Source organism: Pseudomonas sp. JS425 (assembly GCF_018223845.1).
Classification (GTDB): Bacteria; Pseudomonadota; Gammaproteobacteria; order Pseudomonadales; family Pseudomonadaceae; genus Aquipseudomonas; species Aquipseudomonas asiatica.
The window spans coordinates 1,674,827-1,732,497 of record NZ_CP073661.1; the positions used below are offsets into that span (position 1 = coordinate 1,674,827).

Genomic DNA, 57,671 nt, shown 5'->3' on the forward strand with positions numbered 1-57,671 from the left:
CCGGCGGCAGTGCCCTGGACAGCTCTACCCGCAAGTACATCCTTGAACACTGGCAGGCGGTGGCCGACGCCACCGGCCAGCCGTTCCGCTTCGAGGGGGCCATGCCCGACGGCTTCGTCTACGACACCGAGCCGGCCTGCCGTGCCCTGGTCACCGCCCGCGAGCTGGACGCCGAACGCGTCTGGCCGCTGCTGGCGCTGATCCAGCGTTCGTTCTACGAGCAGGGCGTGGACGTCACCATTGCGCCGCATCTGGTCGACCTGGCCGAACAGGCAGGCTTCGACCGCACCGTGTTCGCCGAGGCCTTCGCCTGTGCCGACACCCGCGCCGCCACTGTAGCCGATTTCAGCTGGGCCCAGGACCTGGGCATCGCCGGTTTCCCGACCTTGCTGGCCGAACGCAATGGCCAACTGGCCCTGCTGACCAACGGCTATCAGCCGCTGGAGCGCCTGCAACCCTTGCTCGGCCGCTGGCTGCAGCAGGCCGCCTGTGCTTGATGTGCCTGGGTCACCCGACCCGGTGCCGGGCAAGCCCCACACTGCGGCCGATCGACTGAGCTGGGCGGAAATCCGCCGCCTGGCCCTGCATCACAAGAAAAACCTCTGGTCCGCCAACTTCATCGCCGTATTGGCGGCCTGCTGCAGCGTGCCCATCCCGCTGTTGCTGCCGCTGCTGGTGGACGAAGTGCTGCTGGGCCACGGCGATGCCGCGCTGAAGTGGATGAACCACCTGCTGCCGTCCAGCTGGCAGGTGGCGGCGGGCTACATCGGCCTGATGTTGCTGCTGACCCTGTGCCTGCGCCTGGCCGCGCTGGCGTTCAACGTGATCCAGGCCAAGCTGTTTGCCGGCCTGGCCAAGGACATCGTCTATCGCCTGCGCATTCGCCTGATCGAGCGGCTCAAGCGCATCTCGCTGAAGGAATACGAAAGCCTGGGTAGCGGCACGGTAACCACCCATCTGGTCACTGACCTGGACACCCTCGACAAGTTCGTCGGCGAAACCCTGAGCCGCTTCCTGGTGGCCATGCTGACCCTTACCGGCACGGCGGCCATCCTGATCTGGATGCACTGGCAGCTGGCCATGCTGATCTTGCTGTTCAACCCGCTGGTGATCTATTTCACCGTGCAGCTGGGCAAGCGCGTCAAGCACCTGAAAAAGCTCGAGAACGACAGCACCGCACGCTTTACCCAGGCGCTGGCGGAAACCCTCGACGCCATTCAGGAAATCCGTGCCGGTAACCGCCAAGGCTACTTCCTCGGTCGCCTTGGCCTGCGCGCCCGCGAAGTGCGGGACTACGCCGTGGACTCGCAGTGGAAGAGCGATGCCAGCGGCCGCGCCAGTGGCCTGCTGTTCCAGTTCGGCATCGATATCTTCCGCGCCGCGGCCATGCTCACCGTGCTGTTCTCCGACCTGTCGATCGGCCAGATGCTGGCGGTATTCAGCTACCTGTGGTTCATGATCGGCCCGGTGGAGCAGCTGCTAAACCTGCAATACGCCTACTACGCCGCCGGCGGTGCATTGAGCCGCCTCAACGAACTGCTGGCACGCGCCGACGAGCCGCAGTATCCGGCGGCCAGCGACCCGTTCGCCGGCCGCGAGACGGTAGGTATCGAAGTACGCGACCTGCGCTTTGCCTATGCCGACGAGCCGGTGCTCGAGCACCTCGACCTGTCCATCGCCCCGGGCGAGAAGGTGGCGATAGTCGGTGCCAGCGGTGGCGGCAAGAGCACCCTGGTGCAGCTGTTGCTGGGGCTTTACAGCGCCCAGGCCGGCACCATCCGCTTTGGCGGTGCCAGCCTGCAGGAAATCGGCCTGGAAACCCTGCGTGAAAACGTCGCGGTGGTGTTGCAGCACCCGTCGTTGTTCAACGACACCGTGCGCGCCAACCTGACCATGGGCCGTGACTGCAGCGATGAGGCCTGCTGGCAGGCACTGCGCATCGCCCAGCTGGATGCCACCATCGCCGCCTTGCCGCAGGGCCTGGACAGTGTGGTGGGGCGCTCCGGCGTGCGCTTGTCCGGTGGCCAGCGCCAGCGCCTGGCCATTGCCCGCATGGTGCTGGCCGAACCCAAGGTGGTGATCCTCGACGAAGCCACCTCGGCCCTGGATGCCGCCACCGAATACAACCTGCACCAGGCCCTGGCGCGCTTCCTCAGCGGCCGCACCACACTGATCATCGCCCACCGCCTGTCGGCGGTGAAACAGGCCGACCGGGTGCTGGTGTTCGACGGCGGGCATGTGGCCGAGGATGGCGACCACCAGCAGCTGATTGCCGAGGGTGGGTTATATGCCAAGCTTTACGGGCACCTGCAGCAGAGCTGAATTTGTGGCTGCCTGTGCGGGCCCCTGTGGGAGCGGCCTTGCGTCGCGAAAGGGCCGCAAAGCGGCCCCAGACAATCAAGGCAGATGCAGAAATTGCCGAGGCTGTTTTGCAGCCCTTTCGCGACGCAAGGCCGCTCCCACAGTGCCAGTTCAGGCCATATGCAAATCACCCCCCTTTCCTGCCATAAAAAACCCAACCACCGGGATGGCAAATGGCCTACGCTGTGCTTTGTCTGGGTTGATTTGCGCCTTATCTGCTCTGTGACAGGGACTCCATGAAGGGACATCGCACTCTAGAAGCGCCAAAGTTGCTCGGCATCACCTGGCCCTTCATCGCCGTTGTGGTCTTCCAGGTAGCCTTGGGCAGCCTGAGCCTTTATACGCTCTCGGCCGTGCGTGCCTACGTCGCGGGCGAAAGCCTGTGGTCCAAGGCGCAGAAAGACGCCATCTACTACCTCAACCTGTACGCCGAAACCCGCGACGACAGCACCTATCAGCGCTATCGCCAGGCCATCACCGTGCCCCAGGGCGACCACCAACTGCGCGAAGTGATGGACCAGCCCAGCCCCGACCTGGATGCCGCACGCCAGGCCGTGCTGCAAGGCGGTAACCACCCCGACGATGTCGAGCGGATCATCTGGTTCTACCGTAACTTTCGCAACGTAAGCTACATGCAGACGGCCATCGACTACTGGGACATCGGCGACGACTACCTGGGCAAGCTGGATATGCTGGCCGTGGAAATGCGCAGCAGCTTTGCTGCTGGCCCGGTCGACGCCCGCACGCTCAGCGACTGGAAGGCGCGCATCGTCACCATCAACGAAGGGGTAACCCCGGCCGCCAAGGCGTTCAGCGATGCCTTGGGCGAGGGTTCGCGCATGCTGCTGCGGGTGCTGCTGATCACCAACCTGCTGACCGCGATGTTCCTGATTGCCATTGCCTGGCGCCGCTCCAGCAAGCTGCTGGCCCAGCGCCAGGCCTTTGCCAGCGCCCTGCAAGAAGAAAAGGAGCGGGCGCAGATTACCCTGCAGGCCATTGGCGATGCGGTGATTACCACCGATGTGGAGGGCAGTATCGGCTACATGAACCCGGCCGCCGAACAACTGACCCACTGGCAGGCCGGCCAAGCCCAGGGCCTGCCGTTGTCGGCGCTGTTCAGCCTGGTGGACGAGCAGGCCGAGGAAGACGGCCGCAGCCTGGTCGAGCAGGTGCTCAGTGGCAGCCTCAAGGGCGGCGCCGAGCATGCCCGGCTGATCCAGCGCCTGGACGGCAGCACTGTGTCGGTCAACCTGGTCGGCTCGCCGATCGTCAATGACGGCCAGGTCAGCGGTATCGTGCTGGTGCTGCACGACATGACCCAGGAGCGCCAGTACATCGCCAACCTGTCCTGGCAGGCGACCCATGACGCCCTGACCGGCCTGGCCAACCGCCGCGAGTTCGAATACCGCCTGGAGCAGGCGCTCAATGACCTGGCGCGCCAGGCCGGGCGGCATTCGCTGATGTTCCTGGACCTCGACCAGTTCAAGCTGGTCAACGATACCTGCGGGCATGCCGCCGGCGACGAGCTGCTGCGGCACATCTGCGCCGTGCTGCAGTCCGGCCTGCGCGAGGGCGATACCCTGGCCCGGCTGGGTGGTGACGAATTCGGCGTGCTGCTGGAAAACTGCCCGCCCGACCAGGCCGAGCGCATTGCCGAGCAGCTGCGCCAGCTGGTGCAGAGCCTGCATTTCGTGTGGAAAGGGCGGCCGTTCGTCACCACCGTCAGTGTCGGCCTCGTGCACATGGCCCAGTCCCCCGGCACCCTCGAAACCTCGCTGCGCGCCGCCGACATGGCTTGCTACATGGCCAAGGAAAAGGGCCGCAACCGCGTGCAGGTGTACCATGCCGACGACAGCGAGCTGTCCATGCGCTTTGGTGAAATGGCCTGGATCCAGCGCTTGCACGTGGCCCTGGAAGAAAACCGCTTCTGCCTGTACGCCCAGGAAATCGCCCCGCTGAAAACATTCGAAGGCCCCGGCCATATCGAGATCCTGCTGCGCCTGCACGACGAAAGCGGGCGTACCATCCTGCCCAGCAGCTTCATCCCGGCGGCCGAGCGCTACGGCCTGATGACCGCGCTGGACCGCTGGGTGGTGCGCAATGTGTTCCTGGTCATCCGTCAGTGCCTGGACGAAGGGCGCGAGGGGCCGCTTTCGATCTGCGCGATCAACCTGTCGGGGTCGAGTATCGGTGACGACAAGTTCCTCGAATACTTGCAACGCCTGTTCGTCGAATACGCTATTCCGCCACGGATGATCTGTTTCGAAATCACCGAAACCAGCGCCATAGCCAACCTTGGCAGTGCCATCCGCTTCATCAACGAGTTGAAGGGGTTGGGTTGTCGCTTCTCGCTCGACGATTTCTGCGCCGGCATGTCGTCGTTCGCCTATCTCAAGCATTTGCCCGTGGATTACCTGAAGATCGACGGAAGTTTCGTCAAGGACATGCTCGACGACCCGGTCAACCGGGCCATGGTCGAGGTCATCAACCACATCGGTCACGTAATGGGCAAGCGCACCATTGCCGAATTCGTCGAAACACCCTTGATCGAGCAGGCCTTGCAGGAAATTGGCGTGGATTATGCCCAGGGCTACCTCATCGAACGCCCCCAGGTGTTCACCTGTGACAGTCTGCAGCGCCAACGGATCGCCGCCCGGCCTCTGTTGCAGCGGGCACCTGGCACGTTTCGCTAGCTAGAAATCACAAGGATCAAGGAGCTGAAAGTGATTGACGCATTCGTTCGTATCGGGCCTTTGATGGATCCCGCCAGCTACCCCCAATGGGCCCAGCAACTGATTGAAGACTGCCGCGAGAGCAAGCGCCGGGTAGTCGAGCATGAGTTCTACGCGCGCCTGCGCGATGGCCAGTTGAAGCAATCGACCATTCGCCAGTACCTGATCGGTGGCTGGCCGGTGGTGGAGCAGTTTTCGCTGTACATGGCCCACAACCTGACCAAGACCCGCTATGGCCGGCACCAGGGCGAAGACATGGCGCGGCGCTGGCTGATGCGCAACATCCGTGTCGAGCTCAACCACGCCGACTATTGGGTGAACTGGTGCCAGGCGCATGGCGTGCACCTGCACGAGCTGCAGGCCCAGGAAGTGCCGCCTGAACTGAACGGCCTGAACGACTGGTGTTGGCGCGTGTGCGCCACCGAGAACCTGGCCATTTCCATGGCGGCGACCAACTACGCCATCGAAGGTGCGACCGGTGAATGGTCGGCGGTGGTGTGCTCCACCGACACCTATGCGCTGGGCTTCCCGGAGGACCAGCGCAAGCGGGCGATGAAGTGGCTGAAGATGCATGCCCAGTATGACGACGCGCACCCGTGGGAGGCGCTGGAGATCATCTGCACCCTGGCGGGCGAGAACCCGACCCTGGGGCTGCGCAATGAACTGCGCAAGGCGATTTGCAAGAGCTACGACTGCATGTACCTGTTCCTGGAACGGTGCATGCAGCTGGAAGGGCGCCAGCAGGGGCGCATGCGCCCGGTGTTGGCAGCGGGCTGATCGCTCTTCTGTCCCGGCCTCTTCGCGGGTAAACCCGCTCCCACAAGTATTGCGCTGCCCTCATGGGCGGTGAATAACCCTGTGGGAGCGGGTTCACCCGCGAAAGGGCCAGTACCGGCAAAAGCCTTACTGGGCGTTGAACGCCTGCCCATTCACCCCTTTGCTGTCCTGCCCCATCAGGTACAGGTACACCGGCATGATCTCTTCCGGCAGCGGGTTGTTCTGCGGGTTTTCGCTAGGGTAGGCCTGTGCCCGCATCGCCGTGCGCGTGGCACCCGGGTTGATGCTGTTGGAGCGCACCGGTGCCACGCCTTCCAGTTCATCGGCCAGGGTTTGCATCAGGCCCTCGGTGGCGAACTTGGACACGCCATAGGCGCCCCAGTAGGCCCGGCCCTTGCGCCCGACGCTGCTGCTGGTGAACACCACCGAAGCGTCTTCCGACAGCTTCAGCAGCGGCAGCAGGGTGCTGGTGAGCATGAAGGTGGCATTGACGTTGATGTGCATCACGCGCATGAAGTTGTCACCCGACAGCTGCTCCAGCGGCGTACGCGGGCCGATGATCGAAGCGTTGTTCAGCAGGCCGTCGAGGCGGCCGAACTGGTCTTCGATCATCACCGCCAGTTCGTCGTACTGGTGGGGCAGGGCGGTTTCCAGGTTGAACGGGATCACCACGGGTTGCGGGTGCCCGGCGGCTTCGATCTGGTCGTAGACCTCGTTGAGATTGGCCTCGGTCTTGCCCAGCAGCAGCACAGTAGCGCCCAGCGCAGCGTAGGCCTTGGCGGCAGCGGCGCCGATGCCGCGGCCGGCACCGGTAACCAGGATGACCCGGCCTTGCAGCAGGTCGGGGCGGGCGGTGTAGTCGAACATGGTAGGTCCTTCGAGTTCGTTGGCGCGGCACCGTCCCCTGTGGGAGCGGGTTTACCCGCGAATGCGTACGATCAGGCACCGCTGGCGCCGGGGCTGACGCATTCGCGGGTGAACCCGCTCCCACAGGGGCTGTGCTGCGGTCTAGACGGGGTTCAGCAGCCGCACAGCGCGCTGTCGATCACCTTGCGCAGTTCCAGCGGGTGGTCCACCACCACATCGGCGCCCCAGTTGTTGGGGTTGTCCTCTGGATGAATATAGCCGTAGCGCACTGCCGCCGTGCGAGTACCGGCGTCGCGGCCAGACTCGATGTCGCGCAGGTCGTCGCCGACGAACAATACGCTGGCCGGGTCCAGGCCGAGGGTCTTGCAGGCGAGGATCAGCGGCTCGGGGTCGGGCTTGCTGTTCTTGACGTGGTCCGGGCAGATCAGCAGCGCCGAACGCTCGGCCAGGCCCAGTTGCTGCATGATCGGCTCGGCAAAGCGCACCGGTTTGTTGGTGACCACACCCCACAGCAGGTTGCCTTTCTCGATGTCGGCCAGCAGCTCGGCCATGCCGTCGAACAGCTTGCTGTGCACCGCGCAGTCGCGCTGGTAGCGCTCGAGGAACTCCAGGCGCAGGGCTTCGAAGCCCTCGGCCTCCGGGCTGATGGCGAAGGTCGCGGCGACCATCGCGCGGGCACCGCCGGAGATCACGTCGCGGATCACCTTGTCATCGACGGCCGGCAGGCCGCGCTCGGCGAGCATGGCCTGGCAGATGGCGATGAAGTCCGGCGCCGTGTCGAGCAAGGTGCCGTCCATGTCGAAGAGTACTGCTCGCAAACTCATGTTTATTCCTCGCGCAGGGTCTGGACCATGTAGTTGACGTCGACGTCGCTGCTGAGCTTGTAGTGCTTGGTCAGTGGGTTGTAGGTCAGGCCGATGATGTCTTTCACCTGCAGGCCGGCAACGCGGCTCCAGGCGCCCAGCTCGGACGGGCGGATGAACTTCTTGAAGTCGTGGGTGCCGCGCGGCAGCATCTTCAGGATGTACTCGGCGCCGACGATGGCCAGCAGGTAGGCCTTGGGGTTGCGGTTGATGGTGGAGAAGAACACCTGGCCGCCAGGCTTGACCATGCGGTAGCAGGCGCGGATGACCGAAGACGGGTCGGGCACGTGCTCGAGCATTTCCAGGCAGGTGACCACGTCGAACTGTTCGGGCATTTCCTCGGCCAGGGCTTCGGCGGTGATCTGCCGGTATTCCACCTGCACGCCCGACTCCAGCTGGTGCAGCTGGGCCACGGCCAGTGGCGCCTCGCCCATGTCGATGCCGGTGACCGTGGCGCCGCGCAGGGCCATCGCCTCGCTGAGGATGCCGCCGCCGCAACCCACGTCCAGCACCTTCTTGCCGGCGAGGCTGACGCGCTCGTCGATCCAGTTGACGCGCAGCGGGTTGATTTCGTGCAGCGGCTTGAACTCGCTTTCGCGGTCCCACCAGCGGTGGGCCAGCGCTTCGAACTTGGCGATTTCGGCGCGGTCGACGTTGCTCATTAGAACAGTCCTCTGAAACTTCGCAAAATTGCGCCGGAGTATACCCGAGCGCTCGGCCCCGAGGGTCGCTATAATCGCCGGCTTTTGATATCCGAACGACGGGGAGAGGCGATGCGCGAGCGACTTTTGGCGGCGGAGAAGGTGACCGGGATCCGCTGGCAGGGCGGCGTCCTGCACCTGCTCGACCAGCGCCTGCTGCCGTCGGAAGAGCGCTGGCTGGCCTGCGACAATGTCGCGCAGGTTGCAGCGGCGATCCGCGACATGGCCGTGCGCGGCGCCTCGGCCATCGGCATTGCCGCGGCCTATGGCCTGGTGCTGGCCCTTGAGGAGCGGCTGGCCGAGGGCGGCGACTGGGAAATGGACCTGGAGGAAGACTTCCTTGTCCTGGCTGAAGCGCGCCCTACCGCCGCCAACCTGTTCTGGGCGCTGAACCGCATGCGTGAGCGCCTGCAGCGCCTGCGTCCGGACGAAGACGTGCTGGCGGCGCTGGAGGCCGAAGCGGTGGCCATCCACGAGAGCGATCGCGAGGCCAACCTGACCATGGCCCAGTACGGTATCGAGCTGATTCGTCGCCACCAGGGCAACGCCCAGATCCTGCTCACCTATGGCAACGCCGGCGCCCTGGCCTGTGGTGGTTTCGGTACCGCACTGGGGGTGATCCGTGCCGGTTACCTGGAGGGCATGGTCGAGCGTGTATACGCTGGCGAGACCCGCCCCTGGTTGCATGGCTCGCGCCTGACCGCCTGGGAGCTGGCCAACGAGGGCATCCCGGTGACCCTGAGCGCCGACTCGGCGCTGGCCCACCTGATGAAAAGCAAGGGCATCACCTGGGTGGTGGTGGGCGCGGACTGCATCGCCGCCAACGGCGATGTGGCCAGCAAGATCGGCACCTATCAGCTGGCGGTCAGCGCCATGCATCACGGCGTACGGTTCATGGTGGTGGCGCCGAGCACCAGCATCGACCTGAACCAGGCCACGGGCGAGGACATCCCGCTGGAAGAGCGCGCTGCCGACGAGTTGCTGGACATTGGCGGCACCCGCGTGGCGCCGGATGTCGAGGTGTTCAACCCGGTATTCGACGTGACCCCGGCCGACCTGATCGACGTGATCGTGACCGAGCGCGGCATCGTCGAGCGGCCGGATGCCGCCAAGCTGGCGCAATTGATCTGCCGCAAGCGGCTGCACTGATATTCGTGGCGCCTGTGCCGGCCTCTTCGCGGGTAAACCCGCTCCCACAGGGATAGCACAAGGCCTGAGGATGGTGGTGTACCTGTGGGAGCGGGTTTACCCGCGAAGAGGCCGGCACAGGCTATAAAAAATCCAGATTCAACCTCGTGTGAGGCCACCTGCCACATCTCCCCACCGCCCCTGCCTTTGTGATAACATCCGGCAGTTTCCAAGACCGCCCACCACGGCGGCCTTCATTGCGCAGATCCATGGCACAACTCATTGATTTGTCGTAAGTCGTCGCACCCTTATGCGCTGCGGCGGCGAGCTTCGTTCGGCCCTTGATGGAGCTGCGAAGTTTCACCAGAAAAAGGAATCAGGCTTCTCATGGGCGAACTGGCCAAAGAAATCCTCCCGGTCAATATCGAAGACGAACTGAGACAGTCTTACCTCGACTACGCGATGAGCGTGATTGTCGGGCGAGCGCTGCCCGATGCGCGTGACGGCTTGAAGCCCGTGCATCGTCGCGTTCTCTATGCGATGAGCGAACTGGGCAACGACTGGAACAAGCCGTACAAGAAATCCGCCCGTGTGGTCGGTGACGTGATCGGTAAGTACCACCCGCACGGCGACACCGCGGTCTACGACACCATCGTGCGTATGGCCCAGCCGTTCTCGCTGCGCTACCTGCTGGTCGACGGCCAGGGCAACTTCGGTTCGGTGGACGGCGACAACGCCGCAGCCATGCGATACACCGAAGTGCGCATGGCCAAGCTGGCCCACGAGCTGCTGGCCGACCTGCACAAGGAGACCGTCGACTGGGTGCCCAACTACGACGGCACCGAGCAGATCCCGGCGGTCATGCCGACCCGTATTCCCAACCTGCTGGTCAACGGTTCCAGCGGTATCGCCGTGGGCATGGCGACCAACATCCCGCCGCACAACCTCGGCGAGGTCATCGATGGCTGCCTGGCACTCATCGACAACCCCGAAGTCACCATCGATGAGCTGATGCAGCACATCCCTGGCCCGGACTTCCCGACTGCCGGCCTGATCAACGGCCGCCAGGGCATCATCGAGGCCTATCGCACCGGCCGTGGCCGCATCTACATGCGCGCCCGTTCCGAGATCGAAGACATCGACAAGGTCGGTGGTCGCCAGCAGATCGTGGTTACCGAGCTGCCGTACCAGCTGAACAAGGCTCGTCTGATCGAAAAGATCGCCGAGCTGGTCAAAGAGAAGAAGATCGAAGGCATCACCGAGCTGCGCGACGAGTCCGACAAGGACGGCATGCGCATCGTCATCGAGCTGCGTCGCGGCGAGGTGCCGGAAGTGGTGCTCAACAACCTCTACCAGCAAACCCAGCTGCAGAGCGTATTCGGTATCAACGTGGTGGCCCTGGTCGACGGCCGTCCGCGTCTGCTCAACCTCAAGGACCTGCTCGAAGCGTTCGTGCGTCACCGCCGTGAAGTGGTAACCCGCCGTACCGTGTTCGAGCTGCGCAAGGCCCGCGAACGCGGCCATATCCTCGAAGGCCAGGCGGTCGCGCTGTCCAACATCGACCCGGTCATCGCCCTGATCAAGGCCTCGCCGACCCCGTCCGAGGCCAAGGAAGCCCTGATCTCCACTGCCTGGGAATCCAGTGCCGTGCAGGTCATGGTCGAGCGCGCCGGCGCCGATTCCTGCCGCCCCGAGGACCTGCCGGAGCAGTACGGCCTGCGTGAAGGCAAGTACTACCTGTCGCCGGAACAGGCCCAGGCCATTCTCGACCTGCGCCTGCACCGCCTGACCGGCCTGGAGCACGAGAAGCTGCTGGCCGAGTACCAGGAAATCCTCGAGCAGATCGGCGAACTGATCCGCATCCTCAGCAGCGCCGAGCGCCTGATGGAAGTGATCCGCGAAGAGCTGGAAGCCATCCGCGCCGAATATGGCGATGCCCGCCGTACCGAAATCCTCGATGCGCGCCACGACCTCAACTACGGCGACATGATCCCGGAAGAAGAGCGCGTGGTGACCATCTCCCACGGCGGCTACGCCAAGACCCAGCCGCTGTCCGCCTACCAGGCCCAGCGCCGTGGCGGCAAAGGCAAGTCGGCTACTGGGGTGAAGGACGAGGACTACGTCGAGCACCTGCTGGTTGCCAACAGCCATGCCACCTTGCTGTTGTTCTCCAGCAAGGGCAAGGTGTACTGGCTGAAGACCTACGACATCCCTGAAGCGTCCCGCGCCGCTCGCGGCCGCCCGCTGGTCAACCTGTTGCCGCTGGAGGAAGGTGAGCGCATCACCGCCATGCTGCAGATCGACCTCGAGGCCCTGCAGCAGAACGCTGACGCCGACGAAGAGCTGGAGGACGCGGAAGACACCGTGCTCGAAGGCGAAGTGGTCGAGGCCGAGGAGGTGGACGAGGAAGACGGCGACACCCCTGAATGGGTGGCCGAGCCGACCGGCGCCTACATCTTCATGGCCACCGCTTCGGGTACTGTGAAGAAGACCCCGCTGGTGCAGTTCGCCCGTCCGCGCTCCAACGGCCTGATCGCCCTGAAGCTCAAGGAAGGTGACACCCTGATCGCCGCGGCCATCACCGACGGCGCCAAGGAAGTCATGATGTTCTCCGACGCCGGCAAGGTGATCCGCTTCGCTGAAAGCGTGGTGCGCGAGATGGGCCGTAACGCCCGTGGCGTGCGCGGCATGAAGCTGGGCAAGGGCCAGCAGATCATCTCCATGCTGATCCCGGAATCTGGCGCGCAGATTCTCACTGCCTCCGAGCGTGGCTTCGGCAAGCGCACTCCGCTGTCCAAGTTCCCGCGTCGCGGCCGTGGTGGCCAGGGTGTGATCGCCATGGGCACCAAGGGGCGCAACGGTCTGCTGATCGGTGCCATCCAGGTGCAGGAAGGCGAGGAGATCATGCTGATCTCCGACCAGGGCACGCTGGTGCGTACCCGCGTTGGCGAGGTGTCCAGCCTGGGTCGTAACACTCAGGGTGTGACCTTGATCAAGCTGGCTACCGACGAGACGCTGGTGGGCCTGGAGCGTATCCAGGAGCCTTCCGAGGACGAACTCGATGATGTGATCGAGGCGGACGAAGAGGGCGTCGAGGCTGAAGCGCCAGACAACGAAGAAGCTGCTGGTGCCGAAGAGGCCCCGCAGGAGTAAGCAAGCGTAAAACCCGAACGGGGCGACCAAGGTCGCCCCGTTTGACTGATCAGGCCAGGTCATTGGGGCCGCTGTGCGGCCCATCGCCGGCAAGCCGGGCTCCCACAGGTTCAGCGCGAGCTTCGGGGTTTGCGCAGTCCCTGTGGGAGCTGGCTTGCCGGCGATGGCCTGTAAGGCAGGCCCATGACAGGCGACACAGTTTTAGTTAGTCAGCACCGAATTACGATTTTGTACCATTTGGCAGAGCGAGAGTGGATGTGAGCAAACGAGCCTTTAACTTCTGCGCAGGCCCTGCCGCGCTTCCTGATGCTGTTCTGCAGCGCGCCCAGGCCGAGATGATGGATTGGCGTGGCAAGGGCTTGTCGGTGATGGAAATGAGCCATCGTAGCGACGATTACGTGGCCATCGCCGAAAAGGCCGAGCAGGACTTGCGTGACCTGCTGTCCGTCCCCTCCAACTACAAGGTGCTGTTCCTGCAGGGCGGCGCCAGCCAGCAGTTCGCCGAAATCCCGCTGAACCTGCTGCCGGAAAACGGCACCGCCGACTACATCGAGACCGGCATCTGGTCGAAAAAGGCCATCGAGGAAGGGCGCCGCTTCGGCAACGTCAACGTCGCCGCCAGCGCCAAGCCCTACGACTACCTGGCCATCCCGGGCCAGAACGAGTGGAAGCTGACCAAGAACGCTGCCTACGTGCACTATGCGTCCAACGAGACCATTGGTGGGCTGCAGTTCGACTGGGTGCCGGAAACCGGTGACGTGCCACTGGTGGTCGACATGTCGTCCGACATCCTCTCGCGCCCGATCGACGTGTCGCAGTACGGCCTGATCTACGCCGGCGCGCAGAAGAACATCGGCCCGAGCGGCCTGGTAGTGGTGATCGTGCGCGAAGACCTGCTGGGCCGCGCCCGCAGCAGCTGCCCGACCATGCTCGACTACAAGGTATCGGCCGACAACGGCTCGATGTACAACACCCCGGCCACCTACTCCTGGTACCTCTCGGGCCTGGTGTTCGAGTGGCTGAAAGAGCAGGGTGGCGTCGATGCCATGGAACAGCGCAACCGCGCCAAGAAAGACCGCCTGTACGGCTTCATCGACAGCAGCGAGTTCTACACCAACCCGATCAGCCACAACGCCCGTTCGTGGATGAACGTGCCGTTCCGCCTGGCTGACGAGCGCCTGGACAAGGCCTTCCTCGCCGGCGCCGATGCCCGTGGCCTGCTCAACCTCAAGGGCCACCGTTCGGTAGGCGGCATGCGCGCCTCCATCTACAACGCCCTGGGCCTTGAAGCAGTCGAAGCCCTGGTGGCCTACATGGCCGAATTCGAGAAGGAGCACGGCTGATGTCCGAGCACGAACTGAAGGCGTTGCGCGTTCGCATCGACAGCCTCGACGAGAAGATCCTCGAGCTGATCAGCGAGCGCGCCCGGTGCGCCCAGGAAGTGGCCAAGGTCAAGACCGCCTCGCTGGCGGAAGGCGAAAAACCGGTGTTCTACCGCCCCGAGCGTGAAGCCGCAGTGCTCAAGCGCGTGATGGAGCGCAACAAGGGGCCGCTGGACAACGAAGAGATGGCGCGGCTGTTCCGCGAAATCATGTCGTCGTGCCTGGCCCTGGAAGAGCCGCTGAAAATCGCCTACCTCGGCCCTGAAGGCACCTTCACCCAGGCTGCGGCCATGAAGCACTTCGGCCACGCTGTGATCAGCCGGCCGATGGCGGCCATCGACGAAGTGTTCCGCGAAGTGGCGGCCGGTGCCGTCAACTTCGGCGTGGTGCCGGTGGAAAACTCCACCGAAGGTGCTGTCAGCCACACCCTGGACAGCTTCCTTGAACACGACATGGTGATTTGCGGCGAGGTCGAGCTGCGCATCCACCACCACCTGCTGGTGGGCGAGAACACCAAGACCGACAGCATCACTCGCATCTACTCCCACGCCCAGTCGCTGGCCCAGTGCCGCAAGTGGCTGGACGCGCACTACCCGAACGTGGAGCGCGTGGCCGTGTCTAGCAATGCCGAGGCCGCCAAGCGGGTCAAGGGCGAGTGGAATTCGGCGGCGATCGCCGGCGACATGGCGGCCAACCTGTACGGGTTGACTCGCCTGGCCGAGAAGATCGAAGACCGCCCGGACAACTCCACGCGCTTCCTGATGATCGGTAACCAGGAAGTGCCGCCGACCGGCGACGACAAGACCTCGATCATCGTTTCGATGAGCAACAAGCCGGGTGCCTTGCACGAGCTGTTGGTACCGTTCCACCAGAACGGCATCGACCTGACTCGCATCGAGACTCGCCCGTCGCGTAGCGGCAAGTGGACCTACGTGTTCTTCATCGACTTCGTTGGCCACCACCGCGACCCGCTGATCAAGGCGGTGCTCGAGCAGATCAGCCAGGAGGCTGTGGCGCTGAAGGTGCTGGGTTCGTATCCGAAGGCGGTGCTTTGATTCAAGGCCTTTGGGGCTGCTTTGCAGCCCTTCGCGGGCACGCCCGCTCCCACAGTGACAGCGTGATGTCGAACTCTGTGGGAGCGGGCGTGCCCGCGAAGGGCCGCACAGCGGCCCCAATGGGCCCCGCAGGCTGTCTAGATTTCTGAACAGGGTTCGCACCAGTGGTAAAAGCAGTAACAACCAAACCCGCGCCAATCATCAACCGCCTGGTCGTGGTCGGCCTCGGCCTGATCGGTGGCTCGTTCGCCAAGGGCCTGCGTGAAAGCGGCCTGTGCCGCGAAGTGGTCGGTGTCGACCTGGACGCCCCCTCGCGCAAGCAGGCCGTGGCCCTGGGCGTGGTCGATCGCTGCGAAGAAGACCTTGCCGCCGCCTGTGTCGGTGCCGATGTCATCCAGTTGGCCGTGCCGATCCTGGCCATGGAAAAAGTCCTGGCCCGCCTGGCCAAGCTCGACCTTGGCGCTGCCGTCATCACCGACGTCGGCAGCGCCAAGGGCAACGTCGTGCGTGAGGCGCGGGTGGTCTTTGGGGAGCGCTTGCCGCGCTTCGTCCCCGGCCACCCCATCGCCGGCTCCGAGCAGAGCGGGGTAGAGGCCTCCAATGCTGCCCTGTTCCGCCGACACAAGGTCATCCTCACGCCGCTGGCCGAAACCGACCCGGCCGCCCTGGCCCTGGTCGACCGCCTGTGGCGCGCGCTGGACGCCGATGTGGAGCATATGTCGGTCGAACGCCACGACGAAGTGCTGGCCGCCACCAGTCATCTGCCGCATCTGCTGGCCTTCGGCCTGGTCGATTCACTGGCCAAGCGCAATGAAAACCTCGAGATCTTCCGGTACGCTGCGGGAGGCTTCCGCGATTTCACGAGAATCGCCGGCAGCGACCCGACCATGTGGCACGACATCTTTCTCGCCAACCGCGACGCTGTCATGCGCACGCTTGATACATATCGCAGCGATCTCGACGCCTTGCGCGACGCGATCGCTGAAGGGGACGGGCACCAGCTGCTGGGTGTATTCACCCGCGCACGCGTTGCCCGCGAGCATTTCAGTAAAATCCTGGCCCGCCGGGCCTATGTGGACGCTATGAACGCCAACGATCTGATTTTCCTGGCCCAACCGGGTGGCCGCCTGTCCGGGCGAATCCGCGTACCGGGCGACAAGTCGATTTCCCACCGCTCGATCATGCTCGGCTCGCTGGCCGAAGGCACCACCGAGGTCGAAGGCTTCCTCGAAGGTGAGGACGCGCTGGCGACCCTGCAGGCATTCCGTGACATGGGTGTGGTCATCGAAGGCCCGAACCACGGTCGCGTGACCATTCACGGTGTCGGCCTGCATGGCCTCAAGCCACCACCCGGGCCGCTATATGTGGGCAACTCGGGTACCTCGATGCGCCTGCTGTCGGGCCTGCTGGCCGGCCAGCCGTTCGACGTGACCATGACCGGCGACGCTTCGCTGTCCAAGCGCCCGATGAACCGCGTGGCCAACCCGCTGCGCGAAATGGGTGCCGTGGTCGAGACTGGCCCTGAAGGCCGCCCGCCGCTGACCATCCGCGGTGGCCACAAGCTCAAGGCGCTGACCTACACGCTGCCGATGGCCAGTGCCCAGGTCAAATCCTGCCTGCTGCTGGCCGGCCTGTACGCCGAAGGCAAGACCACCGTCACCGAGCCTGCACCAACCCGTGACCACACCGAGCGCATGCTGCGCGGCTTTGGCTACAGCGTCGAAAGCAACGGCCCGGTGGCCTCACTGCAGTCCGGCGGCAAGCTCACTGCTACCCGTATCGAAGTGCCGGCCGACATCTCCTCGGCGGCGTTCTTCCTGGTGGCAGCGTCCATCGCCGAAGGTTCCGAGCTGGTGCTGGAGCACGTTGGCATCAACCCGACCCGTACCGGCGTGATCGACATCCTGCGCCTGATGGGTGGCGACATCACTCTGGAAAACCAGCGTGAAGTCGGCGGCGAACCGGTAGCCGACCTGCGTGTGCGCGGCGCCAAGCTGAAGGGTATCGACATTCCTGAAGAGCTGGTGCCACTGGCCATCGACGAGTTCCCGGTGCTGTTCGTCGCCGCTGCCTGCGCCGAAGGGCGTACCGTGCTGCGTGGAGCCGAAGAGCTGCGGGTGAAGGAATCCGACCGTATCCAGGTCATGGCCGACGGCCTGATCACCCTTGGCATCAAGTGCGAGCCGACCCCGGACGGCATCATCATTGATGGCGGCCAGTTGGGCGGCGGCGAAGTGCATGGCCACGGTGACCACCGTATCGCCATGGCCTTCAGTGTTGCCTCGCTGCGCGCCAGCGCGCCGATCCGCATCCACGATTGCGCCAACGTCGCAACCTCGTTCCCCAACTTCCTGGCGCTGTGCGCCGAAGTGGGCATCCGCGTGGCGGAAGAGGGCAAGTCGTGAGTGCCCTGACGCCGGTTATCACCATCGATGGGCCAAGCGGTTCGGGCAAGGGTACAGTCGCCGGGCTGCTGGCCCGCGAGCTGGGCTGGAAGTTGCTGGACTCTGGCGCGCTGTACCGTCTGCTGGCGTTCAACGCCAACAATCATGGCGTCGATCTGACCAACGAAGAGCTGCTGACCAAGCTTGCCGCCCATCTGGATGTGCAGTTCATTGCCGCCGAGCCCGGTAAGCTGCAACAGATCATCCTCGAGGGCGAGGACGTCAGCAACGTCATCCGCACCGAGACCGTTGGTGCCGGTGCCTCGATGGTTGCTTCGCTGCCAGCCGTGCGTGATGCGTTGTTGGTGCGTCAGCGCGAATTCCGCGAGGCGCCTGGCCTGATAGCCGACGGCCGCGACATGGGCACCGTGGTGTTCCCGGATGCGCCGTTGAAAGTCTTCCTCACCGCCAGCGCGGAGGAGCGAGCGCGTCGCCGCTACCTGCAGTTGAAGGGCAAGGGTGAAGATGTTAGTCTGTCGAGTCTGCTGGATGAGATTCGTGCGCGTGATGAGCGCGACACCCAACGTGCAGTGGCCCCGCTGAAGCCAGCGGTCGATGCCATTCAGTTGGACTCTACCGAGTTGTCCATCGAGCAGGTGTTGCAACGTATCAGGAGCGAGATCGCACTGCGCGACCTTCTCTGATAGCCAGGAAAGCAGGCAGGGGCACCAGTCAACGTCCTGCCGGCTTTCCTTTACTTAAAACAAACCCACATTGTCTGGAATGTGGCTATGGGCGTCTGTTTCGCCCGAATCTACAGGAATTAAAATGAGCGAAAGCTTTGCAGAACTCTTTGAAGAAAGCCTGAAAACCCTCAATCTTCAGCCGGGTGCCATCATCACCGGTATCGTTGTCGACATCGACGGCGACTGGGTTACCGTACACGCTGGCCTGAAGTCCGAGGGCGTCATCCCGCTCGAGCAGTTCTACAACGAAGCTGGCGAGCTGACCATCAAGGTCGGTGACGAAGTTCACGTTGCGCTGGACGCGGTCGAAGACGGCTTTGGCGAAACCAAGCTGTCCCGTGAAAAAGCCAAGCGCGCCGAGTGCTGGATTGTTCTGGAAGCAGCTTTCGCCGCCGAAGAAGTGGTCAAGGGCGTTATCAACGGTAAGGTTAAGGGCGGCTTCACTGTTGACGTTAACGGCATCCGTGCGTTCCTGCCGGGCTCCCTGGTTGATGTCCGCCCTGTGCGCGACACCACCCACCTGGAAGGCAAAGAGCTGGAATTCAAGGTCATCAAGCTGGACCAGAAGCGCAACAACGTTGTCGTTTCCCGTCGCAGCGTGCTGGAAGCCGAGAACAGCGCCGAGCGCGAAGCCCTGCTGGAAACCCTGCAGGAAGGCCAACAAGTCAAAGGTATCGTCAAGAACCTCACCGACTACGGCGCCTTCGTCGACCTGGGCGGTATCGACGGCCTGCTGCACATCACCGACATGGCCTGGAAGCGCATCAAGCACCCATCGGAAATCGTTAACGTTGGCGACGAAGTCGACGTACGCGTTCTGAAGTTCGACCGTGAGCGCAACCGCGTTTCGCTGGGTCTGAAGCAGATGGGCGAAGATCCGTGGGTAGCTATCACTGCCCGTTACCCAGAAGGTACTCGCGTACAGGCTCGCGTTACCAACCTGACCGACTACGGCTGCTTCGCTGAGCTGGAAGAAGGCGTTGAAGGTCTGGTACACGTTTCCGAAATGGACTGGACCAACAAAAACATCCACCCGTCGAAAGTCGTTCAGGTTGGCGACGAAGTGGAAGTCATGGTTCTGGACATCGACGAAGAGCGTCGTCGTATCTCCCTGGGCATCAAGCAGTGCAAGTCCAACCCATGGGAAGACTTCTCCGGCCAGTTCAACAAGGGTGACAAGATCACCGGTACCATCAAGTCGATCACCGACTTCGGTATCTTCATTGGTCTGGACGGCGGCATCGACGGCCTGGTTCACCTGTCCGACATCTCCTGGAACGAAACCGGCGAAGAAGCCGTGCGTCGTTTCAAGAAGGGCGACGAGCTGGAAACCGTCATCCTGTCGGTCGACCCAGAGCGCGAGCGCATCTCCCTGGGCATCAAGCAGCTGGAAGACGATCCGTTCTCCAACTTCGTTGCTGTCAATGACAAGGGCGCTATCGTCAAGGGCATCGTGAAAGAAGTTGACGCCAAAGGCGCCATCGTCACTCTGGCCGACGACATCGAAGCTACTCTGAAAGCTTCCGAAATCAGCCGTGACCGCGTTGAAGACGCGCGTAACGTCCTGAAGGAAGGCGAAGAGATCGAAGCCAAGATCATCAGCGTTGACCGCAAGTCCCGCGTTATCAGCCTGTCCATCAAGTCGAAGGACGATGCTGAAGAGCGCGAAGCCATCCAGAGCCTGAAAAACGCTCCGGAAGCGGCTGCCGACACCACCATGGCTGCGCTGCTGCGCGAAGCAATGGCCAAGCAGAACTGAGTTCTGTTTGATCGGTAAAAAAAGGCGACCTTCGGGTTAATGCCAGTCAGTTAAGACTGACGCTTTGAGCTTTAGCCCGTAGGCCGCAAAATCCGATGCTTGGAAACGAGCATCGGATTTTTTATGCGCCTGTCACAAGCCCTCTCCCTCACTCACGAAATGGCATCGCGGCCACATGCCCTCGAGGGGCTGGGGGGCGTTGCTCGATCCTGATCTTGTGCAACAAGCTTTTGAGACGGCAGGTGTCGCGACCATTCGCAAGCGACGCCTCCCGCTTGAGAGCCTGGTGTGGTGCATCATCGGCATGGCGCTGTTCCGCCGTATGTCGGCTTGGGATGTCGTAAACCACATGGACATCATGCTGCCGGGCAAGAGGCCTCTGGTGGCCCCCAGTGCTGTTGTACAAGGGCGGCAGCGACTGGGCAGTGAAGCTGTACGTGAAGTTTTCACGCTCACTCAGCAGCGGTGGCACGAAGAAACCAAGCACCCGCACTGGTTGGGCTTGACGCTGCTTGGTGTGGACGGTGTTGTCTGGAGTACGCCTGACACAGCTGAAAACCGTGCGTTTTACGGGGGCGCTACCAATCAGCATGGGGATGGCGGTTTTCCTCAGGTTAGGATGGTCTGCCAGATGGAGCTGACCAGCCACTTACTGATAAACAGCACTTTCGAGAGCTACCACAGTAGTGAAATGAAGCTGGCAGAGCAGCTGATCGCGACCACGCCGAACCACTCGCTGACCCTGTTCGATAAAGGTTTCTATTCGTTGGGCTTGCTGCACCACTGGCAGTCACAAGGTGAGCATCGACACTGGCTGATCCCTGTGAAAAAGGGCACTCAGTACGAGGTGGAACACACGCTAGGACGCAACGATGCCGTGGTCGTCCTGCGCACATCGCCCCAGGCCCGCAAGCAATGGCCAGGCTTGCCGCTGGAAATGCGGGCACGACTGCTGAGCAAAACAATCAAAGGAAAGGTTGTGAGTGTCTTGACCTCAATGACCGATGCGCAGCGCTTCCCTGGCGATGAGATCGTTGATCTTTACAGTCAGCGCTGGGAAATCGAGCTGGGTTATCGGGAGATCAAACAAGGACTTCTGGGGGGCGAATACACCCTGAGAAGCAAGACGCCGGAGATGATTGCGCAAGAGCTGTGGGGCGTGCTGTTGGGCTACAACCTATTGCGTTATCAGATGGTGCAGATGTCGAGACAGTGCCCAGGCGTGTACCCATGCGAGATGAGCTTTACCGCTTGTAGCTGGGCGATTCTGGGCTTGCTGCATGGCACGTCATTAAACCATCCCGGCAACTTGCCAGGTTTTTTGGCAGATCTGCAGGCGTCAGCGGCTCAGTATGTCCTACCCCATCGGCGACCCGATCGATGGTTCCCCAGAGTGGTGAAGCAGCGCCCTGCAAAATATCCGACCCGAAAATGAAAATGCCAGTCAGCTTAACTGACTGGCATTAACCTTCGGGTCGCCTTTTTTTTATGCTGAAAGAAGGCCATGTCGGGGGATTGTGCGATGTTGATGTTTGGCGACGTCATGGAAGGTCGCGGGCGCGATAACAATTTCCTGATCATCAGGCTGCTGGCGGCAACTGCCGTCGTGGTGGGGCATTCCTTTGCGCTCTCCTATCTGGAGTGCCTGGGTTGCACCGACCCTGGGCTGCTGCTGGGCATGCCGGTGCCCGTACATAGCCTGGGCGTGGAAGTATTCTTCATGGTCAGCGGTTTCCTGATCGCGGCCAGTGGAGAAAAAAATAGCACCCGGGATTTCTACCTGGCCCGCGCATTGCGGATCTTGCCTGGCTTGCTTGTGTGCCTGCTGCTTATGGCCTTTGTGCTAGGGCCTGTCATTACCTCGCTGCCGCTTGATGAGTATCTTTCCCAGCGTCAGGTTTACAGGTACGTCTATAGCCCATTGCTGGTTTTCAAGGATGCCCAGTTCCTCTTGCCTGGGGTGAGCTTTACCCCGCGCCCCTATGGGGCTTCGGTCAATGGCAGCCTGTGGACCATCCCATTGGAAATGCGCATGTACGTGGTGCTGTGGCTATTGGTGCTGGTGGCCAAGGTTTGCCGGTGGCCGATGACAGGTTTGACGCTTGCCGCGTTGGTGGTTGCACTGGGGTTGCATACCCTGCATCCAGCCTTTGCGGAGTACCCGTTCAAGTTGGTGGTGTGCTTCCTGGCAGGGGCGGTGTTCTATTCGCACCGGGCGGTGATCCCGTATACCGGCTGGCTGTTGTTTGCCTTTGTTGCGTTGTTCGTGTTGGCCAAGGGTGGGCGTCTTGAGGTTTTTGCGTTTGCCGTTCTGACGATGTACGGCACGTTGTACGTAGCTTATTGCCCGCAGTTGAAGCTTCCTTCGTTTGTGGAGGATTACTCGTACGGTATCTACCTGTATGCATTTCCGATCCAGCAAGTGTTGGCGTGGGCAATGCCATGGGCCGGGCCTTACTGGCTGATGTTGGCGGCTGTGCCGGCGTCCTGGTTGGCGGGGTATGTGTCGTGGGGGCTGGTAGAGAAGCCTGCCTTGGCGATGCGCAAACGCTTTTCCCAAGCGGGCTCCCGGCAGCAATTGGCATAGGCGTCCGGGCTCCAGCAGCTGGCGTGTCCGCCCCCCCTCAGTGGGATAATGGTGTGTCCACCTCTCCGGAAACTGGCGCGATCCCTCTGTGGGAGCGGGTTCACCCGCGAACACCGGCGTAGCCGGTGCCATCCATGGCATCGCCTGCTCCCACAGAAGGTGGTGTAGCCTTCAGTGCATGTGCTACCTCAGCGGTATAACGGTGTGCCCAACTCTCCCGAAACTGGCGCGATCCCCTGTGGGAGCGGGCATGCCCGCGAAGCAGGCGACGCGATGGATGGCACCGGCTACGCCGGTGTTCGCGGGTGAACCCGCTCCCACAGAGGGTGGTGTGGCCTTCAAGGCATGTGCTGCCTCAGTGGTATATCGGTGTGCCCCCCACCTTTCCGGAAACTGGCGCGATCCCCTGTGAGAGCGGGCATGCCCGCGAAGCAGGCGACGTGATGGATCGCACCGGCTATGCCGGTGTTCGCGGGCGCGCCCGCTCCCACAGAGGGTGGTGTGGCCTTCAATGCATGTGCTGCCTCAGTGGTCTATCGGTGTGCCCCCCACCTTTCTGGAAACTGGCGCGATCCCCTGTGGGAGCGGGCATGCCCGCGAAGCAGGCGACGCGATGGATGGCACCGGCTACGCCGGTGTTCGCGGGCGCGCCCGCTCCCACATGGGCTGTGCTGGCTTCAAGGCAGGTGATGTCCATGCGGGGAGCAGTGGTCTGGCCCATGTTCCCAGTACTTGCACGATCCCCTTGTGAAGCAGCCCTGTGTCGCGAAAAGCCTGCTCTCAACAGGCCGGTACCTGGCTTCGAAGCAGGTAGCATCTCTGCAGGGCCAGCGACCCAAGCCCGATTTCCAAAAGCCTGCATTATCCCTGTGGGAGCTGGCTTGCCGGCGATGAGGCCGGGCCTGCCAGGCGCCGCCAGCTAGACCATTCCTGTAAAACTTCAATCTTGAATTTTTTTATTAAGTCAAGAACCACCCTGTTCAAATCCCTCCCAGCGTGCTACAAACTGGTTAAGCAATGATCTAGCTGCTTGATAACGAAGGGAAAAATATGACGAAGTCGGAGCTGATCGAACGTATTGTCACCCATCAGGGGCTGCTCTCGTCCAAGGACGTGGAGCTGGCCATCAAGACCATGCTTGAGCAGATGTCACAATGCCTTGCCACCGGCGATCGCATCGAGATCCGCGGTTTCGGCAGCTTCTCGCTGCACTATCGCGCCCCTCGCGTAGGCCGTAACCCGAAGACCGGCCAGTCGGTCAGCCTCGAAGGCAAGTTCGTGCCGCACTTCAAGCCCGGCAAAGAGTTGCGCGATCGGGTCAATGAAGAAGAGCATGAGGCCCACACCTGATTCCACAAGGAGCAATCTGATGCGTAACCTCAAGCGCGCCCTGGCGGCGGTGTTCGTGCTGCTGTTGGCGGCTGTGGTGCTGTTCTTCGTGCTGGAGAACCAGCAAACCGTCTCGTTGGTCCTGTTCGGTTGGGCTGCCCCGGCCATGCCGGTCGCAGTGCTGGTTCTGGCCGCCCTGGTCATTGGCCTGGCAGTCGGGCCGTTGCTGGGTGCCTACGGCGTGCAGCGCAGCAAGCGCAAGATTCGCGCCTCTGCGCGGCAAGCAGCGTTGAGCGGCAATTAAGACAATTCCTACCCTGTTTAAGGAAGGGGTACCTTCGCGCGCACTCGTCGTCATGGAGTAATAGGCCACTTCATTTTCGACTCAGGCGAGTGTGTAGCATGGAATATCCTTCCCTTTTTCATCACGGCGGCACCCGGGGTGTTACCGGTTCTTGCCATCAACTCCACCTCGATGCAGTGACTAGCCTGCTGGTAGACTGTGGTCTCGAGCAGGGCGCCGACGTCACCCCGGGCGCAGAACTCGCGCCGCTCGCTTTCGATATCCAGGGTATCCAGGCTCTGGTCGTCACCCATGTACATCTCGATCACGTAGGTCGTATCCCCGCACTGCTCGCTGCAGGCTTCCGCGGCCCGATCTTGTGCAGCGAACCATCGGCGAAGCTGCTGCCGCTGGTGCTGGAGGATGCCTACAAGCTGGGTATAAGCGCTGACCCCGTTCAGGTCGATCGCTACCTTGCGTTGTTGCAGCGACTCATCGTTGCGCTGCCTTTCGAGCAATGGCATCCCGTTGTCGAGTGTGGGGGTGTTGCTTGTTCCATTCGGTTGCAGCGTGCCAGCCACCTTCTGGGGTCGGCGTATGTGGAATGTGATGTGCGCTACCCAGGCATTGAGCCCAGTTCGCGCATCGTTTTCTCGGGCGATCTCGGCGCGCCCGGCAATCCGCTGTTGCGTCCAGTTCAGCCGCCTGAGCGGGCCGACGTACTGGTGCTGGAGAGCACTTATGGTGATCGGCTGCACCCTGATCGCAGTGATCGGCAGCAACGTTTGGAAGCGGCCATCGATCGTGCGCTGGCTGATGGCGGCACCATTCTCATACCGGCATTCAGTCTCGGCCGGACGCAGGAATTGCTGTATGAGATCGAAGGCATTCTTCACCGCAGGGCCTTGCTGAACAAAGCCGGCCCGGCCCCCGCTGGCGACCCGCTCGACTGGTCGCAGCTGCCCATCATCCTCGATTCACCCCTGGCCCAGCGCATCACTGGCGTGTACCGGGAGTTGCACGACTACTGGAATGCCGAAGCCAGGGCGCGCCTTGCCGAAGGGCGCGACCCGCTGGGTTTCAGTCAGTTGATCAGCGTGGACAGCCACGCTCGCCACCAGCAGGTGGTCAATTACCTCAAGAGCACCGGGCGGCCGGCGATTGTCATTGCCGGCAATGGCATGTGCTCGGGTGGGCGCATCGTCAATTACCTCAAGGCCATGCTGGGGGATTCGCGGCATGAGGTGATGTTTGTCGGTTATCAGGCAAAGGGCACTCCGGGAGCTGTTATCCAGGCCTGTCAAGGTGCAGAGGGCTTTGTGCAGGTCGATCTGGATGGGCGAATGTATGAAGTCAAGGCGAAAGTGATTACGCAGAGTAGCTATTCGGGCCATGCCGACCAAAGTGGCCTGGTGAAGTTCGTCGAGGGCATGCCCTGTGCTCCGGGGAGGGTTGTCCTGATGCATGGCGAGCGGCACGCAAAAGTGTCCCTGAAGCAGGCGCTGGAGGCGCGTCTGGCGGCCTTGGGGCGACCGGTGGCTGTTTTTATTGCGCGATAGGTTTGGTGCTCACTGAACATTGGCGGGTGATGTTGTCTGATATTCGCTATAATCGGCTGCGGCAAAAACTGAGTGCAACACCTGGCCAATCCGGTACGGTGTGCACATGTCTTACCATGAACTCAGTATTGAAAAACGCATCACGATCCAACTCGCCCAGCTTCAGGGTCTGAGCCAAAGGGAAATCCTGAAAAAGACTTCCTGATTTGGCAAAATCCCCGGACACCAATCGCCGAGCTTTTCGATGATGAAACAAATGACCTTCGCCGATGCCGAGTACGCCGGTAAGCGCAAGCAGACCCGCAAGGAGCTGTTCCTGATAGAGATGGATCGGGTCGTACCCTGGGAGGGTTTGATTGCTCTGATCAAACCTCATTACCCAAAGGGCGAAGGGGGCCGTCCAGCCTATCCGCTGATGGCGATGCTGCGGATTCATCTAATGCAGAACTGGTTCGGTTACAGCGATCCGGCGATGGAAGAGGCGCTGTACGAGACGACGATCCTGCGCCAGTTTTCCGGTCTGAGCCTGGAGCGAATCCCGGATGAAACCACCATCCTCAACTTCCGTCGCCTGCTGGAAAAGCATGAGTTGGCCACCGGTATTCTCGGCGTGATCAATGGCTATTTGGGCGACCGTGGCTTGTCACTGCGACAAGGCACCATCGTCGATGCCACTCTGATTCATGCGCCCAGTTCGACCAAGAACAAGGACGGCAAACGCGACCCGGAAATGCATCAGACCAAGAAGGGCAACCAGTATTACTTCGGTGCCAAAGCTCACATTGGTGTCGACGATGAGTCCGGGCTTGTGCACAGCGTGGTGGTCACTGCGGCCAACGTCGCGGACGTAACCCAAGTCGACAAACTGCTGCACGGTGGTGAGAACGTGGTCTGCGCTGATGCGGGCTATACCGGTGTAGAGAAGCGTGAAGAGCATGAGGGGCGCCAAGTCATCTGGCAGATTGCAGCCCGGCGCAGCACTTACAAAAAGCACGGTAACCGCAGCGCGTTATACAAAGCGATACGTAAGATCGAAAGAGCCAAGGCCCAGGTTCGCTCCAAGGTTGAGCATCCATTTCGGGTGATCAAGCGCCAGTTTGGTTATACGAAAGTGCGCTTCCGAGGCTTGGTGAAAAACACTGCTCAGATGGTGACGCTGTTCGCCCTGTCGAACATTTGGATGGCGCGTCGACATTTGCTCTCCAATGCAGGAGAGGTGCGTCCGTGAAGAGTGAAGTGACTGCTGCGAGGTGCTTGCAGCGGCAAAAAAGGCTGAAATAGACGGCAGGTTTGACCGGGATTTGAGCGGCTACCGTTTTTTGAAAGTGTCGATGGCGAAGTAGCCGGAAAACAGGGGCTACTTCAGACCATCCAAAGAGCGATCGCCCGGATGCTTGGTCGCAGCCCTTCGACCATCAGCCGTGAGCTCCGTCATAACGCCGCCAATGCCTCGCCCTATTCGGATAGCCCGGCTCAGCAGCAGATGTGCCAACGCCGTAAAGTCTGTCGACCCACGCGCAAGCTCGATCCAGGTGGCGAACTGTTCGACCTGGTGGTTTATCTGCTGCGACAGCGCTTTTCTCCTCAACAAATTGCCGGCAAACTCCGACGCATGGAATTCCCAAAGCTTGAAGACGCCTACGTCTGTCGCGAAACGATCTACAACGCCATCTATGCATTGCCGGTGGGTGAGCTTATTTGCTTGCGACAAGGCAAAACCAGCCGTCGCCCACGTTCTGGCGGGGTGGATCGCCGTGGCCAGATTCCTGACCTTGTCAGCATTCACGTTCGTCCGCCTGAGGCAGAAGACCGTCTGACCCCCGGTCATTGGGAAGGCGACCTCATCAAGGGCAAAGGCAATGCTTCGGCGGTTGGCACGTTGGTGGAGCGCAGTACGGGGTACCTGATGCTGATCAAGATGCATGACGCTACCGCGACCTCGGCTGTCGAAGGTTTCAGTGCTGCTTTGAACCGCATGCCTCTGGCGGCGCGCAAAACGATGACCTACGACCAAGGCCGGGAAATGGTGCGTCACGCCGAGATCACCCAGCGCACCGGAGTGGCTGTTTACTTCTGAGACCCGCATAGCCCTTGGCAGCGCGGTGGCAACGAAAATATCAACGGCCTGATTCGCCAGTATCTGCCCAAGGGCACTGAATCGCCCCTGGTTTTCTAGACACTCTCCAAGCTCAGGAAATAGCGTTTCTCATACTCTACTGGAGACAGCTGCATAGCACTGCTGTGTCGGCGTTTAGGGTTATAGAACATCTCGATGTAATCGAAAATATCACTTCGGGCTTCTTCACGGGTTGTGTAGATCTTTCGTCGGATTCGCTCTCGCTTCAAAAGCTGGAAAAAGCTCTCGGCTACGGCATTGTCGTGGCAGTTTCCCCGCCGGCTCATGCTGCTGATTACATTGTTGGCCTTCAAAAAGCTTTTCCAATCCGAGCTACTGAACTGACTGCCTTGATCTGAGTGAATCATAACTTGCTGCTGAGGCTTGCGTCGCCAAACAGCCATCAACATCGCGTCGATAGCCAGGTCGCTGCACATCCTTGGCTTCATTGACCAACCAATTACTTGGCGTGAGAAGAGATCCAGCACTACCGCGAGGTAGAGCCACCCTTCATAGGTGCGGATGTAAGTGATATCTGTCACCCAGACCTTGTTCGGCTCACTTACCTTGAACTGCCGCGCGAGGTGGTTGGGCGAGGCCACTGTTGGTTTTCCACCATAGAACCCTGGACGCCGCCGATAGCCCGTTTGAGAACGCAGCCCCTCCGCCTGCATCAAGCGCCTGACTCGATTTCGGCCGCATTCCTCTCCCAGCTCACGCAGGTCATCGTGAATTTTGCGGTAGCCGTATACACCTCCGCTTTCCAGCCAAGCGTGTTTGATCAAGCCAAGCAGACGTTGATCTTCTTTTGCTCGGGCAGATTGAGGCTCGGCCAGCCAGGCGTAATAGCCGCTGGGGTGCACCTTGAGGGTTTGGCAAAGGCGCCGCACCGGGTAATCAGTCGAGTGCTTCTTGATGAAGGCGTACTTCAGCCGCACTCCTTGGCAAAGTACGCGGCGGCCTTTTTTAAGATGTCTCGCTCTTCCGTCACGCGCTTGAGTTCAGCGCGTAGCTTGCGCAGTTCGGCCTGCTGATCGTCGTCTTGCTGACGCTGCTCTTGGGGCTTGCTGTAGACCTTGATCCAGGCGTAAAGACTGTGCACGGACATGCCCAGGCGCTGGGCGACATCGGCGACAGGTTTGCCTTTCTCGGTCACTTGCTTGACCGCTTCGATCTTGAATTCTTCGGGGTAACGCTGACGACTCATGGCACCTCCTATTTGGGCCTCATTATGAGGCTTGGAGGTGTCTACGAAACCAGGGGCGATTCACACGGACTTGTCTGGTCATAGCCAAGAGCAGTTGGATGCAATCGCGTATGAGCTCAATATTCGGCCGCCAGCGTTTTGATTACCAATGCCCAATCGAAATGATGACGCAGATGATGGCTCGGCATCACGAGCGTCCATCCTTAATTCAATAGCCCTGTGTTGCACTCAGCTTCTGAAACCGCCATCTGTTTCGTGGCCCTGACAGGTGCGGCTTTTGGCCCCTGGATCTCTGGTGGCGGGCGCGTTTCCAGTGCTTGGCGGGCAGCTACTGAGAAAAAACTCTGGTATTCTAACAGCCTAGCTTGGGTCCTGAGCCTATGGAAGGCTAGGGATTAAACACGTTGGGCGCTTACAGTTAGCGCCGTTGCGGCTGTCGCGGCGGCGGTCAGATATAAGACACATGCAGGTTTCCTGAGGTTGATAGCGCTCAGGGCCTTTAAGGACTCGAATATGGAATTGATCCCGGTAATTCTATCCGGTGGCGTCGGCAGCCGTTTGTGGCCAGTATCCCGTGAGGCTCATCCGAAGCCGTTCATGACCCTGCCAGATGGCCAGAACCTCATCCAGAAGACGTTTACCCGTGCGGCGCGTCTGGATGGTGTGGTTGAGGTGCTGACAGTCACTAACCGCGAGCTTCTGTTCAAGACCGAAGATGAATACCGCGGTGTCAATTCCCAGCACCTTACCCAAGGCTTCATCCTCGAGCCGTTTGGTCGCAATACCGCAGCAGCAGTGGCTGCTGCCGCACTGCAGCTGTTTCAGACCCATGGCTCGCAGGCGTACATGCTGGTACTGGCCGCTGATCATTTGATCCAGGACGAGAGAGCCTTTTCCGACGCAGTGGGCAAAGCGATGTACTTGGCCGAGAAGGGTTGGCTGGTGACCTTCGGTATCAAACCGCAGTACCCAGAAACCGGCTTCGGCTACATTGAGGCTGCCGCCGATGGTGTGCTTGATGGTGGGCTCAAGGTCGAGCGCTTTGTCGAAAAACCTGACCAGAAGACCGCCGAAGGGTATGTCGCCGCTGGCAATTACTTCTGGAACGCTGGCATGTTCTGCTTCCAGGTTGGTGCTGTGATCGAGGAGTTCAAGGCCCATGCGCCCGACGTGCTTGATGCTGTCGCGCAAACCCTCGAGACTTCTCGCCGCTCCACCTCCACCGGTTATAGCTGCCTGGCCCTGGATGCCGAAAGCTTTGCCAAGGTGCCGGACATTTCCATTGACTATGCGCTGATGGAACGGTCAAGCAAGGTCGCAACCATTCCCTGCGACATCGGTTGGAGCGATATCGGTTCGTGGAACGCGGTCAGCGAGCTGACCGCGCCGGACGAGCATGGCAACCGCTTCGAAGGCGAAGTCATGGCTTACGGCGCGAGCAACAACTATGTGAGCACCGAGGATCGGCTTGCGGCTCTGGTTGGGGTTCAAGACCTGCTGGTGGTCGATACCCCGGATGCATTGCTGATTGCGCACAAGGATCATGCTCAGGACGTCAAGCACATCGTCAAACGCCTGAAAAGCGACGGCCATGCCGCTCACATGCTGCACCAGACGGTGCACCGTCCGTGGGGTACATACACCACGCTCGAAGATGGTGAGCGTTTCAAGATCAAACGCATCGTCGTCAAGCCCAAGGCCTCGCTGTCGCTGCAGATGCACCACCACCGCAGTGAGCACTGGATCGTGGTGAGCGGCATGGCCGTGGTGGTCAACGATGACCAGGAGCTGATGCTCAATACCAACGAATCCACCTTCATTCGTGCCGGCCACAAGCATCGTCTGCAAAACCCAGGTGTCATAGACCTGGTACTGATCGAAGTGCAGAGCGGCGACTATCTCGGTGAAGACGATATCGTCCGCTTCGAGGACAAGTACGGTCGTTGCGACGGCTGAGTTAGGCTTTTTCCCTCCCCGACCCCCGGGGCCTTTTTGAGGTGCCTGGGGGGCAACATTCATGCGGCAGAACATTCGCCGGCCATCCCCTTTTAATCGGTGCTCGCCCATGCGAGGCCGTATCGAGAGAGATGTATGTACGATCCTATTCAGACCCGCTGCTTCAAAGCCTATGACATCCGCGGCCAAGTGCCGACTGACCTCAATGAGGATATTGCCTACCGTATCGGTCGTGCCCTGGTCGCCCAGCTGGGTGGGCGCAGCTATGTGGTCGGCCGGGACATGCGCCTGGAAAGTCCGAGTCTGTCCCGCGCTGTGATGAAGGGTTTGAGCGAAGGTGGCGCTGATGTGATCGATATCGGCCTGTGCGGCACCGAGGAAGTCTATTTTGCCACCAGCCATTACCAGGCTGATGGCGGCATCATGGTTACCGCAAGCCACAACCCCAAGGGTTACAACGGTATGAAGCTGGTGCGCGAGCAGTCGCGTCCGATCAGTGGAGACACGGGGCTCAACGATATCCGTCAGCGCGTCGAAACAGGAGATCTCGGTATCCGGGCGTCTTGCCCCGGTGTTGTGCGTGAAGCCTTCGGCAAGACGTCCTACATTGACCACCTGCTGACCTACATCGACCTGTCTGCGCTCAAGCCGCTGAAGGTGCTGGCCGACCCTGGCAATGGTGCTGCCGGTCCGGTGCTCGAGTTGCTCAAGGCGCGCCTGTCGCTTGATATCAGCGTCATCAATGGTGAGCCCGATGGCCACTTTCCCAACGGCATCCCCAACCCATTGCTGCCGGAAAACCGCGACCTGACCCGGCAAGCCGTACTCGATACTGGTGCCGACATCGGTATTGCCTTTGATGGCGACTTCGACCGCTGCTTCTTCTTCGACAACGATGGCCGCTTCATCGAGGGTTACTACGTGGTTGGCCTGTTGGCTGAAATGCTGCTGGCCAAGCACCCGGGCAGCAAGATCATCCATGACCCGCGCCTGACCTGGAATACGATCGAACAAGTCCATGCTGCCGGTGGCCAGGCCATCCAGAGCAAGACTGGCCATGCCTTTATCAAGGAGCGCATGCGTGCCGAAGACGCCGTTTACGGCGGCGAAATGAGCGCACACCACTACTTCCGGGACTTCGCCTACTGCGACAGTGGAATGATTCCTTGGTTGTTGGTAGTGGCACTGATTTCCTCGTCCGGTCTCACGCTTTCTGAAATGGTTGACCGACGAATTAGAATGTATCCTTGTAGTGGTGAAGTAAATTACAAGGTTAAAGATGCTGAGGCGCTCATCGAGTCGGTGCAAGCTTTTTATCAGTCGTCTGCTATTAAAGTAGAGCGTGTGGATGGGCTGAGTATGGAGTTTGAAACTTGGCGTTTCAATGTGCGCTCATCCAATACGGAGCCTCTTCTTCGACTGAACGTGGAAGCGAAGGAGGGTGAGGATCTGGAGAAGAAGTTTAATGAGGTGGAACGTCTGATCAAGGCAGGCGCTTCGTCATGCTGACGGTTGAAATGACCTGTGTGAAAAGTACCGATGCAGCAAGGGTTAAACAAAAGTGAAGAGCGTTTTAATTTTATCTACCTATCCTTTTGTTGAAGCGCGTCATGGCGGGCAAGTTCGCCTCGCTAATCTTGTGAGTGCGTATCGTGCTGCGGGTTGGGATGTTTCCAGTGTTGCCGTTTATGAGCCGGAAGGGTATGGATGTGGCCCGGTAGGGGCGCATGATACCGAGTTTGGAGCAACCTCAAAGTATCGTTACTACAAGGGTGAAAAGATGCCCTTGATCAACGACTTCCTGAGCGGAGCGTTTGCTTCGGCGAAAGATGGTGCGCTGAACAAGATTCTTGCAACGCTCCCTTCAGCACTTGACGTCATTCACGTGGAGCAACCTTGGTTGTGGCCCTTGGCAAAAAAAATCAAGGCGCTGGATGCTTACCGCAATGTGCTGATGGTTTATGGATCTCAGAATATTGAAGCACCGCTCAAGCAGGAAATTCTGGAGAGCTGTGGTGTTGACAATTACGAAGGCATTGTTGCAGAGATCGAAGCGTTAGAACGAGAGGTTGTTTGCGAGGCCGATCTGGTTGCGGCCGTCACCGAGGCGGATCGGGACATTCTCGAACGCTGGGGCGCAAGTCGAGCGGTGCTTGCATCGAACGGTATCGCGCCGTGGCATACCGACGACACGACGGTGCAGAAATGGAAGGCGCGCCTCCCCAAGCAGCCTTGGATTCTTTACGTAGCGAGTGCACATCCGCCAAACTTTACTGGCTTCAATGATTGCATGGGCGGGGCGCTGGGCTGCATTCCCCCAGGTTCGAAGCTGGTGGTTGCAGGCAGCGTATGTGATCACCTGGCTTCGGAGTTGGCCAAAGGCAAATGGAATTTCCTTAACCTCTCCAAAGTGCAGTTGCTTCATGTACTGTCCGATAGTGATTTGGCCGCTGTCAAAAGCCTGGCGCATGCTTTTTTACTGCCAATCCCACACGGGGGGGGATCCAACATAAAAACCGCGGAAGCGCTGTACTCCGGAAAATATGTAGTGGGTACTGAGGCTGCGTTTCGTGGATTTGGTGATTACCTTGGCCTGCCAGGTGTCGAAGTCGCCCGAACACCCTCCGAGTTTCACGAGTTCATTAGGCTCAAGCTGAATGCGCCGGCGAATGCTGTGAATGAGGACGACATGTACTTCAGACAAGGGCTGACGTGGGCAAAGACGCTGCAGTCTATTCCTGCTGAGCTTGATGCCATTATGTTGGAGAGGCTATAGGTATGGCGGTTATTTGGCTGGATGTTACCACTATTCTGGGTTGGCGGCGGCCAGCGGTTGGTGTTGTTCGTACGGAAGCGGAATGTGCGGCCCACGCGCTACAACTGATACGCAGCGGCGAGTTGATCAAGTTTTGTGCTTTTGATTTTTCAAAGGGTTACTTCGCTGTCGAAGAGGCGACGGTGGTCGCTGCCCTGTCCAGAATAAGTAGTGTCCACGGTGGCAGTGGCGGTGTGAGCGATGCAAAAAAACAACTGCAGTTGCCGATTGAGCACCGTTTAAAACAGAAATTGATGCAGGTAATCGACCGGCTTCCCCTGGGGCTGAAAAGTCGAGTTTATGCCTATCTCCAGCCGAGGCGCTCCGCTGTTGTCGAGGGTGCTCGTGCCTTGAAGCAGATGTTGCGATCGCTGCGTACAATGCTCACTCGCTTGCCCGAGCCGGGCATTGCTCGGGGGCCGGTTGAGGCGGGGGAAGTATCTGCACCATTTCGTGCTGAAGATACCTATATTTCCATGGGGCTCGATTGGGATCAGAAAGACTTTTCCAGCCTTTGTCAGTTGAAAAAGCGGCTGAACTTCAAGGTCATTCTGTTCTGTTATGATGTGATCCCAACAAAGTTGCCGCATCTTTGTGTGGGGGATGTAGCGTCCAGATTCGCGCTGTATTTTTCAAACGTTGCCTGGTGCGCCGACAAGATTCTCTGCATTTCAGAGTGCTCCAAGCGTGATTTGCAAGCGCTGCTCAGTGAGTTGGGGGCCCCGCAGCCTCGGATGGAGGTCGTGCGTCTCGGTTGCGACCTGCCGAAAGAGGCGGTGAAGCCGTGCTCGAAAGCGCTTCGCGATATCATGGATCAACCCTATTTTCTTTTTGTCTCTACGATAGAGCGAAGGAAGAACCACGAAGTCTTGTACCGCGCGTATGCCCGGTTGGTGGATCGGGGTGTGACCAATTTGCCGTTGCTGGTCTTCGTTGGAATGCCGGGTTGGGGGGTTGGTGATCTTCTGAAAGACATACAACTTGACCCGAGGACCCAGAAATTTATAAGGATTCTCAATAATGTTGAGGACAGTGATTTGACGCACTTGTACCAAGGTGCTCATATGACACTGTATCCCTCGCTGTATGAAGGTTGGGGCTTGCCGGTTGCAGAGAGCTTGGCGTTTGGAAAGTTCTGCCTGGCGGCGAACAGTGCGTCAATTCCGGAAGTGGGTGGCGAATTTGTTGAGTACCTGGACCCCTGGAATGTCGAGGCGTGGGCAGACAGGTTGCTTTGGTACATTGAGCACCCGTGCGATGTAGAGTCCAAGCAAAAAAGGATCGCCGAAGCCTATGTTGTGACTTCGTGGGCGGACACGGCATGTTCTGTTTTTGAGCGTTTGCGGCCGGTTGCCAGTCAATAATCAAGGCTCGATCTTTGGTTATTGAGGATATTATTTTTCCACTTCAGATATATCGGTGTGCTGGATGAAGAAAAAAGCTGTCAGCGTGGCTTTAGGTGATATCAGTAATGCTGTTGCCCGGCACTCGCTGGTGAGGATGCTGGGGTGGCAGGATTTGCGCCAGCGCTATCGCCGTTCTGCATTAGGGCCCTTCTGGTTGACAATCAGCATGGGCGTTATGATCGGAACCATTGGCGTAGTGTTTGGGCAAATTTTCAAAGCGGCAATGGCTGAATTCTTGCCGTTCCTTGCCGTGGGGATGATTTTGTGGACTTTCATATCGACAGTGATCGGTGAGGGATGCGCCGGGTTCATTGCGGCTGAAGGGATAATCAAGCAGTTACCCATCCCGTTGTTCGTACATATTATGCGTCTGGTATGGCGAAATATTCTTATTCTTGCGCACAATATTGTCATCTTGCCGTTTGTCTTTTTCGCGGTGTCAAAATCCGTGGGCTGGGTGGCTTTGTATACGGTGCCCGGGTTTTTACTGTTGGTAATGAACCTATCTTGGATTGCGCTGCTGCTCGGTGTGATCTGTACCCGCTACAGGGATTTGCCACAGATCGTAACGAGTGTGTTGCAGGTGGTTTTCTATCTGACGCCGATCATGTGGATGCCCAGCCTACTGCCTGAGCGCTCGGGGCAATTGGTTTTGACCTACAACCCATTTTATCATTTGCTGGAAGTCGTGAGGGCTCCGATCATGGGGCAGGTTCCTGAGCCTGTGAACTGGTTGGTCTCGGCGGTTCTGGCTGTATCTGGCTGGATTCTGGTATTGGTGGTTTACGGCCGATACAAGTCAAGAATTGCTTATTGGCTCTAGTGAGAAGAATGATGGCGTCAATATGTTTTGAAAACGTAAGTGTTGACTTCCCAGTCTATAACGCAAATGGTCGTTCGCTGAAGAAGCGCCTGATGCAGGTTGCGACTGGCGGTCAGCTTGGGGCGGACCCGCACGGCCGTGTCGTGGTTCGGGCATTGGACGGCCTGAGTTTTTCGTTGGCGCATGGCGATCGAGTGGGTTTGCTCGGCCATAACGGTGCTGGTAAGAGTACGCTGTTGCGCATGCTCAGCGGTGTTTATGAGCCGTCCCTGGGGACTGCAAAAATCGAAGGTGAGATTGGCTCGCTTATCGATATTTCGCTGGGTGTGGACCCCGAAGCGACTGGCCGAGAGAATATTTTCATTCGGGGTGCTCTCTTGGGTCTGGACAAGGCTACGATCACGCGACAGATGGACGAGATCATCGAGTTTTCGGAGTTGGGTGATTTCATTGAGATGCCCATGCGAACGTATTCCAGTGGTATGCACTTGCGGCTCGCATTCGCGGTCTCGACAATTGTAAGGCCACAAATACTACTCATGGATGAGTGGTTGTCGGTCGGTGATGAAGGGTTTAAGCACAAAGCCGAAGCTAGGATGTCAGATGTGGTTGAGGCCACCCAGATCCTGGTCATTGCCAGCCATTCGCGTGAGCTCATAACAAATACGTGCAACCGAGCGATATGGCTTGAGCATGGCCGCATTAAAATGGATGGTCCGACCGAAGAAGTGTGTAACGCTTACTTTGGTTGATGATTGGTTTAACTAGGAAGTCTCACTATGTACTCTGATAAAATACTGATCACTGGTGCCTCTGGCGTTATTGGGCAGGCGCTGCTGCAGGAACTTGCGAAGGCGGGTTACTCCAATGTTGTCGCGCCTTCCAGCAAAGATGCTGATTTACGCGACGAGGCTCAGGCCAATGCACTGCTGGAAGAGGTCCGTCCTGCGGTTGTCTACCACCTGGCGGCCCGTGTGTATGGCATCATGGGTAACATGCAGAACAAGGCCCAGGCGTTCCTTGAGAATACACGGATCAATACCAATCTGATTGAAGCGTCGCAGCGGGTCGGAGTCAAGAAGATCGTGGCGATGGGCTCGTCCGCCATCTACTCTGACAGCGTGACACTTCCAATGTCTGAAGATCAGGTCTGGTGCGGTCCACCCCATCACTCCGAAGCGCCATATGCGCACAGCAAGCGCGCTATGTTGGCGCAATTGGAGGCATACCGTGATCAATATGGTATGGAGTTTGCCTTCTGTATTTCGACTAACTTGTACGGTCCTCACGACAAGTTTGATGAGAAATGGGGGCACGTTATTCCGTCGCTGATTTCAAAATTCCATAAGGCTATCCAGCAAGGCGAAAGTGTGCCCGTCTGGGGAACCGGCAGTGCGCGCCGTGACTTCCTGTTCAACGAAGACGCAGCACGTGCGATGCGCTTGATTGGTGAGCAGGCTGTGGGTGCGATTAACCTCGCGACCGGCACCTCGCAGACGATTCGTGAAACAGTGGAATGTATCAAAAAAGTTTCCGGTTTTACTGGGGATATCGTCTGGGACTCATCCAAGCCGGATGGGCAGCACCTTCGAGATTACGATATTTCGAAATTGCAAGAAGTTGGTTTCAAACCAGAGTACTCGCTTGAGGCGGGGCTGGCCAAGACCTATCATTGGTTCAAGGAAAACCCTGGCCAGGTGCGCAGATAATTGACATCTATCTATCGCTATGTGCAGTTGAAGTCGTAGGCGGCAGTAGTGTAAGGCAGTACAAGAAGCACCGTAGTCGTCGTTGCATATTATAGTGCTGTTCGTTCGAGTTTGGGGGTGTGGGTGAAATTTAAGTCATATGCACAAAATCTTGAGGATTTGATTCTGTGGAGAGCGCTGGGTAAATATGGGCCCGGTTTCTACATAGACGTTGGCGCATGCGATCCCTATTACGACTCGGTTACAAAAGCATTTTATGACCGGGGTTGGAGAGGGGTCAATATTGAGCCTGTCAAGCATGCTTATGACCTAGTTAATGAATCCCGACCTCGGGATATTAACCTTAACGTTGCCGTGGATACGCTCAAGGGCGTTAAGAAGTTTTACTCCATCGACGCGGGTGGTGGATTATCCACCATTAACCAGCACTTGGCAGAGGCTTATCAGAGCGAAGGGCGAGTTGTAGATGTGGTGGATGTCCCTACGCTTACGCTGGCGAGCATCTGCGAGACTTTCGTGAACGAGGATATTCACTTTCTCAAAGTCGATGTCGAAGGCGCTGAGCTTTCGGTCCTGCAGAGTGCCGACTTCAATAAATTTCGTCCTTGGGTCATTGTGGTTGAGGCAACCAAGCCTAATACGCAGGTGCCAACGCATGACCTTTGGGAGACGGTCTTGCTCGCGTCGGACTATCAATTTTCTTATTTTGATGGTCTCAATAGGTTTTATATTGCAAACGAAAAAGCTGATCTGTTGCTCGATGGCTTTGCGGTACCTCCTAATTGGTTTGATAATTATGAACGTGCTGCCAATCTCGATATGGCTGAGCAGAATGCGGCTTTTAATATTGCGATGCAGAAATATGAATTTCCTCAGTGTTTTGAGGTTTCGGATATGGTCGGGAAGGTTGAGTTTTTGATGGATAGTCTTGAAAAGTGTAAGACTGAAGCGTCTCTGCAAGAGGCTAACTTGAAACTGGAACTGGAATCTTGTTATCAAGAGCTTTACGAGAGTTCTCGTCATATCGGTTACTTGACGCGGGAGCGTATGAATGCTCTTGAGGCCGCTCGTGAGGTGGACGTGCTCAGGCGAGACCTGGCAAACTCTCAAGCGGCAGTGGCAGACCTGAGTAAGCGCATTGAAGCAATTATGCTGAGCACCTCTTGGCGCTTGATGGGCCCTGCGCGCAGGATCGTGCGTCTTCTGAAGAAGATGGGTGGATCCAAATGATTGGCTTGACCAATGCGAATGCTGATGTCTGTGTCATCGGCCGCACAAACTTTAGTACTGGCATCGGCGCGGTTTCTTACGCTGCTTGTGAACTCTTGTCTAGATTCTTCTCAGTCAGTATCTACCCCACCAACTCTGGTGTGGTCAGTGAGGACGCCATTTACTTGCCGAACGGGCGCCGCATCCCGGTTTGCAGAGATCTTTCAAAAGCCAAAGTGTATTTTTACACTGATGTGCTTTGGAATGGAGAGCACGACCTTCACTATACCTTGGTTCCGCGTGACGGGCTGCGCATCGCCCACATCGCGTATGACTCCGACGAGCTGCCCGCTAAATGGGTTGAGATTCTGAATGCTGCGTTTGATGTTGCTTATTTTACAAGTCATCATCTGGAAGCCGTCGCGATTCAATCGGGTGTAAAAATTCCGGTCGGTACCCTGCCGGTAGGGCTAGAGACCGAGCCTTTGCTGGTGAGGCCTTTTGCACAGACTAGGGACAAGGTTGTCTTCGGCTCCGTAGCGGCATTTCATCAGCGCAAAGGTGTTGATGTGCTGGTAGAGGCATTCTTGCAGGAATTCAAGGATGAAGAGGGCGTCGAACTTTACCTGCACTCCAATCTTGCCATCGGCGACGTGTATAACAAGATTGTCGATAAGATCAAGCATTATGAAGCGGGTAATGTTTTTATCAGTCACGAAAATTTGAGTGTTGCTCAAAAGACTGAATTGCTCGAAAAGTTCGATATTTTTGTGAATTGCTCAAAGGGCGAGGGTTATTCAATTGGCCCGCGTGAAGCATTGTCTTTGGGCAAAATGCTGGTGCTTTCTGATGTCGGTCCTCACCAGGATATGTTTGATTGTCCAGGGTGCTACGCAATCGATACCACGCTTCCTTCGCCGGCCCGCTATCCTGAAATCGACAACCAGATATTTGGCAAGCAATACGGTGTTTCCATTTCTGATGTGCGCGTGAAGTTGCGCGAAGCCTACGACTTTTTCAAAGAGGGTCACGCAGCGTCTACTGCCATGGCTCGACGCGCTCGTGCGCACCATTTTTCCTTTGATAAGTTGGCGATTGACTATGCCAGGGTCGTATCGCCCGACTTGACAAAGTTCAAGAGCCGTGCAAGGGGTTCGGATTTCACGAAGGTCTCGGAGCGCTGCAACCGTGTGGCTATCGAGCGCGTTGGCGCCTTTGCTTCCAAGCTGACCTCGGTCAATCGTATCGTCTTGCCTGCCCATGATGGCGGTTTCTTTTCGGTGTTCAACTGCTTCATGAGTCATTTGGCTTGGGATCTCCCGGAAGATCGCTGTCATATGGTTCTGCCGGATTGGGATGTTACTCGGTTGCTGGAAAAGCAGTCGAATGGAAAACTGGTGAGTTTTTGCTACGGTACGCCCAGGGACGGGAACATTTGGCTGAAGCTGTTTGAACCGCTGTATGGCCTTTCCGCAGATGCGATGAACGATGAACAGTTCCTGTACGAGCGCTCCTCGCTGCCGCAGACCATCTGGAATCAGCACCGTGAGCCGTTGCTGACCTACACGCATGCGTATGATTTGTACAGCAGCGCCTCTTTCCAATCATTCCGTCGCCAGTACCACAAGGCCTTCAAGGATCATGTGCGCCTGTTGCCGAGTTTTCAGAAGGAAATCGACGATTTTGGAGCTGAGCACTTCGCGGGCAAGGTGATGTTGGCTGCACACGTCAAGCACCCCAGCCATATTATCGAGCAGCCTGGAGCGTGTATCGCTCATGGTCAGGCATTTGTCGATGCCGTGCTCGGGCAGTTGGATGTGCTCGGCATTTCGCGAGACTCTGAGGAGTGGGGGGTCTTTTTGGCAACCGATCAGGATCGTGTAGTTGCACAGTTCGAGGCGGCGTTCGGAGATCGGGTTTCCTACTACGACGATGTCAGGCGCACGCGCGTTTCGGAAGATGAATACTATGACAGTCTTCCGGAAGAGGAAAAGGCCAAAGAGGGTTTCCAGGTGCAGCATCTTGTTGCAGCCAATCCGGATAACTGGTCGACTCGTATGGCTTGGGAAGTTATCCGAGATGCGATGACCATGGCCCGCTGTGGGTATCTCTTCCACGTGGTCAGTAACGTTTCGACGGCTGTTTCGTACATGAATCCCGACGTGAAATTGATATTTGTCGATGGGTCGAAGTAGCAGATGCTGGTATCTGTTTGCGGTATGCCGAGAAGCGGTTCAACTTACTCGTTCAATATTGTCCGAGAGCTGTTGGGTGTTCGCGGTGGCTGTGATGTGGCTGCCTCGCTAGTCACAGATCAAGTGATCCGTGACTCGACCTCCAAGCACGTGATCATAAAAAATCATGATGTGGATGCCTATGGCGTTAGGTTGCTCAAGATTGAGGCCATGAAGGGGATTTGCACCATTAGAAATCCATTTGAGGCCATTGAGTCATGGATGGACGTGTTCGGTTTTGATTTGTCTCAGGCCATTGACGACTTCAGGAAATGGCTTTTCTCGTATAATAATTTTAGTCAGTCCGTTCTGGTTGTTAAGTTTGAAAATGTCGAGAAGAGCCCGCTGCGGGTTTCGTGGTCGATTGCACGGTACCTGGGGCTCATGGTGGGTCCTGGAGAGATCTGGGAGCTGAAAAAGAAATACAGCAAAGCTAGCGTCAGACAAGCATCGCTTCAGTTAAAGAAAGACTCCGCCGGGGTTCTGGACTTAGGGTTCTCGTATTTTGACAAGGCAAATTTCTTCCACCGTCGTCATGTGCGTGAAGAAAAACGCGTATTCCTGTCAGCGAGTGATCGTAAGCACATCCTGAATGAAATAGACGGGCTGGAGCAGTTTTGCAAGGCGCATGCGTTTCCAATTATTGAGTAGCCTCGGCTCCGTAGCTGCATGAGGGTTTAATGAGTGCAGAATAAGAACATTGTTTGGCAGCACGGTGTGGCAACCCGCGATGACCGGAGGCGAGTACTCAACCAGGTGCCTCTCACGCTATGGCTGACCGGGCTGAGTGCTTCGGGGAAGAGTGTTGTGTCCTACGCATTGGAAGCAGAGTTGCTGAAGCGTGGGTTGCTTTGTGCTGTATTGGATGGTGACAACCTTAGGGATGGTCTGAAGTAGCCCCTGTTTTCCGGCTACTTCGCCATCGACACTTTCAAAAAACGGTAGCCGCTCAAATCCCGGTCAAACCTGCCGTCTATTTCAGCCTTTTTTGCCGCTGCAAGCACCTCGCAGCAGTCACTTCACTCTTCACGGACGCACCTCTCCTGCATTGGAGAGCAAATGTCGACGCGCCATCCAAATGTTCGACAGGGCGAACAGCGTCACCATCTGAGCAGTGTTTTTCACCAAGCCTCGGAAGCGCACTTTCGTATAACCAAACTGGCGCTTGATCACCCGAAATGGATGCTCAACCTTGGAGCGAACCTGGGCCTTGGCTCTTTCGATCTTACGTATCGCTTTGTATAACGCGCTGCGGTTACCGTGCTTTTTGTAAGTGCTGCGCCGGGCTGCAATCTGCCAGATGACTTGGCGCCCCTCATGCTCTTCACGCTTCTCTACACCGGTATAGCCCGCATCAGCGCAGACCACGTTCTCACCACCGTGCAGCAGTTTGTCGACTTGGGTTACGTCCGCGACGTTGGCCGCAGTGACCACCACGCTGTGCACAAGCCCGGACTCATCGTCGACACCAATGTGAGCTTTGGCACCGAAGTAATACTGGTTGCCCTTCTTGGTCTGATGCATTTCCGGGTCGCGTTTGCCGTCCTTGTTCTGTAACTGCTCCATTAACCCAACATTCAAATCGTTTAGCTAATCCCGGATGCTGTGCTCCCGATTTCTTGCTGGCGCCCATCCGCCATGATGCGACCTCGATGCAAAAGTCAAAAATCTCTAGCCCAAACCGTCGACTTCTGAAAATCCATCGACGGCCTACCTGCTCTGGTCAAGTCGGACATCAATCTCGCGGTATTTGACCCGTGCTTTTCGTCGATAACCTTCCCCAACTGAGGATGAAACCTGCGCAGCATTACTGTCAGTCGATCCTCCATGCCAAGGTTTTCTACCCGTAACTCACCAGGGGCCAGAGGCTGCTAGGCGCGGAACCCAAATTTTGCACCATTGAATAGCCATTACCTGGCGATTCTGTGCCACTGAAATGGCCTGGCCTTGGCATTCTTATACCGACTGAATGGAATCGGACTATTTAGCACCATTTCTGTGCCACAGAATTGCCATTTAATGCCACGGAAATGCAGGATTCTGTTCTTTCTGTCCTCATTTGAGCCCCTTTGGTCCTGTACCGGGGGTAGGACTTTTTTTGTATCGGGCTCAGGACTTTCTAGTTTTCCAGGGGAGGCAGCCCCAAAAAATGTCCCGAGTCTATTACGTGTTTGGCGTATTTGGCGGTACAACAAAGGACATCCCAAGAGAGCCTCGGCATGACCCACCCTGGGATAGGTTCAGGCTTGACGTGGTAACTCTCGCGAGCAGTTCCACGGCAGCAGCGCTTCATAGTCCGCCACCGACTGCGCATGCGGCAGTCGCTCCAGCACGTGGCGCAGCCACGCATAGGGCTCCTGACTGTTGGCTTTGGCGGTCTCGACTAGGCTATAGATTTGAGCGCTGGCAACGGCGCCCTTGGGCGTGTCGCTAAACAGCCAGGCCTTGCGCCCAATGACAAAAGGCCTTATCGCTCTTTCTGCCGGATTGTTGTCGATCGGCAGGTGACCCGCCTCGACATAACGTTTGAGTTTGTTCCAGTTGCTGGCCAGATAACCGACGGCTTTGCCCAGTGCGTTTTGCGCGGTCACTTGCGGCTGGGTTTTCTCCAGCCAGCCGTGCAGTTGCGCAAGGATCGGCAGGCTGTCTTGCTGACGACCTTGGTGGCGCTGCTCGTCGCTGGCGTCTTTCAGGTCACGCTCGATTCCGTACAACTTGTTGATCAAGTTCAGCGCGATATCGGCCCGCCCAGTCTTGCCTTTCGGTTGCACTTTCTGCGCTTCAACAAACTTGCGTCGAGCATGCGCCCAGCAGCCCATACGCTCGATACCTGGTTGTACGGCCACGGCGTTGTAACCGGCGTAATCGTCGGTCATCAAATAGCCGCAATAACTTTCCAGCAGACGCGAAGGCACTTCCTGCGCACGGCTGGTCGAGTAGTCGAACAGGATCACTGGTTTGCCGGGTGGGCCGCCGGTTTGCACCCACATCCAGGATTGGCTGGTCGCCTCTCGATCCGGTTCTTTCAGCACCTGCACGCGGGTTTCGTCGCAGTGGATCACGCGACTTTCCAGTAGCCGATCACGCATCAGATTGAGCAGCGGTTGCAGATGTTCGCCGCACTGGATCACCCAGCGGGCCAGGGTTTGACGCGAGATGTCGATACCATGACGGCTCAGCACTTTTTCGAAGCGGTGCAGTGGCAGGCCATCAACGTATTTGGTGGTCAGCAGCATCGCTAAAACACTGGGGCTGGCCATACTCTTTTCGATCAGCTGCGCCGGCTTGTCGGCGGTGACCGGGGCGGTTTCACAACCGCGGCAACCGTAAACCTTGCGAATGTGTTTGATCACGCGGATCTGCATCGGCACGATTTCGAGCTGCTCGCTGACTTCTTCACCGATGGTGTGTTTGCGGCAGCCACAGGTGCAGGTCAGTTCGTGCTCGGGGAGTTCGTGGATAACTTCGATGCGTGGCAAATCCGCAGGCAGCGGCTTGCGTTTACCACGGCGCTTAGTCGGCGCGACGGCTTCTTCATCAACGTCTTCGGCAACAGGTTCAGCGACGCTTTCGGCTTCGTTGAACAATACTAATTGCGGTGTTGCCGGATCAGTCGTTTGTTCTGACTTGCGACCAAACAAGCGCTGGCGCAGCAGCGCATTCTGCTCTTCAAGATGAACGACCTTGGACTGCATCTGAGCAATTAATTGCTTGAGCACAGCCGGGTCATCGGGAAGGGTGTCGGGCATGGAAATCATGCCGCGGATTATACCCAATCAAGCCACGAATCGCGGGGTCAAAACCTGATGTGGACGGTTGCGCCACAGATCAAAGCCGTCGAGTAGCCAGTTCAGCTCCTGAACCGTCAGCACGATGGCGTCGTCGGTGATATCGGGAGATGTTTTAAAACGTTCGGATTCGAGGCGCTTGAGCCAAAGGCAGAAGCCGTTGCGCTCCCAATAAAGGATTTTCACTCGATTACGGGGCCGATTAAGAAAAACGAACAGCACAGGGTCGAACACGGCCACCTTGATATCTAGTTCGACCAGGGCGGCCAGACCGTCGATGGATTTTCGGAAGTCCACCGGTTTGGGGTAAAGGTATACCTTTTCGACTTTGGTGTCGGGTCGCATCATGACGTGCTGGCTCCAGAGAGAAATCGGGAGCACAGCTTCAGGGATCAACTGTCGGCTTTGAATGTGGTGTTCATGGATCCCTTACCTTGTTCTTGGTCGAACTGGGCGCATGAATCAGAGTGGCATCGACGATGGTGCCTTGTCGCAGTGACAAGCCACGGTCGCCCAAATAGCCATTGATCACGCCGAGAATACCGGTGGCCAACTCATGCTTTTCCAGCAGGCGACGGAAGTTGAGGATGGTGGTTTCATCCGGGATTCGCTCCAGGCTCAGACCGGAAAACTGGCGCAGGATCGTCGTCTCGTACAGCGCCTCTTCCATCGCCGGATCGCTGTAACCGAACCAGTTCTGCATTAGATGAATCCGCAGCATCGCCATCAGCGGATAGGCTGGACGGCCCCCTTCGCCCTTTGGGTAATGAGGTTTGATCAGAGCAATCAAACCCTCCCAGGGTACGACCCGATCCATCTCTATCAGGAACAGCTCCTTGCGGGTCTGCTTGCGCTTACCGGCGTACTCGGCATCGGCGAAGGTCATTTGTTTCATCATCGAAAAGCTCGGCGATTGGTGTCCGGGGATTTTGCCAAATCAGGAAGTCTTTTTCAGGATTTCCTTAGCCCGGATTTCTCATGAGGCCGGCAGGCGTGGCCGGTGAAGCCTCGGTGTATCAACAACCTGCCTTCCACCGCTAAAAATTGATCGTTTTTTATTCAATTCCCGCGTATGGGGCGCACTGCCCCCTTTCCCCCATTGAGCCGGGCCGGGGGCGCCCGCCTGTTCAGGTCGGCTTGAGGCGGGCAACCAGCCCCGCAAAGAGTTCCTGATGCGGATAGGCCTCGCTGATCAGCACGCGGATGCGCCGGCTGTTGCGAATGATCACCGCACCGATCTTGAGCAGTTTCAAGCGCAGGTTATGGATGCTCATGCGCGCCAATGCGGTGCCCTGGAGATGATCGCGTAGCCGTTCGAACAGCACATAGGCAAAGGCCGACAGCATCAGCCGCCACTGGTTGGTCCACCAGCGTGGGCTGGAGGTGCGGTCGGCGAACAGATCCAACTGTTGGTCCTTGATCCGATTCTCCATGTCGCCACGGCCGCAGTAGTCTTCGTAGTACTGCTGGGCAGCATCCTCGGCAAAGCGGGACACGACGATGAAGCGTGGATTGGCACCCTGCTCGCCATGTTCCAGGCGCGACACGACCAGGCGGCGCCTACGCCAACTACCGGCCTGATAGAGGAAGCGATACACGCCGGACATCTTCTGCCCGGTTTCTTGGTAGGCCTCGGCGACAGCTTGCATGGCCGGCGCCGCCATCCGCTGCAGGCGGGTGTTGCGGGCCAGACCCACCACATAATCCACCTGCTTGCGGTCACACCAGTCGAGCATGCGATGTCGGCAAAAACCGCCGTCACCGCGGAACACGATGCGGGTCTCTGGCCAGAAGCGGCGAATGAACTTGACCAGCAGTGCCAGGATGGCCCAACTGTGTCGGGCGCCATCGATGTTGCTCGGGCGCAAATAGCTCACCAGCAGATGGCGACCACAGAACACATAGAGCGGCAGGAAGCAGTAATGGTCGTAATAGCCATGGAAGAAGCGCCCTTCCTGATCACCATGCACCGGCACATCGGTCGCATCGAAGTCGAGCACGATCTCAGCCGGCGCCTGGTCATGCTGGGCGATGAAGTGCTCCCACAGCAGGCGATGGGCTTGCACCACCGTTTCGCGATCGGCTTGCTGTTCCAGGCGCCCCAGAGTGGATTTGCCGGCCAGCGGTTGCAGGCGGTTGACCGCAGTCTGCAGCGCGTAGTCATGGCGCAGGCCGTCATGATCGTTGAGATCCTCGTAGCCGGCGGCCAGTGCATAGATACGCTGGGCGAGCAGTGTCTGCAGTCCGTGCTGGACACGCCCAGGATCACGCCGATCGGGAACGATTTTGGCCAGGCGGCGGGTCAAGCCATGTTGCTGGTCGACCTCGCGCAGCAGCAACAAGCCCGCATCCGAGGTGATGTGACCACCGGTGAAAGAGGCCTCGACGAGGCGGCGAGAGAGGGGTGAAAAGTGGAGTTTTTCTGGTAGCATTTTGTGCGCGGCTGAAGACTTATGGGGCTTTGTTTGGCGACAAGAATCATAAGGCTTTCAGCCGTTTTTGTTTATGCGGTCATGAGAAATCCGGGTTAGGCATGGGCTGAATAGCGACCTCGATTTTTCTCCGCAGGCGCGAAGCGAAAATATCAGGCGCGCCGCGGAGGTGGCGCGTCTGATGAATGATATCGGTCTGATCGTGATCGTCGCCTTGATTTCTCCGCTACGTACGGATCGGCAAGCTGCACAGTCCATAGTGGGCGTTGATTTGTTCCGAGAGATATATGTGTCAACGGCATTGGAAATTTGCGAGTCACGAGATCCCAAAGGTTTGTATCGTGCTGCCAGAGAGGGCGGGATTGCCGAGTTTACTGGCGTGTCAGCGCCTTACGAACCGCCACTCAACCCGTCTTTGATGCTTGATACGGGGAGTGTGAGCGTGCACCAGTCAGTAGAAATGATTTGCTCGCTTATCAAGACAACGTCGAGCTGAATTTTGGTTCAGATATTAAACCTCAGGTGCGGAAACGTAATATTTTCTGGGCTATGATTGCCGAGAGATGGCGTTTTGATGGCTTTTCGGGGTTGGCGATGGTATTCAAGGCGCTCCCTTGAGGCAGCTTGGTCGGTGAGGTTCGTGTCGAGAGGCATAGCTCTGCTGGAAGTGAGTTGGATTTGATTTCAGGGTGGGAAGGGGTTTGATTATCGGTTATCCTGAAGCCCATTGCCTGGTTGTTCTGAATCTAAGTGACTTCAAACAGAGCCAGTAGAAGGGTATGGCAAAAAGCCAACCTGACAATGCTATGCCGGATGAGGGTTGAGGCAGGTATGTGCCGAAACAAACAAGGGTTTTCTTTTCCAATGAAGCGTGCCGGAAAAAAAGTTCTGATTACAGGTGTCCACGGCTTTACAGGTCGTTACTTGGCGGCTGAGTTAGAAGAGCATGGCTATGACGTAATAGGTATCGGGTCTCGCTCGTGCGAGAGTGCGAATTATCGGCAAGTGGATTTGACTGATAGCAGTGGCTTGTGCGAGGTGCTGAAAAGTATTCGCCCTGACTTTGTTGTGCACCTCGCGGCGCTTGCTTTTGTTGAACATAGTGATGCCAATGCGTTCTATCAAGTGAACTTGATAGGGACTCGAAATCTGCTGGAGGCTATTCATGGCGCGGGCAAGACCCCAGAATGTGTCTTGCTGGTCAGCAGTGCTAACGTGTATGGCAATGCCTCGGCTGGGCTGTTGACCGAGCGTACGATACCCGCTCCTGCCAACGATTATGCTGTCAGTAAACTGGCGATGGAGTACATGGCTCGACTCTGGATGAATCGCCTGCCTATCGTTATTGCTCGCCCGTTTAACTACACGGGTGTTGGTCAGTCTGACAGTTACCTGTTGCCGAAGTTGGTTTCTCATTTTCAGGCATTAAAACCATGTATCGAACTGGGTAACCTTGACGTCTCTCGAGACTTTAGCGATGTCCGGGCGATTGTGTCTGCTTATCGATGCCTGCTTGAGGCTCGCCCGCTAGGCGAGGTGGTGAATGTGAGTTCGGGCGTTTCCCACTCCTTGAGGCAAGTGCTTGATATGTGTGAAGATATTACTGGGCATCGTATGTCCGTGAAGGTCAACCCAGCCTTTGTTCGGGCTAATGAGGTCAAGACCTTGTGCGGGGATAATGCGCTCCTTAAGCAATATGCACCAACTTGGAAAACGCAAACATTGGTCGAGACGCTGTCATGGATGTTGGCTGCAAAGTGATCGTGCGGTGCGTCTGATGAGGTAAGTACTCTCTGTCAGATCCAGGGTGATTGTGGAGAACGCGTTGAAAATTATGTGGTAGTTGTTGTGAAAATCCCGCTGTCTTCAGGATTTTCAGCGACTTTCAGGAATGTTCGAGCGTCAAACTTGCCGAGGCGCTCTGTCTGGAGCCGGCGGCTTGACGGCGCCTAGGCAAAAGGGAGTACCCCAGTATTCCCAGTAGAGGCAAAATGCTGTATGCTTTTACGGCCTTAGGTCGGCGGTATGTGCGGTGACGCAGAGATGATTTTCTTGCCCGAGTATGTGGTGCAGGAAGTGTAGACTCCGCCGTCGAGCCTTTAGCGGGAGATTTGGATAGCCCCCGCCCCCGCCTGCGCGTTACTACTGCAATTACACATACGGCATTATTCGGAGTTGGTTAAGTCGCATGAAAGCAATCGTCACTGGTATCACTGGTCAAGATGGCGCCTACCTGGCGGAGCTGCTGTTGGAGAAGGGGTATACAGTATATGGTACCTATCGCCGCACCAGTTCCGTAAACTTCTGGCGCATTGAAGAGTTGAGGATTCAAAACAATCCAAATCTGCACCTGGTAGAGTATGACCTCACCGATCTCTCGGCCAGCATCCGTTTGCTGCAGACTACTGAAGCCACCGAAGTCTATAACCTTGCCGCGCAAAGTTTCGTTGGTGTTTCGTTTGAGCAGCCGGTGACCACTGCTGAAATTACCGGGCTGGGTGCTGTCAACCTGCTTGAGGCGATTCGCATAGTCAACCCGAAAGTGCGTTTCTATCAGGCTTCCACGTCTGAGATGTTCGGCGAGGTCCAGGCGATCCCTCAGGTCGAGACTACTCCGTTCTACCCGCGCAGCCCGTACGGCGTTGCCAAGTTGTACGCGCACTGGATGACCATCAACTACCGTGAGTCTTACGGTATCTTTGCCACTAGCGGTATTCTGTTCAACCACGAATCGCCACTTCGCGGTCGTGAGTTCGTGACCCGTAAAATTACCGACTCGGTTGCGAAAATCAAACTTGGTCTCCTGGACAAGCTCGAACTCGGCAACTTGGACGCCAAGCGCGATTGGGGCTTCGCCAAGGAATATGTCGAGGGCATGTGGCGGATGCTGCAGGCTGAGCAGCCTGATACGTTCGTCTTGGCCACCAATCGCACAGAAACCGTGCGTGATTTCGTTTCCATGGCGTTCAAGGCCGCGGGCATCGAGATCAAGTGGAGCGGCGAAGCCGAGGCAGAGCAGGGCACTGATGTCGCCACCGGTAAGGTATTGGTCACTATCAATCCGAAGTTCTACCGTCCTGCAGAGGTGGAACTGTTGATCGGTAATCCGGCCAAGGCCAAGGATAAGCTGGGCTGGGAACCGAAGACTACCCTTGAAGAGCTTTGCCGCATGATGGTTGAAGCCGACCTGCGTCGTAACGAAAAAGGCTTTTCGTTCTGATGTTTACTGCCAGCATGCCCAAGTGTGTGGGGGATGATGGTGTTGCCGACCCTTGCGACAAGAGCGGTAATCTTGTCGTTGAGCATCTGACTATGTGGGGTGGCAACGAGGCCTTGCGCGCGTCGAAGTACAGGGCCTGCAGCGCCGGCGCTATGGACGTGGGAGCACTGCTGGCAGTATTTGCGACGGCCGAACCTGTGAGCGGCGTCCCGCCGCAAGCACGGTACCCTGGATTGGATGCTTGCCGGTAAATGAAGCTCATCCTTTCCGTCGAGCCGGTCCGCTTCCCTCTGACTGGCATCGGGCGCTATACCTATGAACTGGCTTCCCGGCTGCAGAACAGTAGCGAAATCACCGACCTGCGACTGTTTGCAGGTCGGCGTTTTCTGCCGGGGGTGCCGCATCCGTCCGACCAGTCCGAAGCCGTCCATGGCCTGAAGCGTTTCGTGCAGAAGAGCGCCCTTGCGGTCGAGGCCTACCGCCGCTTGATGCCTTACCTGCGCAAGCGAGCCCTACAAGGCAGTGAAGACTTCGTCTATCACAGCCCCAATTACTATCTGCCGCCTTTCGGCGGCCGCAGCGTGGCGACCTTTCACGACTTGTCGCCCTTCACCTGGGCGCACTGCCATGCCCCCCAAATCGCACGTTATCTGCAGAAGGAACTCAAGCTCACCCTTGAGCGAGCCGACGCGCTGATCACCGATTCGCACTACACGCGGCAGGAACTGGCCGATTATTTCGGTTGGCCCATCGAGCGTATCCACGCGGTGCCGCTGGCCAGTTCGCCGGAATTCTACCCGCGCAGCCCTCAGGCGCTACGCGAAACATTAGCCCGTCATGGGCTTACGCCAGGCGGTTACAGCCTGTTCGTGGGCACCATCGAGCCGCGCAAGAACCTCGTGACCCTACTTGACGCCTATGCTCGGCTACCGTTGGCGCTGCGCCAGCGCTGGCCATTGATCCTGACCGGGTACCATGGCTGGCGTAGCGAAGCGATCCACCAGCGCATCGCCCAAGCTCAGCAGCAGGGCTGGGCCCGGTACCTCGGTTTCGCTCCCAGCGTAGATCTGCCGTTGCTGTTCGCCGGAGCTCGATTGTTCACGTTTCCTTCGCATTACGAAGGGTTCGGCCTGCCCGTCCTTGAAGCCATGAGCTCGGGCGTGCCGGTGGTGTGCTCGAAAAGCTCGTCGTTGCCCGAAGTGGCGGGGCGTGCGGCGCTCATGTGCGAGCCGGACGATGTCGAAGGTCTGAGTGTATTGCTGGGCCAGGGGCTCGAGGATGAAACCTGGCGTGCAACCGCAGTGGAGCAAGGTCTGCAGCATGCCGCCGGGTTCTCGTGGGAGCGCTGTGCCCAGGCCACCATCGAGGTCTACCAGAAGGTACGCGAAGCGCGATGATCAAGGTCCTGCACTTCTTCAAGACCTACTACCCCGACTCCATGGGCGGTATCGAGCAGGTCATTTTCCAGATCGCCGAAGGTGTGCGCGGGGAAGGCATCGAGTCCGAGGTACTCTACCTCAGTGACCGTGGGGCGGCGCGTGGTGAGCCAGTAGGCAATCATGTGGCTCACCGATCCAAGCTCGATCTGCACCTGGCCTCCACCGGCTTCTCGCTGTCGGCCCTCAAGGACTTCACCGAATTGGCCCGTGACGCCGACATCGTGCATTACCATTTCCCCTGGCCCTACATGGATCTGGTGCATTTCCTGGCGCGGCTGAACAAACCCTCCGTGGTGAGTTACCATTCGGACATCGTCAAGCAGAAGTGGTTGCTCAAACTGTATCAGCCGTTGATGAACCGCTTCTTCTCGAGTGTCGACCGTGTAGTTGCCTCGTCGCCCAACTATGCAGCGCACAGTCCGGTGTTGACGCGCTTCCAGGACAAGGTGTCGATCATTCCCTACGGCCTGGACAGGGCCACCTATCCGCAGGCATCGGCTGAAAAACTTGCCTATTGGCGCGAGCGGTTGGGTGAGCGTTTCTTCCTGTTCGTGGGCGCGTTGCGCTATTACAAGGGCCTTGACTACTTACTGCTGGCCGCAAAAATCAATGGCCTCCCGGTGGTGATCATGGGTGGTGGGTTCCTTGAGGCAGAACTCAAGCAGCAAGCTGCCGACCTGGGGCTGGCCAATGTGCATTTCCTCGGTGGATTGGCCGATGACGATAAAAACGCGTTGCTAGAGCTGTGTTACAGCTTCGTGTTCCCGTCGCACCTGCGCTCTGAGTCCTTCGGCATCTCGCTGCTGGAAGCCGCGATGTATGGCAAGCCACTTATTTCCTGCGAAATGGGTTCTGGGACCACATTCATCAATCTCGCGGATCAGACCGGGTTGGTCGTGCCACCACGCGATGCCGCGGCATTGGCGCGGGCGATGCAGCGGATCTGGGACCAGCCAGCCATGGCTCAGGCCATGGGCGAGAAGGCAATGCAGCGCTATGAAGTTGTGTTCACCGCACCGGCGATGGCGGCAGCTTATGCCGACTTGTATCGCAGCTTGCTGTAGCCGCCCTGTTTATGAAACAAACTATGCCTCGCTGATCTGGCAGGGGCAGAGTGGGGCAGGGTTGTCCGCGAGCTCACCCGTGAATTGTTGCGAAGACCTGCAGGCCGGATACTTTTCCATGGATAGACGAACGATTCTTGTCACAGGCGCCAACGGTTTTGTTGGCGGTGCCCTGTGTCGCGTGCTTGCAGCGGGTGAGGCGTTTGTACCCCGCGCGGCCGTGCGGCGCGCCAACTCTGCACCTGCTGGCATCCGGGCCGCGAGCGTGGGTGATCTGCATGGCTCCACGGATTGGACTCAGGCATTGGTCGGTGTCGATCTGGTTGTGCATGCCTCGGCGCGTGTGCACGTGATGAAGGAAACCGCCTCCGACAGCCTGGCGGCGTTTCGCCGCGTCAACGTAGAAGGCACCCTCAATCTGGCGCGCCAGGCGGTGGCGGCTGGTGTGCGCCGTTTCATCTTTGTCAGCTCGATCAAGGTCAATGGTGAGGTCAGCCAGCCAGGCCGGCCGCTGCGCGCCGATGATGTACCTGAGCCCCAGGACGCTTATGGGGTATCCAAGCTTGAGGCAGAGCAAGGCTTGCGGCAATTGGCGGCTGCAACCGGTATGGAACTCGTGGTGATTCGCCCGGTGCTGGTCTACGGGCCCGGCGTCAAAGCCAACTTCCACAGCATGATGCGCTGGGTGCAGCGTGGCTTGCCGCTGCCTTTCGGTACGTTAGATAACCGTCGCAGCCTTGTCTTTGTGGGCAATCTGGTGGACTTGGTGATCACCTGTATCGACCACCCTCAGGCAGCCAACCAGACCTTTATGGTCAGCGATGGCGAGGATATTTCGTTGAGCCAGCTGCTGCGAGCCCTGGGTCACGCGCTTGGGCGCCCGGCACGGCTAGTGCCGGTGCCCGGCGCATGGCTGCGACTGGCCGCTGGGCTGCTCGGCCGTCGTGACCTGGCCCAGCGTCTGCTCGGTTCCTTGCAGGTCGACATCACCAAGAACCGCCAGCTCTTGGGCTGGAATCCACCTTATTCGCTGGAGCAAGGACTGCACGTGACGGCTCGCGCTTTTCTGGAAAACCATCGCCCATGATCTGGCTGATTCTACTCGCCGTTGTTGCGTCACTGGCAATGACCGCAGCTCTGCGTCGTTACGCGCTGTCCCGCAGCCTGCTGGACATTCCCAATGCTCGCAGCTCGCATAGTCTGCCCACCCCTCGCGGTGGTGGCTTGGCGTTTGTCGTTGCCTTTCTGGTGACCGCGTTGGCCATGGGCTGGAGCGGTACCATCGAGCCTGCCTTGCTGACTGGGCTGGTGGGGGCCGGGGGACTGGTGGCGGTGATCGGTTTCATGGATGACCACGGCCATATCGCCGCGCGCTGGCGACTGCTTGGGCACTTCGTGGCTGCCGGCTGGGCCTTGTACTGGTTAGGCGGAATGCCGCCGCTGAAGGTGTTCGGCTGGCAACTCGACAGCACCTGGCTGGGGACGGTGCTCGGCTCACTGCTCCTGGTGTGGTTGCTCAACCTTTACAATTTTATGGACGGCATTGACGGGATAGCGAGCATCGAGGCGATCGGTGTCTGCCTGGGCGGCTGCCTGTTGTACTGGCTGTCGGGGAATCTGCAGGCGATATGGCTGCCTGCGTTGCTCGCGGCCACGGTGGCCGGGTTTCTGTTCTGGAACTTCCCGCCAGCCCGCATATTCATGGGCGATGCTGGCAGTGGCTTCCTGGGGGTAGTGATTGGCCTGCTGGTATTGCAGGCGGGATGGATAAACCCGCTATTATTCTGGGGTTGGTTAATACTTTTGGGTGTGTTCATTGTCGATGCAACCTATACCTTGTCGCGGCGGTTGTTGCGTGGCGAGCGGATCTATGAAGCGCATCGTAGCCATGCCTACCAGCATGCCGTGCGTCGTCATGGTCAGCATCGGCCCGTAAGCCTTGCAGTGGCGGCCATCAATACGTTCTGGTTGTTGCCGATAGCGGCGGCCGTCGTGGCTATGCAGTTGGATGGGGCACTGGGAACCCTGATTGCTTATGTGCCTCTAACACTGTTGGCGATCAAGTATCGGGCCGGGGAACATGAGTAAGATGGTCGGACGCGGCGGATATTGCACCTCGGAGAGTGCCGGATGAGTGACGTGAGTAATGAAAGGGTCCGTCAGTTCTTGGTGAACCTGTCCCGCAGGCAGAAACGCCTGATCCAGGTCTGCACAGATGTCGTGTTGATCTGGTTTGCGTTGTGGCTGTCGTTCATCGTGCGCCTGGGCATCGATGAAATGTACAACCCGATCCTCGAGTACACCTGGTTGTTTCTTGCTGCCCCAGCGGTTGCGGTACCGTTGTTCATCCGCTTTGGTATGTACCGGGCGGTGATGCGCTATTTTGGCAATGACGCGCTGGTGACGATCATCAAGGCTGTCACCTTGTCATCGCTGATTCTTGCCGTGGTGGTGTATTGGTACAGCAATCACAAGGTTGTGGTGCCGCGCTCGATCATCTTCAACTTCTGGTGGCTGAGCCTGGTCATTATCGGGGGCTTGCGGCTGATCATGCGCCAGTTTTTCCTTGGCGACTGGTTCACTGGTTCCCGGCAGATGCCATTTGCCAGCCGCGATGACGGTCTGGTCAAGGTTGCCATTTACGGTGCCGGTACTGCTGGTAATCAGTTGCTGGCGGCATTGCGCATGGGCAGGACGATGCGCCCAGTGGCGTTCATCGATGATGACGGTGACCTTGCCAAGCGTGTAATTTCCGGCTTGCAGGTATACAAGCCCAAACACCTTCAGCAGTTGATCAAGGAAACCGGCGCCCAGGAAATCCTGTTGGCGCTGCCCTCGGCATCGCGGGCCCGGCGCAAGGAGATCCTCGCCTTCCTCGAACCTTTCCCGCTGCACGTGCGCAGTGTGCCAGCATTCGCCGACTTGGCCAGCGGCACGGTAAAGGTCGATGACATTCAGAATGTCGACATCGCTGACTTGCTGGGGCGTGACCCGGTACCCGCGCAAGAGGAGCTGCTTGCGCGCTGCATCAAGAAGCAGACTGTGTTGGTTACCGGTGCTGGCGGCTCGATCGGTTCCGAGCTGTGTCGTCAGATCATTGCGTCCGGGCCCAAGACCTTGCTGCTGTTCGACCACAGTGAATTCAACCTGTATAGCATTCTCAACGAGCTGGAGCAACGCATCGCCCGCGAATCGCTGCCGGTGCGTTTGCTGCCGATCCTCGGTTCAGTCCGTAACCAACAGCACCTGGTCGACGTCATGAGCACTTGGCGCGTCGACACCGTCTACCACGCCGCAGCCTACAAACATGTGCCGATGGTCGAGCACAACATGGCAGAAGGCATCCTCAACAACGTGTTCGGTACGCTGTGCACGGCCCAGGCGGCCTTGCAGTCGGGTGCGGCGAACTTTGTACTGATTTCCACCGACAAGGCAGTACGCCCGACCAATGTGATGGGTAGCACCAAACGCCTGTCTGAGTTGATCCTGCAGGCGTTGAGTCGTGAGGCTGCCCCTGTGATGTACGGCGACAGCGGCAAGATTTCGCGGGTTAACAAGACCCGTTTTACCATGGTGCGCTTTGGTAATGTGCTGGGGTCGTCGGGCTCGGTGATACCGCTGTTCCATCGGCAAATCCAGGCCGGTGGGCCGCTGACGGTAACTCACCCCAAGATCATCCGATATTTCATGACCATTCCCGAAGCTGCTCAGTTGGTGGTTCAGGCAGGGGCCATGGGGCAGGGCGGTGATGTGTTCGTGCTGGACATGGGCGAACCGGTAAAAATCGTCGAGCTGGCGGAAAAGATGATTCACCTGTCGGGCCTCAGTGTGCGCAGTACGGACAACCCGAATGGCGATATTGCCATCCAATTCACGGGGCTGCGACCTGGCGAGAAGCTTTACGAAGAGCTGCTGATCGGTGATGACGTATCGCCCACGGCGCACCCGATGATCATGGCTGCGAATGAAGACTACCTAGCTTGGGACCTTCTACGCGAGCGTCTGGCGGTACTGTTCAAGGCCGTGGCTGAGGACAACTTTACCCAGCTGCGCCTGATACTGCGCGAGTTGGTCAGCGGTTATACGCCTGAAGGCGAGATTGTCGATTGGGTCTACCAGCAGCGTCGGCGGGACATCTGACGCGAGTTGCCGACCCTTGCATGAAGGAGGGTCGGCAATTGTCCGAACATCTCTGATTCAACAACCTGCCAGCCCTTGCCCGGTCAAATTTGTTTGCCGGCCACTATCCTGTGCCCGGCTCGCCTGCCGATAACACTGTCAACGATCACGTTTACACGTAAGCGCGCCATGAACGCCACATTCAAAGCCGCTTATTGATACCTGATGCTGTGCTCCCGATTTCTTTCTGAAGCCAGCCCACCATGATGCGCCCCGACAGCAAAGTCGAAAAAGTCTACCTCTATCCCAAGCCCGTGGACTTTCGAAAGTCCATCGACGGCCTCGCTGCCCTGGTCGAACTGGACATCAAGGTCGCCGTGTTCGACCCGGTACTTTTCGTCTTCCTCAATAAAGCCCGTAACCGCATCAAGGTGTTGTACTGGGGTGTGTCACGAACGCTGGCGTCAG

At 58.5% G+C, this 57,671-nt stretch carries 41 protein-coding genes and 6 pseudogenes (2 of these 47 running past the window's edge); 38 read left to right on the forward strand and 9 right to left on the reverse strand.

Going from position 1 to position 57,671, the window contains the following annotated elements; all coding sequences use genetic code 11:
• From KDB76_RS07705 to KDB76_RS07720, 4 genes are all read left to right on the forward strand, one after another.
• A protein-coding gene (locus tag KDB76_RS07705) for a DsbA family protein (RefSeq protein ID WP_013971444.1) crosses the window boundary here: on the forward strand, positions 1-497 show its 3' portion. Its footprint begins 136 nt before the window's first position; the window shows 497 of its 633 coding nt (coding positions 137-633); the start codon falls outside the window, past its left edge; the stop codon is at positions 495-497.
• Positions 490-2,322 (forward strand): ABC transporter ATP-binding protein, encoded by a 1,833-nt coding sequence (locus KDB76_RS07710; RefSeq protein ID WP_013971445.1) that lies wholly within the window; start codon positions 490-492, stop codon positions 2,320-2,322. Before KDB76_RS07705 ends, KDB76_RS07710 begins: the two co-directional genes overlap by 8 nt.
• Positions 2,323-2,597: 275 nt before the next feature.
• The gene (locus tag KDB76_RS07715; RefSeq protein WP_038409033.1) at positions 2,598-5,054 is read left to right on the forward strand and encodes an EAL domain-containing protein; all 2,457 of its coding nucleotides are present in this window, start codon (positions 2,598-2,600) and stop codon (positions 5,052-5,054) included.
• Positions 5,055-5,084: 30 nt separating this feature from the next.
• Complete coding sequence (locus KDB76_RS07720; RefSeq protein WP_015269299.1) at positions 5,085-5,870, forward strand: iron-containing redox enzyme family protein; 786 nt, start codon at positions 5,085-5,087, stop codon at positions 5,868-5,870.
• A 126-nt stretch (positions 5,871-5,996) separates the two neighbouring features.
• On the opposite strand, the gene KDB76_RS07725 is transcribed toward KDB76_RS07720, so the two are convergent.
• From KDB76_RS07725 to ubiG, 3 genes are all read right to left on the reverse strand, one after another.
• Positions 5,997-6,737: a YciK family oxidoreductase gene (locus KDB76_RS07725; RefSeq protein ID WP_038409035.1), complete on the reverse strand. Its 741-nt coding sequence runs from the start codon at positions 6,735-6,737 to the stop codon at positions 5,997-5,999.
• Positions 6,738-6,889: 152 nt separating this feature from the next.
• On the reverse strand, positions 6,890-7,561 hold the full coding sequence (mupP, locus tag KDB76_RS07730) for an N-acetylmuramic acid 6-phosphate phosphatase MupP (protein ID WP_024086445.1): 672 nt from the start codon (positions 7,559-7,561) through the stop codon (positions 6,890-6,892).
• 2 nt (positions 7,562-7,563) lie between these two features.
• Entirely contained in the window at positions 7,564-8,262 is a 699-nt protein-coding gene (gene ubiG / locus KDB76_RS07735; protein ID WP_003260863.1) for a bifunctional 2-polyprenyl-6-hydroxyphenol methylase/3-demethylubiquinol 3-O-methyltransferase UbiG, read from the reverse strand.
• Positions 8,263-8,373: 111 nt separating this feature from the next.
• On the opposite strand from ubiG, the gene mtnA reads away from it, so the two are divergent.
• The 14 genes and pseudogenes from mtnA to KDB76_RS07805 form a co-directional block, all read left to right on the forward strand.
• A complete protein-coding gene (gene mtnA / locus KDB76_RS07740; protein ID WP_038409038.1) occupies positions 8,374-9,450 on the forward strand; it encodes an S-methyl-5-thioribose-1-phosphate isomerase in 1,077 nt (358 codons plus the stop codon).
• A gap of 366 nt (positions 9,451-9,816) precedes the next feature.
• Positions 9,817-12,582, forward strand: coding sequence for a DNA gyrase subunit A (gene gyrA, locus KDB76_RS07745; protein ID WP_013971451.1), 2,766 nt, complete (start codon positions 9,817-9,819; stop codon positions 12,580-12,582).
• Between the two features lie 257 nt (positions 12,583-12,839).
• The gene (gene serC / locus KDB76_RS07750) at positions 12,840-13,925 is read left to right on the forward strand and encodes a 3-phosphoserine/phosphohydroxythreonine transaminase (RefSeq protein ID WP_024086447.1); all 1,086 of its coding nucleotides are present in this window, start codon (positions 12,840-12,842) and stop codon (positions 13,923-13,925) included.
• Positions 13,925-15,019 carry a prephenate dehydratase gene (pheA, locus tag KDB76_RS07755; RefSeq protein ID WP_013971453.1) on the forward strand — a complete coding sequence of 365 codons (1,095 nt, stop codon included), beginning with the start codon at positions 13,925-13,927 and terminating at the stop codon, positions 15,017-15,019. Before serC ends, pheA begins: the two co-directional genes overlap by 1 nt.
• Before the next feature lie 197 nt (positions 15,020-15,216).
• Complete coding sequence (locus KDB76_RS07760) at positions 15,217-17,424, forward strand: bifunctional prephenate dehydrogenase/3-phosphoshikimate 1-carboxyvinyltransferase (RefSeq protein ID WP_038410368.1); 2,208 nt, start codon at positions 15,217-15,219, stop codon at positions 17,422-17,424.
• The gene (gene cmk / locus KDB76_RS07765) at positions 17,421-18,107 is read left to right on the forward strand and encodes a (d)CMP kinase (protein WP_038409045.1); all 687 of its coding nucleotides are present in this window, start codon (positions 17,421-17,423) and stop codon (positions 18,105-18,107) included. Before KDB76_RS07760 ends, cmk begins: the two co-directional genes overlap by 4 nt.
• Before the next feature lie 124 nt (positions 18,108-18,231).
• Positions 18,232-19,908, forward strand: a complete 1,677-nt coding sequence (gene rpsA, locus KDB76_RS07770) for a 30S ribosomal protein S1 (RefSeq protein ID WP_003252673.1) — start codon at positions 18,232-18,234, stop codon at positions 19,906-19,908.
• Positions 19,909-20,031: 123 nt separating this feature from the next.
• Positions 20,032-21,343, forward strand: a pseudogene (locus KDB76_RS07775) (IS4 family transposase).
• A 108-nt stretch (positions 21,344-21,451) separates the two neighbouring features.
• On the forward strand, positions 21,452-22,495 hold the full coding sequence (locus KDB76_RS07780; protein ID WP_249206226.1) for an acyltransferase: 1,044 nt from the start codon (positions 21,452-21,454) through the stop codon (positions 22,493-22,495).
• 1,050 nt (positions 22,496-23,545) lie between these two features.
• The gene (gene ihfB / locus KDB76_RS07785; protein ID WP_013971456.1) at positions 23,546-23,845 is read left to right on the forward strand and encodes an integration host factor subunit beta; all 300 of its coding nucleotides are present in this window, start codon (positions 23,546-23,548) and stop codon (positions 23,843-23,845) included.
• 19 nt (positions 23,846-23,864) lie between these two features.
• Positions 23,865-24,128, forward strand: a complete 264-nt coding sequence (locus tag KDB76_RS07790) for a lipopolysaccharide assembly protein LapA domain-containing protein (RefSeq protein WP_016715026.1) — start codon at positions 23,865-23,867, stop codon at positions 24,126-24,128.
• Between the two features lie 98 nt (positions 24,129-24,226).
• Complete coding sequence (locus KDB76_RS07795; protein ID WP_038409047.1) at positions 24,227-25,666, forward strand: MBL fold metallo-hydrolase; 1,440 nt, start codon at positions 24,227-24,229, stop codon at positions 25,664-25,666.
• 247 nt (positions 25,667-25,913) lie between these two features.
• The gene (locus KDB76_RS07800) at positions 25,914-26,894 is read left to right on the forward strand and encodes an IS5-like element ISPa26 family transposase (RefSeq protein WP_024086516.1); all 981 of its coding nucleotides are present in this window, start codon (positions 25,914-25,916) and stop codon (positions 26,892-26,894) included.
• Positions 26,895-27,035: 141 nt separating this feature from the next.
• Positions 27,036-27,821: pseudogene (locus tag KDB76_RS07805) on the forward strand (IS30 family transposase); the annotation flags it as partial.
• Positions 27,822-27,838: 17 nt separating this feature from the next.
• On the opposite strand, the gene KDB76_RS07810 reads toward KDB76_RS07805, so the two are convergent.
• Positions 27,839-28,989, reverse strand: a protein-coding gene (locus KDB76_RS07810; RefSeq protein WP_087535084.1) for an IS3 family transposase whose coding sequence is annotated in 2 segments (ribosomal slippage) — positions 27,839-28,755 and positions 28,755-28,989 — 1,152 coding nt in all. Because the reading frame shifts where the segments join, the coding sequence is not laid out codon by codon here.
• Between the two features lie 64 nt (positions 28,990-29,053).
• On the opposite strand from KDB76_RS07810, the pseudogene KDB76_RS07815 reads away from it, so the two are divergent.
• The 11 genes and pseudogenes from KDB76_RS07815 to KDB76_RS07865 form a co-directional block, all read left to right on the forward strand.
• Positions 29,054-29,204 (forward strand): annotated as a pseudogene (locus KDB76_RS07815) (IS30 family transposase); the annotation flags it as partial.
• A gap of 298 nt (positions 29,205-29,502) precedes the next feature.
• Positions 29,503-30,945 (forward strand): mannose-1-phosphate guanylyltransferase/mannose-6-phosphate isomerase, encoded by a 1,443-nt coding sequence (locus KDB76_RS07820; protein ID WP_212632253.1) that lies wholly within the window; start codon positions 29,503-29,505, stop codon positions 30,943-30,945.
• A gap of 135 nt (positions 30,946-31,080) precedes the next feature.
• A complete protein-coding gene (locus KDB76_RS07825; RefSeq protein WP_212632254.1) occupies positions 31,081-32,454 on the forward strand; it encodes a phosphomannomutase in 1,374 nt (457 codons plus the stop codon).
• Between the two features lie 52 nt (positions 32,455-32,506).
• Complete coding sequence (locus KDB76_RS07830; RefSeq protein WP_212632255.1) at positions 32,507-33,721, forward strand: glycosyltransferase; 1,215 nt, start codon at positions 32,507-32,509, stop codon at positions 33,719-33,721.
• A 2-nt stretch (positions 33,722-33,723) separates the two neighbouring features.
• Positions 33,724-35,124, forward strand: a complete 1,401-nt coding sequence (locus KDB76_RS07835; RefSeq protein ID WP_212632256.1) for a glycosyltransferase family 1 protein — start codon at positions 33,724-33,726, stop codon at positions 35,122-35,124.
• A 64-nt stretch (positions 35,125-35,188) separates the two neighbouring features.
• The gene (locus tag KDB76_RS07840) at positions 35,189-35,989 is read left to right on the forward strand and encodes an ABC transporter permease (RefSeq protein WP_212632257.1); all 801 of its coding nucleotides are present in this window, start codon (positions 35,189-35,191) and stop codon (positions 35,987-35,989) included.
• An 8-nt stretch (positions 35,990-35,997) separates the two neighbouring features.
• On the forward strand, positions 35,998-36,741 hold the full coding sequence (locus KDB76_RS07845) for an ABC transporter ATP-binding protein (protein ID WP_249206222.1): 744 nt from the start codon (positions 35,998-36,000) through the stop codon (positions 36,739-36,741).
• Between the two features lie 27 nt (positions 36,742-36,768).
• The gene (locus KDB76_RS07850; protein ID WP_212632258.1) at positions 36,769-37,698 is read left to right on the forward strand and encodes a GDP-L-fucose synthase; all 930 of its coding nucleotides are present in this window, start codon (positions 36,769-36,771) and stop codon (positions 37,696-37,698) included.
• Positions 37,699-37,821: 123 nt separating this feature from the next.
• Entirely contained in the window at positions 37,822-38,928 is a 1,107-nt protein-coding gene (locus tag KDB76_RS07855; protein WP_212632259.1) for an FkbM family methyltransferase, read from the forward strand.
• The gene (locus tag KDB76_RS07860) at positions 38,925-41,102 is read left to right on the forward strand and encodes a glycosyltransferase (RefSeq protein WP_212632260.1); all 2,178 of its coding nucleotides are present in this window, start codon (positions 38,925-38,927) and stop codon (positions 41,100-41,102) included. Before KDB76_RS07855 ends, KDB76_RS07860 begins: the two co-directional genes overlap by 4 nt.
• Positions 41,103-41,105: 3 nt before the next feature.
• Complete coding sequence (locus tag KDB76_RS07865) at positions 41,106-41,792, forward strand: hypothetical protein (protein WP_212632261.1); 687 nt, start codon at positions 41,106-41,108, stop codon at positions 41,790-41,792.
• 375 nt (positions 41,793-42,167) lie between these two features.
• Here the strand turns inward: KDB76_RS07865 and KDB76_RS07875 are convergent.
• From KDB76_RS07875 to KDB76_RS07895, 5 genes and pseudogenes are all read right to left on the reverse strand, one after another.
• Positions 42,168-42,695: pseudogene (locus tag KDB76_RS07875) on the reverse strand (IS5-like element ISPa26 family transposase); the annotation flags it as partial.
• Between the two features lie 686 nt (positions 42,696-43,381).
• A complete protein-coding gene (locus tag KDB76_RS07880; RefSeq protein ID WP_024086152.1) occupies positions 43,382-44,899 on the reverse strand; it encodes an IS66 family transposase in 1,518 nt (505 codons plus the stop codon).
• Positions 44,900-44,917: 18 nt separating this feature from the next.
• A complete protein-coding gene (gene tnpB, locus KDB76_RS07885; protein WP_024086151.1) occupies positions 44,918-45,277 on the reverse strand; it encodes an IS66 family insertion sequence element accessory protein TnpB in 360 nt (119 codons plus the stop codon).
• An 85-nt stretch (positions 45,278-45,362) separates the two neighbouring features.
• Positions 45,363-45,824, reverse strand: a pseudogene (locus KDB76_RS07890) (IS5-like element ISPa26 family transposase); the annotation flags it as partial.
• A 232-nt stretch (positions 45,825-46,056) separates the two neighbouring features.
• Positions 46,057-47,361 carry an IS1380-like element ISPa33 family transposase gene (locus KDB76_RS07895; protein ID WP_038409882.1) on the reverse strand — a complete coding sequence of 435 codons (1,305 nt, stop codon included), beginning with the start codon at positions 47,359-47,361 and terminating at the stop codon, positions 46,057-46,059.
• Between the two features lie 94 nt (positions 47,362-47,455).
• Here KDB76_RS07895 and cysC point away from each other — a divergent pair.
• The 9 genes and pseudogenes from cysC to tnpB (KDB76_RS07940) form a co-directional block, all read left to right on the forward strand.
• A pseudogene (cysC, locus tag KDB76_RS07900) lies at positions 47,456-47,857 on the forward strand (adenylyl-sulfate kinase); the annotation flags it as partial.
• A 368-nt stretch (positions 47,858-48,225) separates the two neighbouring features.
• Entirely contained in the window at positions 48,226-49,122 is an 897-nt protein-coding gene (locus tag KDB76_RS07905) for an NAD-dependent epimerase/dehydratase family protein (RefSeq protein ID WP_038409067.1), read from the forward strand.
• Positions 49,123-49,549: 427 nt separating this feature from the next.
• Complete coding sequence (gene gmd / locus KDB76_RS07910; protein ID WP_038409068.1) at positions 49,550-50,581, forward strand: GDP-mannose 4,6-dehydratase; 1,032 nt, start codon at positions 49,550-49,552, stop codon at positions 50,579-50,581.
• A 251-nt stretch (positions 50,582-50,832) separates the two neighbouring features.
• Positions 50,833-51,978 (forward strand): glycosyltransferase family 1 protein, encoded by a 1,146-nt coding sequence (locus KDB76_RS07915; protein ID WP_038409072.1) that lies wholly within the window; start codon positions 50,833-50,835, stop codon positions 51,976-51,978.
• Positions 51,975-53,084 carry a glycosyltransferase family 4 protein gene (locus tag KDB76_RS07920; RefSeq protein ID WP_080708138.1) on the forward strand — a complete coding sequence of 370 codons (1,110 nt, stop codon included), beginning with the start codon at positions 51,975-51,977 and terminating at the stop codon, positions 53,082-53,084. The genes KDB76_RS07915 and KDB76_RS07920 overlap by 4 nt, the downstream gene beginning before the upstream one ends.
• Before the next feature lie 118 nt (positions 53,085-53,202).
• Positions 53,203-54,171, forward strand: a complete 969-nt coding sequence (locus KDB76_RS07925; RefSeq protein WP_038409074.1) for an SDR family oxidoreductase — start codon at positions 53,203-53,205, stop codon at positions 54,169-54,171.
• Positions 54,168-55,172, forward strand: coding sequence for a glycosyltransferase family 4 protein (locus tag KDB76_RS07930; RefSeq protein WP_038409076.1), 1,005 nt, complete (start codon positions 54,168-54,170; stop codon positions 55,170-55,172). The genes KDB76_RS07925 and KDB76_RS07930 overlap by 4 nt, the downstream gene beginning before the upstream one ends.
• 42 nt (positions 55,173-55,214) lie before the next feature.
• Positions 55,215-57,224, forward strand: a complete 2,010-nt coding sequence (locus tag KDB76_RS07935; RefSeq protein ID WP_038409078.1) for a nucleoside-diphosphate sugar epimerase/dehydratase — start codon at positions 55,215-55,217, stop codon at positions 57,222-57,224.
• Positions 57,225-57,466: 242 nt separating this feature from the next.
• A protein-coding gene (gene tnpB, locus KDB76_RS07940; RefSeq protein WP_038409080.1) for an IS66 family insertion sequence element accessory protein TnpB crosses the window boundary here: on the forward strand, positions 57,467-57,671 show its 5' portion. The gene runs 104 nt beyond the window's last position; 205 of the gene's 309 nt are visible here — the first part of the coding sequence; its start codon is at positions 57,467-57,469; the stop codon falls past the right edge of the window.

What these genes read in the sequence shown, in the direction of transcription:
- KDB76_RS07715 (WP_038409033.1), top strand. Translation starts at nt 2,598, where the DNA reads ATGAAGGGACATCGCACTCTAGAAGCGCCAAAGTTGCTCGGCATCACC.
- KDB76_RS07725 (WP_038409035.1), bottom strand. Translation starts at nt 6,737, where the DNA reads ATGTTCGACTACACCGCCCGCCCCGACCTGCTGCAAGGCCGGGTCATC.
- mupP (WP_024086445.1), bottom strand. Translation starts at nt 7,561, where the DNA reads ATGAGTTTGCGAGCAGTACTCTTCGACATGGACGGCACCTTGCTCGAC.
- ubiG (WP_003260863.1), bottom strand. Translation starts at nt 8,262, where the DNA reads ATGAGCAACGTCGACCGCGCCGAAATCGCCAAGTTCGAAGCGCTGGCC.
- mtnA (WP_038409038.1), top strand. Translation starts at nt 8,374, where the DNA reads ATGCGCGAGCGACTTTTGGCGGCGGAGAAGGTGACCGGGATCCGCTGG.
- gyrA (WP_013971451.1), top strand. Translation starts at nt 9,817, where the DNA reads ATGGGCGAACTGGCCAAAGAAATCCTCCCGGTCAATATCGAAGACGAA.
- pheA (WP_013971453.1), top strand. Translation starts at nt 13,925, where the DNA reads ATGTCCGAGCACGAACTGAAGGCGTTGCGCGTTCGCATCGACAGCCTC.
- rpsA (WP_003252673.1), top strand. Translation starts at nt 18,232, where the DNA reads ATGAGCGAAAGCTTTGCAGAACTCTTTGAAGAAAGCCTGAAAACCCTC.
- KDB76_RS07780 (WP_249206226.1), top strand. Translation starts at nt 21,452, where the DNA reads ATGGAAGGTCGCGGGCGCGATAACAATTTCCTGATCATCAGGCTGCTG.
- ihfB (WP_013971456.1), top strand. Translation starts at nt 23,546, where the DNA reads ATGACGAAGTCGGAGCTGATCGAACGTATTGTCACCCATCAGGGGCTG.
- KDB76_RS07790 (WP_016715026.1), top strand. Translation starts at nt 23,865, where the DNA reads ATGCGTAACCTCAAGCGCGCCCTGGCGGCGGTGTTCGTGCTGCTGTTG.
- KDB76_RS07795 (WP_038409047.1), top strand. Translation starts at nt 24,227, where the DNA reads ATGGAATATCCTTCCCTTTTTCATCACGGCGGCACCCGGGGTGTTACC.
- KDB76_RS07800 (WP_024086516.1), top strand. Translation starts at nt 25,914, where the DNA reads ATGAAACAAATGACCTTCGCCGATGCCGAGTACGCCGGTAAGCGCAAG.
- KDB76_RS07820 (WP_212632253.1), top strand. Translation starts at nt 29,503, where the DNA reads ATGGAATTGATCCCGGTAATTCTATCCGGTGGCGTCGGCAGCCGTTTG.
- KDB76_RS07825 (WP_212632254.1), top strand. Translation starts at nt 31,081, where the DNA reads ATGTACGATCCTATTCAGACCCGCTGCTTCAAAGCCTATGACATCCGC.
- KDB76_RS07835 (WP_212632256.1), top strand. Translation starts at nt 33,724, where the DNA reads ATGGCGGTTATTTGGCTGGATGTTACCACTATTCTGGGTTGGCGGCGG.
- KDB76_RS07840 (WP_212632257.1), top strand. Translation starts at nt 35,189, where the DNA reads ATGAAGAAAAAAGCTGTCAGCGTGGCTTTAGGTGATATCAGTAATGCT.
- KDB76_RS07845 (WP_249206222.1), top strand. Translation starts at nt 35,998, where the DNA reads ATGATGGCGTCAATATGTTTTGAAAACGTAAGTGTTGACTTCCCAGTC.
- KDB76_RS07850 (WP_212632258.1), top strand. Translation starts at nt 36,769, where the DNA reads ATGTACTCTGATAAAATACTGATCACTGGTGCCTCTGGCGTTATTGGG.
- KDB76_RS07860 (WP_212632260.1), top strand. Translation starts at nt 38,925, where the DNA reads ATGATTGGCTTGACCAATGCGAATGCTGATGTCTGTGTCATCGGCCGC.
- KDB76_RS07865 (WP_212632261.1), top strand. Translation starts at nt 41,106, where the DNA reads ATGCTGGTATCTGTTTGCGGTATGCCGAGAAGCGGTTCAACTTACTCG.
- KDB76_RS07880 (WP_024086152.1), bottom strand. Translation starts at nt 44,899, where the DNA reads ATGATTTCCATGCCCGACACCCTTCCCGATGACCCGGCTGTGCTCAAG.
- tnpB (WP_024086151.1), bottom strand. Translation starts at nt 45,277, where the DNA reads ATGATGCGACCCGACACCAAAGTCGAAAAGGTATACCTTTACCCCAAA.
- KDB76_RS07895 (WP_038409882.1), bottom strand. Translation starts at nt 47,361, where the DNA reads ATGCTACCAGAAAAACTCCACTTTTCACCCCTCTCTCGCCGCCTCGTC.
- KDB76_RS07905 (WP_038409067.1), top strand. Translation starts at nt 48,226, where the DNA reads ATGAAGCGTGCCGGAAAAAAAGTTCTGATTACAGGTGTCCACGGCTTT.
- gmd (WP_038409068.1), top strand. Translation starts at nt 49,550, where the DNA reads ATGAAAGCAATCGTCACTGGTATCACTGGTCAAGATGGCGCCTACCTG.
- KDB76_RS07915 (WP_038409072.1), top strand. Translation starts at nt 50,833, where the DNA reads ATGAAGCTCATCCTTTCCGTCGAGCCGGTCCGCTTCCCTCTGACTGGC.
- KDB76_RS07920 (WP_080708138.1), top strand. Translation starts at nt 51,975, where the DNA reads ATGATCAAGGTCCTGCACTTCTTCAAGACCTACTACCCCGACTCCATG.
- KDB76_RS07925 (WP_038409074.1), top strand. Translation starts at nt 53,203, where the DNA reads ATGGATAGACGAACGATTCTTGTCACAGGCGCCAACGGTTTTGTTGGC.
- KDB76_RS07930 (WP_038409076.1), top strand. Translation starts at nt 54,168, where the DNA reads ATGATCTGGCTGATTCTACTCGCCGTTGTTGCGTCACTGGCAATGACC.
- KDB76_RS07935 (WP_038409078.1), top strand. Translation starts at nt 55,215, where the DNA reads ATGAGTGACGTGAGTAATGAAAGGGTCCGTCAGTTCTTGGTGAACCTG.